We start from the raw sequence: 54306 nt of genomic DNA on the forward strand, positions 1-54306 counted from the left end.
CTCACGCACCAAAGACCGCGATCAGACCCTTCGCACCCCCTTCAGGCCGAAAACAGCGAGTTCTTCGAGGTGTCCAGATGTACGATGCGGTTTTGCGCACAGGGCAGTTCCCCAACCAACAGCGGTGAGCATGTGGCACGCAGGCTATTGAATTCGCATTAAGAAAAAATGGAAGGCCGTGCGGCCACGGAAAGCCAGGAGCGACGGGATGACGGTGGGGGCACTCGATCCCCGATCCCTCACCGCAGCAACTGTCCCACCAGACTCGGCCGTAATCCCGCTCGATACTCTCCAATGATCGTCACCCCGGACTTGATCCGGGGTCCCGCTTTGCTGCAATCGCTTGAAAGGTAAGCGGGATCCCGGGTCAAGCCCGGGATGACGGCGTTGAAGTGGGCGCGACGTAGCCTCCCCCTGCCTCATCTGCGAAGTCCGTCAGCACCGCATCCCGCAGCCCGCGCCGGACCGCGTTGCCGGGGGTGCCCTTCGCAAAGTCGATCGCCTCGACCAGGCCCTGTCGGATGCTCTCGAACGCGGTCATTGTCTTTCTCCGTCGTGCGCTTTGCTCCGATAAATTCGCACATCGACCCGACGCGGATACGACATTAATGAATCGTCATTGCGAAGGGCGCAGCCCCGCGGCAATCCAGAATTCGCGCATGGGCGTGGTGGATTGCTTCGCTGCGCTCGCAACGACGACGTGGTTCATTGCCATGCCGTCAGCGGCTGGCGAGGGGCCATGCCTCCACACACAAACCGCTGTCCTACACCGCCGCAGCCTGCCAGACTCGTCGCCGGCTCTTTGTCACCGTCGATAACCCCGGCTCGCCCGCAGACTCGCGGCGAAACGCATTCGTGCGCGACACGGGCAAAATTCGTGAAGTTCGCGCTGATGTTGGACAATTCCTCTCCGTCCCACGAAATCTCCGCCCGCCTGTTGCGGTGCAACGCCCTCTGCCCTAGGGGGCGGCACGGTTTCGAAACAGAAGGAAGCCGTACCGTTGGCCAACGTAACCGTGATCGGCGCCCAGTGGGGCGATGAAGGCAAGGGCAAGATCGTCGACTGGCTCGCCAGCCGCGCCGATGCCGTCGTCCGTTTCCAGGGCGGGCACAATGCCGGCCACACCCTCGTCGTCGGCGAGCAGGTCTACAAGCTCTCGCTGCTCCCCTCCGGCATCGTCACCGGCACGCTCTCGATCATCGGCAACGGCGTGGTGCTCGATCCGTGGCACCTCAAGGCGGAGATCGCCAAGCTCGAAGGCCAGGGCGTCGTGATCAATGCCGAGAACTTCGCCATTGCCGACAACTGCCCGCTGATCCTCCCCCTCCACCGCGACCTCGACGGCCTGCGCGAGACGGCCGCCGGCGCGGGCAAGATCGGCACCACCGGGCGCGGGATCGGCCCGGCCTACGAGGACAAGGTCGGCCGCCGCGCGATCCGGGTGTGCGACCTCGCCCACCTCGATGCGCTCGACGCCCAGCTCGACCGGCTGTGCGCCCACCACGACGCGCTGCGCGCCGGGTTCGGCCAGCCGCCGGTGGACCGCGAGGCGCTGCTCGCCGAACTGCGCGAGATCGCGCCCTATGTGCTGCAATATGCCCAGCCGGTGTGGAAGCGGCTCAAGAAGGTGCGGAAAGCCGGCGCGCGGATCCTGTTCGAGGGCGCGCAGGGCGTGCTGCTCGACGTCGATCACGGGACCTATCCGTTCGTCACTTCGTCGAACACGGTCAGCGGCACGGCGGCGAGCGGTTCGGGACTCGGCCCCAACTCGACCGGGTTCGTGCTCGGCATCGTCAAGGCCTACACCACCCGCGTCGGCTCCGGCCCGTTCCCGACCGAGCTCGAGGACGAGACCGGCCAGCGCCTGGGCGAACGCGGCCACGAGTTCGGCACCGTCACCGGGCGCAAGCGCCGCTGCGGCTGGTTCGACGCGGTGCTGGTCCGCCAGTCCTGCGCCATCTCGGGCGTCACCGGCATTGCGCTGACCAAGCTCGACGTGCTCGACGGGTTCGACAAGGTGCGGATCTGCACCGGATATCGCCTCCGCGGCAAGGTGCTCGACTACTTCCCCAGCCACGCCGCCGACCAGGCCGAGGTCGAGCCGATCTACGAGGAGATGGACGGCTGGAGCGGCACCACCGCCGGCGCCCGCTCGTGGGCCGACCTGCCGGCACAGGCGATCAAGTACATCCAGCGCGTGCAGGAACTGATCGAAACCCCGGTCGCGCTGGTCTCCACCAGCCCCGAGCGCGAGGACACGATCCTCGTCCGCGATCCGTTCGTGGACTGACGATGCGGTGGCGGCCCGTCCTGCTGTTCGGCCTGGTGCTGGCGGCGGGGCTGGGCGCTTTCCTCTTCTGGCCGGCGACGAACCCGGCTCGCGCCGCTGAAGCCGCGGACGTCGCGCTGGTCCGGGTCGAGAAGTCGGCGCGGACACTCACCCTGCTCGGCGAATCGGGCGAGGTGGTGCGCCGCTATTCCGCCATCCAGCTCGGCGACGAGCCGGTGGGCGCCAAGCAGTTCGAAGGCGACGAGCGGACCCCCGAAGGCCGCTTCGTCATCGACTACGGCAACGAGAACAGCGCCTACCACCTCTCGCTGCACATCTCCTACCCGGACGCCGCCGCGACCCGCACAGCGGCGGCACAGGGTCGTTCGCCGGGTGGGCTGATCTTCATCCACGGCCAGCCCAACTGGCTCGCCGCAGGCCGGCTTCCCGGCGACTGGACCGACGGCTGCATCGCCCTCGCGAATGCCGAGATCGAGGAGCTGTGGGCCCTCGTCCCCGACGGAACGCCGATCGAGATCGTTCCATAACGGAGCCATCTGCCCGTCCCCGCAATTGACCTGATCCGTTTTTGTTCTACCCATGTTCGCATTACGTATTCATACGGATTCGCGGGCAGGAGTGCGAACGATGAGCGAGGCGGCGGTCGATTTCGTCTATGGCGTGGCGGAGGAGCACGATCCCGGGCTCGCGCTGTCGCCGGTCTATTCCGCTTCGGTGTTTGCGGAACGGCCACATGTCCGCCGCCAGATCGCCGAGGATGCGGCCGCCGCGGGCCTGCGCATCGCGCGGATGGGGGACCTCTCCTCGCTGCTCGACAGCGCGGAGATGGCGCTTGGTGACGTCGTCCTGGTCGATGTCCCGTTCCTCGACGCCGGCGGCACCGCGGCGCTCGCCACGCTAGACCAGCGTGCGGCGCGGGCCGGGGTCGACCTGATCGTCGCGACCAGCATCGGCATGCTCGACGCGGTGTTCGGCTGCCTTGACCAGAGCGGGGCGGAGATCCTCGTCACCCCGAGCCGGGCGGAACTGGTGCTGGCGATCGGGCGAATCCTCACGCGCGGTGGGCGGCACGTGCGCGAGCTTTCGGAAGAAGACCGCATCACCCTCTTGCGCCTGTCCCAGCAGGTCGAGGAGATGGCGCGCAAGCTGGAGGCGCTCTCTGGCGGCGACGAACGCAGCGAGACGGAAGAGCGCTCCGCTTTCAGGTTCGAATCGCCCAGCCTCGCCTTCCGCGGCGCGCCGCTTGACGGGACCGACCGTCTGGTCCGCGCCGCCCGTCCGCCGCTGCCCGATCCGCGGCTGATCCGCCGCATCATCCGCCAGCGCCAGCTTCGTGCCCGGTTCTTCGAGGGCGACCTCTTCGCGGACCCGGCGTGGGACATGCTGCTAGACCTCACCGCCGCCCGCGCCGAGCATGTCCGCGTCTCGGTGACCTCGCTGTGCATTGCCTCCGCCGTGCCGCCGACCACCGCGCTGCGCTGGATCAGCCAGATGACCGACATGGGCCTGCTCGAACGCGTCAACGACGAAACCGACCGCCGCCGCGCCTTCATCACCCTGACCGAAAAGGCGGCCGATGCGATGGCGCGCTATTTCGCCGAACTCGGCACGACCGCCTCGGGCATCGTCTGACTTCCGCAGGCGCGGGCGGGCGGCTAGGGTCTGTCCATGCAAGCGTCACCCGCCGTCCTGTTCGTCTGCCTCGGCAACATCTGCCGCTCGCCGCTCGCGGAAGCCGCTTTCCGCCACGCTGCGACCGAGGCAGGGCTCGATGCGTTTGCGGATTCTGCCGGAACCGGGGACTGGCATGCCGGCGAGCCGCCCGACCCCCGCGCCATCGCGGTCGCCGCGCGCCATGGCATCGACATCACCGGCCTGCGGGCGCGGCAGGTGTCGCGGGACGACTTCACCCGCTTCACGCACGTCCTCGCGCTCGACCGCGACAACCTCGCCAACTTGCGCCGGCTGCGCCCGGCAACTGCAAGCGCCACGCTGGCGCTGCTCAACGATTACGTTCCGGGCCGGGAGGGCCTGCCGGTCGCCGATCCCTACTATGGCGACGACTCCGGCTTCGCGGAGACCTGGCGCGAGGTCTCCGATGCCGCGCGGCACCTCGTCGCGCATCTCGCCGGCCGAGCAATCTAGCGTACGGCGTTGGCGCACGGCAGCGCAACGCAACCGCTTGCGAAGCTCCCGCGCCGCCTGTAAGGGGCAACCCCGCCCGACACGGCGCGCCGCTTTAGCTCAGTTGGTAGAGCACATCATTCGTAATGATGGGGCCACAGGTTCGAGTCCTGTAAGCGGCACCACCCTTGCCAGGGCTATGGTGTCAGGCCACGCGGGCGGTTAGCTCAGTTGGTAGAGCATCTCGTTTACACCGAGAGGGTCGGGGGTTCGAGCCCCTCACCGCCCACCACGTTTCCGCCACCTCCTCCCTTCGCTCCTGCCAGGCCCGCCATGCTCAACATTTCCGGCATCACCGTTCGCCTCGGCGGGCGCACGATCATCGACGGGGCGACCGCCAAGCTGCCGCCGCGCGGGCGGATCGGGCTGATCGGGCGCAACGGCGCGGGCAAGTCGACGCTGGTCCGGGTCATCGCCGGGATGCTCGAGGCCGATGCCGGCGAGGTGACCATGCCGCGCGGCAGCCGGCTCGGCTACATCGCGCAGGAAGCGCCGGGCGGTGACGCCACCCCTTTCGAGACGGTGCTCGCCGCCGACACGGAACGCGCCGCGCTGATGGCGGAAAGCGAGACCTGCAGCGATCCGCACCACCTCGGCGAAATCCACGAGCGGCTGCTGGCGATCGACGCCCACGCCGCGCCCAGCCGCGCGGCGCGGATCCTTGCCGGGCTCGGCTTCGACGAGGCGGCGCAGCACCGTCCGCTGGAGAGCTTCTCCGGCGGCTGGCGGATGCGCGTGGCGCTCGCCGCGCTGCTGTTCTCACAGCCTGACCTGCTGCTGCTCGACGAGCCTTCGAACCACCTCGACCTTGAAGCGGTGATGTGGCTCGAGGACTTCCTGCGGTCCTATCCGGCGACGATCCTGCTGGTCAGCCACGAGCGCGACTTCCTCAACAACGTGGTCGACCACATCCTCCACCTCTCGGGCGGCAAGCTGACGCTGTACCCCGGCGGCTACGATGCGTTCGAGCGCCAGCGCGCCGAGCGGCAGGCGCAGCTGGCATCGGCGAAAGCGAAGCAGGACGCGATGCGCGAGCGGCTGCGCGATTACGTTGCCCGCAACTCGGCCCGCGCCTCGACCGCCAAGCAGGCCCAGTCGCGCGCCAAGGCGCTGGCCAAGCTCCAGCCGATCGCGGAGCTGATCGACGATCCCTCGCTGAGCTTTGACTTCCCCGCACCCGACGAGCTGCGCCCGCCGCTGATCACATTGGACCTCGCGTCGGTCGGCTATGGCGACACACCGGTGCTCAGCCGGCTCAACCTGCGTCTCGACCCCGACGACCGGATCGCGCTGCTGGGGCGCAACGGCAACGGCAAGACCACGCTCGCCCGCCTGCTCGCCGCGCAACTTGCCCCGATGGACGGGGCGATAACCGCGTCGAGCCGGATGCGGGTCGGCTATTTCACCCAGTACCAGGTCGAGGAACTCGACCGCAGCGAGACGCCGCTCCAGCACATGACCGTGGCGATGCCCGGGGCGAGCCCGGCGGCGGTGCGCGCGCAGCTCGGGCGGTTCGGGTTCGCCGGGCCCAAGGCGACGACCGAGGTCGGCAAGCTGTCGGGCGGGGAGCGGGCGCGGCTGGCGCTGGCGCTGATCACCCGCGATGCGCCGCACATGCTGATCCTCGACGAGCCGACCAACCACCTCGACGTCGATGCCCGCGAGGCGCTGGTCCAGGCGCTCAACGCCTATACCGGCGCGGTCCTGATCGTCAGCCACGACCGCCACATGCTGGAAATGACCGCCGACCGGCTGGTCCTCGTCGACAAGGGAACGGCGCGCGAGTTCGACGGTTCGATCGACGACTATATCGCGTTCGTGCTCGCCAAGGACCCGGCACCGGGCAAGGGCGAGGGCGCGAAGTCGGTCAACAAGAAGGACCAGCGCAAGGCAGCGGCCGAGGCGCGCGAGAAAGGGCAGGAATTGCGCAAGCGGGCCAAAGCGGCGGAGGCCGAACTCGACAAGCTGACCGCGCAGCGCAGCGCGGTGGACCTTGCCATGTTCGATCCGAAATCCGCCGAGCCCGCGCTCGCCAGGCTGACCATGACCGACCTTATGAAACAGCGTGCCGAGCTCGAAACCCGCATCGCAGCGGCGGAAGCGGCGTGGATGGAGGCGAGCGAGGCGCTGGAGGCCATCGCGGCGTGAGCGTCGCCTTTCGCCGCGAGGATGACGACGCGCATCTCGAGCCCAAGTTCGAGATCCCGATCCCGCCTGGCCCCAACCTCGTCACCGCGCGCGGCAAGGCGCTTATCGACGCGAAGGTCGCGGAGCTCGAAGCGGCGATCGGCGCCCTCGTCGCCGAGGCCGCCGACAAGGAGCGGATCGATCCGCTGCGCCGCGACCTGCGCTACTGGCAGACCCGGCAGGTGACCGCCGAAGTCGTGCCGGCGCCGACCGGCGAGACCGTCGAGATCGGCACTTCCGTAACCTTCAAACTGAACGGCAAGCGGCGCACCCTTGCTATCGTGGGCGATGACGAGGCCGATCCCGCCGCGGGCTCGATCGCCTTCTCCGCCCCGCTCGCCCGCGCGCTGATGGGAGCGGAGGAGGGCGAGTTGCTGCCATTCAGCGGTCGGGACGACGCCATCGAAGTATCCGGAATCAGCGTCCGCTAGGCTGAATCGCCTTTCGCGTTGTGCTGCAACTGCGAAAAGAGTAAGCGCCGCGGATGACGCCGGGCCGATTGCCCGCCTGCGGCCACCCGGACCGCCTCTCTTGCAAGTTCGAAAGACCATGACCTTCCAGACCCCGTTTGCCCTGCTCGGCGATGCGCTCGCCGCGCGTGGCTATTCCGCTCCCACCGAGGTCCAGGCCGCCGTGCTCGAAGATCACGCGGTCGGGCGCGACCTCATCGTTTCGGCCCAGACCGGTTCGGGCAAGACCGTCGCGTTCGGTCTCGCAATGGCCCAGCAGCTCCTTGCCGAGGACGGGACCGCCGGTCCCGCCGGTGCTCCGCTCGCGCTGGTAATCGCCCCGACCCGCGAACTGGCGCTGCAGGTCAGCCGCGAACTGGCGTGGCTGTATGAAGCCACCGGCGCGCGGGTCGCGACGTGCGTGGGGGGCATGAACCCGTCGCAGGAACGCCGCGCCCTCCAGCGCGGTGCGCACATCGTCGTCGGCACCCCGGGACGTCTGCGCGACCACCTCGAACGCGGCGCGCTGGAGCTTGGCGCGCTCGCCGTGGCGGTGCTCGACGAGGCCGACGAGATGCTCGACATGGGGTTCCGCGAGGATCTCGAGGAACTGCTCGACGCGACCCCGGACACCCGCCGCACCCTGCTGTTCTCGGCAACGATGCCCAAGCCGATCGTCGCGCTGGCCCGGCGCTACCAGCACGAGGCGGTACGGATCGAAACCACGGCCGGCGATCGCGGCCACGGCGACATCGCCTATCAGGCCATGGCGATCGCCCCGTCGGACATCGAGAACGCGGTCGTCAACGTCCTGCGCCTGCACGAGGCGGAGACCGCGATCCTGTTCTGCGCGACGCGTGACAACGTCCGCCATCTCCATGCCAGCCTGACCGAGCGGGGCTTTGCCGTCGTCGCGCTGTCGGGCGAGCACAGCCAGAACGAGCGCAACCATGCGCTCCAGGCGCTGCGCGACCGGCGGGCGCGGGTCTGCGTCGCGACCGACGTCGCCGCGCGCGGGATCGACCTGCCCGGGCTCAGCCTGGTGATCCACGTCGAGGTGCCGCGCGATGCCGAAGCGCTGCAGCATCGGTCGGGACGGACCGGGCGCGCCGGACAGAAGGGCACCGCGATCCTGCTCGTCCCCTACCCGCGCCGCCGCCGGGTCGAGATGATGCTGAAGGGCGCGCGCATTGCCGCCGAATGGACTGCGCCGCCCTCGGCCGCGGAAATTCGCGCCGCCGATTCGGAGCGGCTGCTGTCCACCCTGCTCGCACCGGTCGAAGCCGGCGAGGGCGACCGCGAGCTGGCCGAACGCCTGCTTGCCGAACGCAGCGCCGAGGATATCGCGCTGGCGCTCGTCGCCGCGCACCGCGGCCGGCTGCCCGAGCCCGAAGACCTGCTCGCCGGCGATGCCGGTCCGCCGAAGGGACCGCGCCCGGGGTTCGAGGGCAGCGCGTGGTTCCGGCTCAACGTCGGCCGCCGCCACAACGCCGACCCGCGCTGGATCCTGCCGCTGCTGTGCCGCCGCGGCCATGTTTCGCGCAGCGAAATCGGCGCCATCCGCATCACCGGCAACGAAACACTGTTCGAGGTGCCGGGCGCGATTGCCGGCCGGTTCCTCGAAGCCGTGCGCCGCACCGCCTCGCCCGAGGACGAGGTCGAGATCGTGCCGATCGAGGGCAAGCCGCGCGATGCCGCCCGCCCCGAGCGCAGCGGACGCGGCGACGGTGAGAGGCAGGGACAGGGCGGTCCGCGCCCCTATCGCGCCAAGCCTGCCGCGCACCGCAAGGGCCCGCGCCCGCCGCGCCGCGAAGGGTAACTGACGGACTTTCAGCTTTGTGCGGGTTGTGGCAGGACTGGCCGCTATGACCCATCCCCGCATCCACGCCCGGAACTCGCCTGACAAGCTTGCCGTCATCATGTCGGACGGCAGCGCGTCGCTGACCTATGCCGAGCTCGAGGACGCCGCCAATCGCGGCGCGCACCTCCTTCGCAAGCTCGGCCTGCAACGCGGCGAAACCATGGCCTATTGGCTCACCAACCGGATCGAGGTGTTCCCGATCTACTGGGCGGCGCAGCGCGCCGGGCTTTATGTCGTGCCGATCTCGGCCAAGCTGGGGCGGGCGGAGGCGGAGTATATCTTCGTCAACTCCGGCTCGAAGCTGCTGGTTGCAGATCCGGAGGCGGCGGGCGAGGGACCTGTCGTCGGGCCTGTCGGCGCGGTCCAGATGAGCCTTTCGGAATGGCTCGATGCGACCGCGAAGATGCCCGCCGAGCCGATCGAAGACGAGGCGCCCGGCTTCCACATGGTCTATTCGAGCGGGACGACCGGCCAGCCCAAGGGTGTGCGCCTGCCGCTGCCGGCGGGCGAGGTGACCGACATGCACCTGCTTGGCCAGTTCCTCGCCGACAATTACGGGGCGGGGCCGGACACCGTGTACCTTTCGCCCGCGCCGCTCTACCACACCGCGCCGCTGGCCTACACGACCTCGGTCATGCGGTTGGGCGGGACCGTCGTGGTCATGCCGAAGTTCGAGCCTGCGGCGCTGCTCGCGGCCATTGAGCGGTTCCGGGTAACGCTGGTGCAGATGGTCCCGACGATGTTCATCCGGCTCCTGCGCCTGTCGGCGGAGGAACGTGCGAAATACGACCTGTCGTCGCTGAAGATCGTGGTCCACGCCGCCGCGCCGTGCCCGGTGCCGGTCAAGCGACAGATGATCGAATGGCTCGGCCCGATCGTTCACGAGTACTACGGCGGCTCGGAAGGCAACGGCTCGACCCGGATCGGGCCGGAGGAGTGGCTGCGCAAACCCGGCTCGGTCGGCAAGGCGAGCTGGGGCACGCTGCACATTTGCGACGAAGCGGGCAACGAGCTACCGCCCGGCGCGGACGGCGTGGTCTATTTCGAGGGCGGTTGGGACTTCGCCTATCTCGGCGACGAGCAGAAGACGCGGGATTCGCGCCACCCGCTGCACCGCGGCTGGTCGACGCTCGGTGACATCGGCCACGTCGACGAGGACGGATATCTGTTCCTCACCGACCGCAAGAGCTTCATGATCATCTCGGGCGGCGTGAACATCTATCCGCAGGAAGTCGAGAACCTGCTGGTGACGCACCCCAAGGTCGCCGATGCGGCCGTGATCGGGGTGCCGAACCCGGACTTCGGCGAGGAGGTCAAGGCGGTGGTCCAGCCCCTCGACCCGGCGGACGCCACACCGCAATTTGCAGACGAGCTGATCTCGTTCTGCCGGGACAACCTCAGCCACGTGAAGTGCCCGCGCTCGGTCGACTTCGACCCCGCCCTGCCTCGCGAGGAAAACGGCAAGCTCTACAAACGATTGATCCGCGACCGTTACTGGAAACAGTCAGCGGCTACCGGCGCGTAGAGCATGGACGGCGGCGCGGGGGCCGCATAAGGGCACGCCCGAGTTTCCCAGAATCGAGGCCCCCGCATGACTGCCCAGACTCGCACCGACTGGACCCGCGCCGAGATCGCCGCGCTGTTCGAGCTGCCGTTCGACGAGCTGATGTTCCAGGCGCAGACCGTCCACCGCGCCAACCACCGCCGCGGCGAGGTCCAGATGTGCACGCTGCTCTCGATCAAGACCGGCGGCTGCCCGGAGGACTGCGGCTACTGCTCGCAGTCGGCCTCGGCGGAGAGCGGGGTCAAGGCGGAAAAGCTGATGGACGTCGACGCCGTCCTCGCCAGCGCCGCCGAGGCGCGTGCCGCCGGCTCGCAGCGGTTCTGCATGGGCGCGGCCTGGCGCAATCCCAAGGAGCGCGACATGCCCGCGCTGGTCCAGATGATCGCCGGCGTGCGCTCGATGGGCATGGAAACCTGCATGACGCTGGGGATGCTCAGCGATAGCCAGGCCCGCCAGCTCAAGGATGCCGGGCTCGACTACTACAACCACAACATCGACACTTCGCCCGAGAACTACGGCAACGTCATCACCACCCGGACCTTCGAGGACCGGCTCGAGACGCTGGACCACGTCCGCGAGGCGGGGATCAACGTGTGCTGCGGCGGGATCGTCGGGATGGGCGAGACCCGCGAGGACCGGGTCGGCTTCATCCACGCGCTCGCCACCTTGCCGCGCCACCCGGAGAGCGTGCCGGTCAACGCGCTGGTCCCGGTCAAGGGCACGGTCCTTGGCGACATGCTCGAAGGCACCCCGCTGGCGAAGATCGACGAGATCGAGTTCGTGCGCACCGTCGCGGTCGCGCGGATCGCCATGCCGCTGAGCATGGTTCGCCTCTCCGCAGGCCGCGAAAGCATGTCCGACGCCGGTCAGGCGCTGGCGTTCATGGCCGGGGCCAACTCGATCTTCACCGGCGACAAGCTGCTGACCACCCCCAACGCCGGCGACAACCGCGATGCCGCGCTGTTCGACCGCCTCGGCATCGTGCCGCTCGAAGGCGAGGAGCCGATGCGCGCGCTGGAAGCGGCGGAGTAAAAGACGTGGCTTTCGCCGCGCAGGCGGCGGACCTCGCCCGCTTGTCCGGGCAGGCGCGCCGCCGCACCCTGTCGCCGCAGTCCGGTGTCGACTTCAGCTCGAACGACTACCTCGGCCTGTCGCGCTCGCCGCTGCTGGCGGAGGCGGCGCGGGCGGCGCTCGATCGCGGCGTGCCGACCGGCTCCGGCGGCTCGCGGCTGCTCCGCGGCAACGATCCCGAGCACGAAGCGCTGGAAGCGGATGCCGCGGCATTTTTCGGCTGCGAGCGGGCGCTGTTCTTCTCCAGCGGGTTCGCGGCGAATGAGGCGCTGTTCTCGACGCTCCCCCAGCGCGGCGATCTCGTCGTCCACGACGAACTGGTCCACGCCAGCGCGCACGAAGGGCTGCGGATCGGCCGGGCCGAGCGCGTCGCGGTCGCCCACAACCGCGCCGATGCGTTCGAGGGCGCGATCCGACAGTGGCGCGCGCAGGGCGGCACCGGGCGGGCGTGGCTGGCGGTCGAAAGCCTCTACTCGATGGATGGGGACGTCGCTCCGCTCGATGCACTGATCGAGATCGCCGACCGGCATGACGCGGTGCTGCTGATCGACGAAGCTCACGCCACCGGCGTGTTCGGACCCGAAGGGCGCGGCCTCGCCGCGCATCTCGAGGGCCGCGACAATGTCGTCAGCCTGCGCACCTGCGGCAAGGCGCTTGGGGCGGAAGGGGCGTTGGTCTGCGGGCCGGCGGTCGTCGCCGATTTCCTCGTCAACCGCGGGCGCGGGTTTATTTTCTCGACCGCGCCGTCGCCGCTGATGGCGGCGGTGGTGCGCGCCGCGCTCGGCCTGATGTGGACGATGCCGGAACTGCGCGACCAGCTGTGGGCGCGGATCGCGCTGGCCGAACGGCTGTTCGCCCCGCTCGGTGCGACGGTGACCGGCACTCAGATCCTGCCGCTGGTGGTGGGAGAGGATGCGCGAGCGATGGCGCTGGCCGGCAAGGTCCAGGCGGCCGGGTTCGACGTGCGCGCCATTCGCCCGCCGACCGTGCCACAGGGCACCTCGCGGCTGCGGATCACGATTACCAACAACGCGGACGAGAGCCAGATCGCTGCCCTCGCCGCGCTGCTCGGCGAACTGACCGGACGCGAGACATGCCCCGCTACTGCGTGACCGGCACCGACACCGACGTCGGCAAGACCGTCGTCGCCGCCGCGCTCGTGGGCCATCTTGGCGCGCGGTACTGGAAGCCGGTTCAGGCCGGGACCGACGACGAGACGGATTCGCTGCGGGTCGCGGCGCTGTCGGGCGGCCGGGCGCAGGTGCTGCCCGAAGCCTATGTGCTGCAGACCCCGTGCTCACCCCATGAAGCGGCACGGATCGACGGGGTGACCATCGATCCGGCGCGGCTGGCCCTGCCTGAAGGCGATGGACCGCTGGTGGTCGAAGGCGCGGGCGGAGTGCTGGTGCCGGTGTCGGACACGCTGCTGTCGGCGGACCTGTTCGCGATGTGGGACCTGCCGGTGATCCTTGTCGCGCGGACGAGCCTTGGCACGATCAGCCATTCCTTGCTGTCGCTCGAGGCGCTGCGGGCGCGCGGGCTCGCCGTCCACGGCGTGATCTTCAGCGGCGACGGGAATGCGGCGAGCGAGGCCGCGATCGTGCGGTTCGGGAGCGTCACCCACCTGGGCCGCCTCCCACGCCTCGACCCGCTGACGCCGGAAGCGCTGGCCGACGCGTTTGCGGCGCACATTCGCACGGACCTGCTGTGACCTCCCCGGTCTGGCACCCGTTCCACCAGCACGGGCTGGAAGAGCCGATCCCGCTGGTCACCCATGCCGAGGGCGCGGCGCTTTACACCGCTGGCGGCCGCCGGGTGCTCGATGCGATCTCGTCGTGGTGGGTAACGACGCACGGGCACTGCCACCCGCAGATCATGGCGGCGATCCGGGCGCAGACCGAGCGGCTCGACCAGCTGATCTTCGCCGGATGGACGCACCAGCCCGCGGAAGACCTCGCCGCAGAACTGGTGCGGATCATGCCGGGCCCGCTGGACTACGTGTTCTTCTCCGACAGCGGCTCGACCAGCGTCGAGGTTGCGCTGAAGATGGCGCTGGGCACGTTTGCACACCGGGGTGAGGCGCGGCACCGGATCCTCGTGCTCGAGCACAGCTACCACGGCGACACCATCGGGGCGATGTCGGTCGGCGCGCGCGGGGTGTTCAACAAGCCCTACGAGCCGCTGCTGTTCGATGTAGGCACGATCCCGTTCCCCGCGAGCGGCGCGGAGCAGGCCAGTCTCGATGCGCTGGACGCGGCCTGCGCCGCCGGGGACGCCGCCGCGTTCATCGTCGAACCGCTGTTGCTCGGCGCCGGCGGGATGCTCACGTACCCCGAGTGGGTGCTGGCTGAGATGCGCGCGATCTGCGCGCGCCACGGCGTGCTGTTCGTCGCCGACGAGGTGATGACCGGCTGGGGCCGCACCGGCACGCTGCTGGCCTGCGAGCAGGCGGGCGTCGTGCCCGACATCCTCTGCTTGTCAAAGGGCCTGACCGGCGGGGCGCTCCCGCTGGCGGTGACGATGGCGACGCCGGAGATCTACGCCGCACATTATTCCAGCGACCGCGCGAAGCAGTTCTTCCATTCCTCGAGCTACACCGCCAACCCGATCGCCTGCGCCGCGGCAGGTGCCAACCTCGCGATCTGGCGCGAGGAGCCGGTGCTGGAGCGGGTGGCGCTGCTGGCGGAGCGGCAGGCGGCGGGGCTGGGGCGGCTGGCAGCGCATCCCCGCATCACCCGTCCGCGCCAGCTCGGCACGGTGATCGCGATGGAGGTCGAAGGCGCAGGCGACGGTTATCTCTCCGACCTCGGCCCCCGGCTGAAGGCGGCGTTCACTGCGCGGGACGTGCTGCTCCGCCCGCTCGGCAACACGGTCTATGTGATGCCGCCCTACTGCATCTCGGCGGATGACCTGACGGCGATCCATGATACGATCCTTGCCGTGACCGGGGAGCTGTAATGGCCGAAATCGTCAACCTGAGGACGGCGCGCAAGGCGAAGGCGCGCAGCGACGCCGGGCAGGCGGCGGCCGAGAGCCGCGCGAGGCATGGCCGCACCAGGGCCGAAAAGGCCCGCGACAGCTCCGAGGCGGAGCGGCTGTCCCGCACCGTCGACGGCGCGAAGCGCGACGCCGACTGATGCGCACCACCTTTCTCGACGCCACCGTGCGCCTCTACCATCTCGACGGCGAGGCGGGCACCGCGACGACGCTCATGTACGGCCCGCTCGCAGCGGCGATGCAGGCCGCCGCGGCCGAGCCGGAGGAAATCCAGGCCGACCTGTTCCTTGCCACCGACAACGACGTCGTCGCCTGGCTGGACCTGCGCGACGGCTAGCTTGCGCCGTTCTCCGAGGTGTCTTAACCGTGCGGTTAAGACATAAGCGGAGAGATGCGATGGCCTATGAAACGATCACCGTCGAAAAGCGCGGGCAGGCCGACTGGCTGACGCTCAACCGGCCCGGGGCGATGAACGCCATCAACCTCAAGATGGTCGAGGAACTGAACGACTACTTCGGCCGGCTCTACAACGACGGCTCGGTCCGGGTGGTGGTGATGCGCGGTGCCGGCAAGGCGTTCTGCGCCGGGCTCGACATCAAGGAGCGCGCCAGCGACCGCGGCAAGATCCCGTTCGGCGGCGGATTCTCGTTCCAGGGCTACCTCGCCGATGTCTATGTAAAGATGCGCCGCTGTCCGCAGCCGATCCTCAGCCTCGTCCACGGGCCGGCCTGTGGCGGCGGGTTCGCCTTCGTGCTGGCCAGCGACATCCGCATCGCCGGGGAGAGCGCGCGGATGAACGCCGCCTTCATCAAGCTTGGCCTGTCGTCGTGCGACATGGGCGTCAGCTATTTCCTCCCGCGCCAGGTCGGCGCGTCGGTCGCGGCGGAGCTGATGCTGACCGGTCGCTTCATCCACGCCCCGCGTGCGCTGGCGACCGGGCTGGTCAGCGAGGTCGTTCCCGATGACCAGCTGGAGGCCGCCGCGCTGAGCTATGTCGAAGAGATGCTCGCCGCCAGCCCCAAGGGCTTGCGCATGACCAAGGAAGGCCTCAATCTCGCCATCGACTCCCCCTCGCTGGAGGCCGCCATGGCGATCGAGAATCGCAACCAGCTGATGACCAGCGCCAGCCCCAATTTCGCCGAGGGCATGGCTGCATTTCTCCAAAAGCGCAGACCGAGCTACGTGCCCGACTGATGATCGACGGCACGCGCCTCCGCCGGTTCATCCTCGCGAGGCGCAGCCATCCCGAGCGCATTGCCATCGCATTGGCACTGGTCGCGGCCGGATTCGCGGTCCGCTGGCTCGTCGACCGGGGCGCAGGCGGCTTCCCGTTCACGACCTTCTACCCCGCGGTGCTGGTGGCGGCGGTCCTGCTCGACTGGCGCTATGCGCTGTTCACGGGCCTGCTGTCGTTCGGGGCGATCCGATTGCTGACGCCGGCGCAGCCGTTGATGGCCGATTACGAGGCACCTCGGGTGGTGCTCCTGGTTCTCCTGCTCTTTGCCGGATCCGTGCTCGTCCTCGTCGGCACGATGCTGCGGCGGATGCTGGCCGAGGTCGAGGACCTGATGGAGCGGCAGGACGGCTTCAACCGCGAGCTTCAGCACCGCATCAAGAACAGCCTCGCCATCGTCCAGGCGCTGGCCGCGCAAGGCGCTCGCGCGCCGGACCCACCGGCGTTCTTCCGGGACTTCGGTGGCCGACTCGCTGCGCTGGCCAAGGCCAACGAACTCCTGTCGCTGGGCAATGACAGCGAATGCCGACTGCCCGAGCTGGCCGAACAGGCGGTCGGGCCGTTCAACGGCGAGGACCGCATCCGGCTGGCCGGTGAGCCCTGCGAGGTCCCGGCGGAAGCCTGCGTTCCGCTGGTCATGGCGCTGCACGAGCTGTGCACCAATGCCCTCAAGCACGGCGCGCTGTCGAATGCGAACGGGAGCGTGGCGCTCGACTGGCGGGTCGAGAGCAGCGAGGACGGCAGGCGGATCTGCTTCGCATGGCGCGAAACCGGCGGCCCAGCCGTGACCGCCCCCACCCGGCGCGGGCTCGGCTCGCGGCTGCTGGTTCCGCAGAAGGGGATCGAGGCGGTCGAAACGCGGTTCGAGGCGGAGGGCCTGTGCTGCGATATCCGGACGGTTCCGGTCGGGCGGTGACGCAGCCGGCTCAGGATGCCGACCTGGCGTCCCATTTCACGGTGCGCCGCTCGCCGGGTTTCAGTTTGATATCGACGACCTGCACCCCGTCGCGGAAATAGACCTTGCCGGGCAGTCCGCGCACTTTCCACCGGTCCGCTGCGCCCAGCGCCAGTTCCACCGCCGCCGCGCCGGCATTGGCGTTGGCGAGTTCGACCTGCAGTTCGTGCCACTTGCCGTCGGTGTCGTACTGCTTGGCCTTGCTGGCGCGCGAGCCGTCCCAGGTGCAGCGCTGAAGCACCGCCGGGCTCTGGCCGAGCTCGACCTCGACGTCCTCGCCCGAGGCGTAGTCGCGCAGGTCGTCCTCACCGAGCAGCAGCGATTCGCCGCGGCTTTCCTCGAACACGCTGACCTTGCCCATCGGCAGCGCCACGCCGAGATTGTGGGCCTTGTCGTTCTTCGCCCGCCACAGGAAATTGACCGCCGACCAGTCGGTGTTCTCGAGATCCCACTCGTCATCGGGGTCCATCCACTCGGCATCGCCGAGCGTGCACGAGGCCTTGTGGATCACCGTGCCCTTGACGTTCTCGCGCTGGAGAAAAGCGACCTGCTTCATGCCCTTGGCGGCGACATCGGCGGTGCCGGGGACACGGAACAGCTTGAGGTCGCCGAGATTTTCCTCCGACGCGATCGCGGCGACCTTTGCCGGCGCGGCGACGCGGCTCGCGGTGACGACGATGTCCATCGCCATTTCAGGCATGGCCATGACCGGCGCGGGCGGGGGGGGCGGGGGCGGCGGCGGGAGGATCAGGTCGGGCGGTTCCGGCAGCCCCCGGATCGCCAGCGGATAGCAGGTCAGGGAGAGCGGCGCCGCGACCGGCGCTTCCGACAGGTCGCGCGGGTCGCTCTCCATCTCGAGCTTGCCGGCCACCGCGAGCAGCTGCGCGTCCGGCAGGCTCTCGCCGTTCTCGTTGGCCACGGTCAGCCATGCGGTGAGGTCGAGCTTGCGTTCCGCCCCGATGCCGGGGGCGAGGTGCGCGACATAGTTCGCCCGCCAGTCGAACCCGCTGGCCAGGTAAGTCAGCCGCACGGTGTAGGTCCCGCCGTTCGGCGACCGGGTGTCGATTGTATAGACCGGTACCGGCAGCAGGCCGTCCGGCACGCGGTCGAAGCCGAGCGTTTCGGGCACCCCGGCGCAGCCGACCGCCTCGAACCCGGCCTTTGTCTGGAGCACCAGCCCGCCGTCTGCACGGGTGCGCACGATCGCGCTCTCGCTGGTCCTGACACCGGTCGCCGGGTTGGTCCGGGTGATCGTCACGCGGTTGCCCAAGGTGCCATCGACCAGCGAGGCGGGGGAAAGCAGCGCGGCGTTGCGGTTCTTCTCGATGGTTCCGCCGGGCAGGCCCGTCACGATCGCGCTGACCGCGACCATCCCGCCGACGACCCCGGGAAAACGCACCGTCGCCTCGCCCGGAGGCAGCGTCACCGTGCGCGTCTCGCTGATCAGCGCGTAGCCTTGGAGCCAGTTGAGGTCGAGCGTCGTGCCCGGCTCCGCATAGGGCGCGCGGTACACGGTCACCGACAGCGCCTTGGGCGCGGAGGCGTCCACGGTTTCGCGGGCCGTAGCTGCCTGCCATGGCAGGAGCAGCGCGCTGAACAGGAGGGCGAAGGGGCGCATCGCGCTCAGAAGCGGGTCTGGAACTCGACCGTCACTTCGGCCTCGCCGTTGGCCGGAACCGGCACCGCCCACTTGCGTGCGTCGTTGCTGATCTGGGTGCCGGCCAGGCTTTCGTTGACCACGCGGAAGTCGGTGTCCCACCATCCGGAGTCCAGTCCGCGCTGGACCAGCTCGACGGTCACCGGCTTGTCCTTGGCGTTGGTCAGCTTGTAGGTCATCACCGTCCGGTAATAGGTCTTCGGCACCTCGACCTCGCCGGTCTCGACGACCTTGCCTTCGCGAACCACGCGGTAGCGGGCGGTCTTTTCCCACTCGTCTGAGGTGATCTTCTCGCGCTTGGTGACGGTCGCCTGGGTCAGGATATCGAAGGCCTCGCCGGTCTTGAGGCTCATCTCGCTGCCCATCGGGCTGTGCCCGATAGCGCTTTCGCCGATGAACTGCGGATTACCCTGCCGGTCCTTCTGGTAGAACCGCACCGTCCCGGCCGGCAACGCGTCACCCAGCCCGCCGGCCCTGGCGGTGGAGAAAGAGATCTCGCTCGAGACGTTGACGAAGTCGCTGTCGCTCTGCTGCCAGCCGATCTCGCGCCGATAGACCTTCCGCGCGGTCACGCCCTGCACGTCGAGGAAGCTGACCTGCTTGGTCTGGGCATTGGCGATCGTGGTGCGCCCGGCGATCGGATAAAGGTAATAGTCGCCCAGCGCCTCCCGGCCCGGGGTCTGGGTGCCGGGGCGGATCATCCCGGGACGGCGGCCGCCACCGGCGCTAGGATTGCCCGCGACGAGCAGCGTGCTGGCGCTGCGGAAGGTCGTGCCGGTGTTGTTGGTGAGCGTCACCCACCCCTGCATGTCCATCTTCTCTGCGCCCTCGTCATAGAGCGCGACATAATCGGCCGACCAGCCGAGCCCCTGCGTGAGGTAGCGGATCGCTGCGGGGCGCGTGCCGGCGCGGTCGCTTTCCACGGTGACCGAGAGGGTCGGGCGCGCGCGCAGCCCGGCGGGGATGCGGTCGAACACCGCGCGGACCGGCAAACCGTCCTCGCGCAGCACCTCGATCCGGTTGCCGATGCGGACCACGGTGCCGCCTTGCGTGGACAGCACCGTCGCCAGCTCGCGGGTCTCGACCCCGGTCGCCGGGTTGGTGCGGATCAGGGTGACGGTCTGGCCGATCGCCTTTTCCATCAGCTTGTCGGGAGTGAGCAGGTCGAAGTCGAAGTTCTGTTCGACGATGCCCGCGCCCGCCGCGGCGAAGCTCAGCGTTTCGGGGCGGATCATCGCCGAGACGTCGGGAAACTCGATCCGGCTGCGGCCTTGCGCGATCGCGATCTGGCGCACGTCCTGCACCAGCGCCTGCCCGGAGTTGTAGATGGTGACCGAAACGTCGCCCTGCGCGCTGGCATCGGGATCGAGCGCCGTCTGCGCCACCGCCGGAGCGGCCAGCAGCATGGCTCCTGCGAGCCAGAGTGCGCTTCTCTTCATCATCGGTCCCCTCGCCAGTCTGCGGCCCATCCTAGCGGCCACGCCCGCACTGCCAACCGCTTAACGGTCCGAAACAGCGCGGCGGCAGGTTCGGCGAAGAGTGCTTTCCTGTGGCTGAACGGAAAGGCCGACGCCGCATTCTTCACCAGCGTCATTGCGAGGAGCGAAGCGACGAAGCACTCCAGCAAAGGCGCTCGCTCTGGTTGCCGCGCCCTGCGGCCTCGCAATGACGAGTGTCGCGGCGGGGAGTGGCTGACCTAACCCACCGTATCCGCCAGCATTGCCTCGGTCCGCGGGCCGGCCCAGTCGTGCGCGCCGATCATCCGCCACACCTCGCGCCCGTCCTTGTCGTAAAGCACGGTCGTGGGGAGCATGCCGGTGTTGTAGTGGAAGCCGAGCGCGTTTTCGGTATCGAGCCACGGTTCGAGCTTCCGGTAGTCCTTGCCCTGCCAGAACGGCGTCACCTTCGCCGCGCCCTCGATGTCCTGGCTCACCGTCAGCACCCGCATCCGCCCGTCATGGTCCTGCGCCAGCCTGTCGAGTGTCGGCATTTCCAGCACGCACGGCCCGCACCACGTCGCCCACAGGTTGACCAGCAGCGGCTTACCCTTGAGTTCCGGCAGGCGCAGCGTCTCGCCGCTGGCGTCGGTCACGGTGATGTCGGGCATCTGCGCGCCGCGGTTCGAGATATCGAGCGTGCCGTTGAAGCCTTCGCCCGAAGGTTTCGCCTCGCCCGAAGCCGCGCTCTGCGGTTGCGCCGTATCGGCGCTTTGCCTATCGCACCCCGCGGACAGGGCCGCGAGGCCGGCGAGGACGAGCACTTTGAGCGAGCGGGACGACAGCAAGGCAGGCTCCAACGCGATGTGGGGCGGACGGTTCGCGGAAGGGCCGTCGGCAATCATGCGCGAGATAAACGCCTCGATTCCCTTCGACAAGGCACTGTGGCGGCAAGACATCGCCGCGTCCAAGGCTCATGTCGCGATGCTCGGTGCGCAAGGCATCGTTTCGGCCGAGGATGCGGCCACCATCGCTGCCGGTCTCGACACGGTCGCGGGCGAATACGAAGCCAATGGCGTGCCCGAGGACTGGGACCTCGAAGACATCCACATGACCACCGAAAGCCGCCTTGCCGAGCTGATCGGGCCGGCAGCGGGGCGGCTCCATACCGCGCGCAGCCGCAACGACCAGGTCGCGACCGACTTCCGCCTGTGGGTCCGCGACGCGATCGACCAGGCCGAGGCCGGGCTCGTCCAGCTGCAGGTCGCGCTGGTCAGCCGGGCGGAGGAACACGCCGGGTCGATCATGCCCGGCTTCACCCACCTGCAGACCGCGCAGCCGGTCACGCTGGGCCACCACCTGATGGCCTATTACGAGATGATCCGCCGCGACCGCTCGCGCTTTGCCGACGCGCGGGCGCGGATGAACGAATCGCCGCTCGGCTCGGCGGCGCTCGCCGGCACCGGCTTTCCCATCGACCGCTTCCGCACCGCCGAGGCGCTCGGCTTCGACCGCCCGACCGCGAACAGCCTCGATTCGGTCTCGGACCGCGACTTTGCGCTCGACTACCTGATGGCGGCCAGCAGCTGTGCGCTCCACCTCTCGCGCCTCGCCGAAGAGTTCATCATCTGGGCGAGCCAGCCGTTCGGCTTCGTCCGCCTGCCGGATTCGCTGAGCACCGGCAGCTCGATCATGCCGCAGAAGAAGAACCCCGACGCGGCCGAGCTGGTGCGCGGCCATGCCGGGCGGATCTCGGGCTGCCTCGTGTCGCTGATGATGACGATGAAGGGCCTCCCGCTCGCCTATTCGAAAGACATGCAAGACGACAAGCCGCCGGTTTTCGAGGCCGCCGGCCTGCTCGCGCTTTCGATCGCGGCGATGACCGGGATGGTCGCCGACACCCAGTTCCGCACCGACCGGATGCGCGCCGCCGCCGAACTCGGCTTCGCCACCGCGACCGACCTTGCCGACTGGCTGGTCCGCCAGGCCGACATCCCGTTCCGCGAGGCGCACCACATCACCGGCAGCGCGGTGAAGCTCGCCGAAGGCCGCGGCGTCGCGCTCGACCAGCTGCCGCTCGAAGACCTCAAGGCCATCGATGCGCGGATCGACGAGCGGGTCTATGCCGCGCTTTCGGTCGAGGCGAGCGTAGCCGCGCGCGCCAGCCATGGCGGAACCGCGCCGGCCGAGGTAAGGAAGCGCGTGGCCGAGGCGCGCGAGGCGCTGGGACTCGACTGAGGAATATTCGTGAACCGCACCCGCACTTTGGCCCTTGTCACCTTCGCCGCGCTCGCGCTCGCCGCCTGCGGCAACCGCCGCGAGCTGATGCCCGCCGCGGGCGAGGCGCTGCCCTCCGCCCCTTATGGCCGCGAGGACCGGCCCAACGCCGACGACCTGCTCGAGCCGCCGTCGCAGGCGAAGCCCGAGCGCAGCGTGGAACTGCGAAAACGCTCCGAGGAGCGCGAGGACGACCCGTTCGACCTCCCCCCCGAAGACACCAGCAAGTAGTTTCGCGAGACCCTTTCCGATGGATCATTTCACTTACAAGGACGGCGTCCTCCACGCCGAGGACGTCCCGCTGCCAGCGATCGCCGAAGCGGTCGGCACCCCCGTCTATGTCTATTCGCGCGCCACGCTCGAGCGTCATGCCCGCGTGTTCAAGGAAGCGCTCGCGCCGCTCAGGCACGCGCACATCGCCTTCGCGATCAAGGCCAACCCCAACCTCGCCGTGCTCAAGGTGATGCAGCGCGAGGGGCTGGGGGCGGACGTCGTCTCCGGCGGCGAAATGGCCCGCGCGCTGGCGGCGGGGATGGCGGCGGACGACATCGTCTTCTCCGGCGTCGGCAAGACCGCCAGCGAGATGGTCAGGGGGCTGGAGGCCGGGATCGGCCAGTTCAACATCGAGAGCGAGGAAGAGGGTGTCGAACTCGCCGCGCTCGCCGCCGCGCTGGGCAAGCGCGCGGCCTGCGCGCTGCGCGTGAACCCCGATGTCGATGCGCGGACGCACGAGAAGATCTCGACCGGCAAGGCGGAAAACAAGTTCGGCGTGCCGATCGACCGCGCCGCCGGGATCTATGCCCGACTTGCCGCGCTGCCCGGCCTCGACATGTGCGGGGTCGCCTGCCACATCGGCAGCCAGCTGTCCGAACTGGAACCGCTGGAGAGCGCGTTCATCAAGCTGGGCGCGCTGATCGCCGAAATCCGCGCTGCCGGGTGCAGCCTCACGCACGCAGACCTCGGCGGCGGGCTGGGCGTGCCTTACAAGGCGGGCGAAGTGTTCCCCTCGCCGGCCGAATACGGGGCGATGGTCGCGCGGGTCACCGCCGGCTGGGACGTGCGGCTGATGTTCGAGCCCGGCCGGGTGATCGTCGGCAACGCCGGGGTGCTGCTGACGCGGGTGATCCGGGTCAAGCGCAGCTCGAACGCCGCGCCGTTCGTGATCGTCGACGCGGCGATGAACGACCTGGCACGCCCGGCGATGTACGGCGCCTGGCACGACATCGACGCGGTCACCCCGCGCGGCGTGCGGATGGTCGGCAACGTCGTTGGCCCGATCTGCGAAACCGGCGACACCTTCGCCATGGGCCGCGAGATGGACGCGCTGGAAACCGGCGACCTTGCGGTGTTCCGCACCGCCGGGGCTTACGGCGCGACCATGGCGTCGAGCTACAACAGCCGCGGCTTCGTCGCCGAGGTCATGGTCGACGGCGACAAGTTTGCAGTGGTTGCCGACCGGATCATGCCGGAAACGATCACCGCAGCCGAACGCGTGCCGGAATGGCTGGCCTGAGGGTACGGCAGGCCCACCCCCAACCCCTCCCGCATGCGGGAGGGGAGACAAACCCGTGCATTCCCCTCCCGCATGCGGGAGGGGCGCGAGACTTGCCGAGCGAATGCGAGGCTAATCGCAGCGGGGTGGGCTGATGCGCTCGCTTCCCCTGTTTCACACGGTTCGCGGCCAGCCAGTCATCGTGCTGGGCGAGGGCGATGCGGCGGAAGCCAAGCGCCGGCTGGTGGAGCGGGCCGGCGGGCAGGTCATCGCCGATCTGGCCGAAGGCATCGACAAGGGTGCACGGCTGGCGTTCGTCGCGCACGACGATTCAGGATCTTGCGAGGCCGATGCGATCCGCCTGCGCTGCGCCGGATTGCTGGTCAACGTCGTCGACCGGCCCGAACTGTGCGATTTCACCACCCCCTCGATCGTCGATCGCGATCCCGTGCTGATCGCGGTCGGCACCGGCGGGGCGTCGGCGGGGCTGGCCAAGGCGGTGCGGCTGCGGCTGGAGGCGCTGCTGCCGCAAGGGCTGGGCGCGCTGGCTTCGGGGCTGGAGGCGGCACGCGGGGCCATGCGCCGGCGCTGGCCCGCCGCCCGCGACCGCCGCGCCGCGCTGGATGTGGCGCTGGGCGCCGGCGCGGCGCTCGATCCCTTCGACGACGATGCCGCGGGGCGCGTGGCCGGCTGGCTGGACGGTGCGGGCACCCCGGCGCTGGGCCGTCACGACATCACCCTGCGCAGCGCCGATCCCGACGACCTGACCCTGCGCGACGCGCGCCTGCTCGGCCAGGCCGACGTGCTGGTGCTCCAGGGGAAGATCCCCGCCGCCATCCTCGCCCGCGCCAGGGCCGATGCGGTGCGCCTGCCCGAGGGGGCGGCGGTGCCGGAGCAGGGGCTGGTGGTCGTGCTGAGGTTCACCCTCGCATAACCGACCACGTCGTCCCGGGCTCGACTCGGGACCGGTGGCAGGTGCTTGCAAGCAAGTTCGCATGGAACCGCCAGCGGTCCCGGATCAAGTCCGGGACGACGCCAAGTCTCGTGGCCCTACTTCTCCGCCGACAGCAGGAAGTTCATCCAGGCTTCTGCCACCGGCTTCTCGCGGTCGTCCTGCCACGCGCGGATCGAGACGTTGGCGATGCGGCGGCCGGCGCGGGTAACCTCGCCGAGCGCGACGGTCGGCATCGCGTCCGTCGCGCCGCGCAGGAACTCGACGTTCACGTTGACCGGCTTGAACCGCATGCCCCCGCCCTTCGCGTCGAGCGCCATGCGCAGCGCGGTGAATCCGGCGATCTCAAGCAGGCCGGACAGCGCCCCGCCGTGGAAATAGCCGGGACGGCCGTGGACGTTCTCGGCGAACGGCAGCTCCATCAGCGGCGCGCCGTGCTCGATCCGCACCGCCTTGAGGCCGAGCGAGCGGGCATAGGGCGGGAGCTTGGCGTTGACGGCGGCGATCAGCGCGGTCTCGCTGTCCATCGTCACATCCCCACCATCATGAAAATGCCCGCGGCGTGGGCGACCGGATCGCCGGGATCGCCTTCGTGGGCGATGCCGCGCACGAACCCGATCGAGCGCTTGAGCTGGTAGCATTCGCCGCGGCCGATCAGCATCTTGCCGGGAGTCGCGGCGCGGACATAGTCGATCCTGAGGTCGAGCGTTGCCTGCGGGCTGAACTTGCCGCGCCGGACCCATGTCGCCATCGAGGTGGCGTTGTCGAGCAGGGCGATGATCGGGCCGGAGGCGAGCACGTCGGTGCTCTCGTCGCCGACGAGGTCCTCGCGCCACGGCATCCCGAGCTCGAGCCAGTTTTCCCCATGCCCCAGATAGCGGATGCCGAGGAAGCCGCCGTGGCCGCGCCGGTTCATCACCTTGGCCGCGATCGCGGGATCGAAATCCCAGTCGGCAGGCAGCGGGAAACTGGGGAGCTTGTCGGCGGGTTCCTCGGACATGGGGCGAATTCCTGCCGAGCGGCCGGGGCGATTACAACCTTTTAATTTCCATCCACGCCGCTCGGCGCGGACCTTCGAGCGGCCGGCGACGGGCCGGCGCCAACGGGGATGACCTGCGATGAAGATGCCGCGACTCGACCTGACCGACCTGCCCGACCTCGACATGGGCACGGGGCTTTACGGCTCCACCCGGAGCGCCCCGCAGGACCTGTCCGCAACCGGCGACCTGATCGTCGTGCTGATGGTGTTCATCTACGACTGGAACGGCGGCGAAGGCACCGACGGATCGGGCGGGGGCTGAGCCCCATGCGGATCGACCCCGCCATTGCCGCGCTCCGCGCCGATCCGGCGCTGCTGCCGGCGGCCTGCGCCCGCGTGGCGGCGGGCTGGGACGCGGCGAGCGGGAGGGCGGGGCCGGTCCTTGCCGACCTCGCCCGCCACGGCGACGGCGCCGGGCTGGATACGTGTCCGGCGCTGCGCCGTGCGCTGGCGGGAGGCCGGTTCGCGGGGCGGATGCTGGCGGGCGCGCTCTCCGGCCTGCGGGACGCCCCGCTCGGCCAGCTGCGCCGTCCGCACTTCGCCAGCGCCACGCTCCATTCCCTGACGCTGGCGATGGCCCGGCGCTCATCGCTGTCGCTGGCGCTGGTCGACGGCGATGCGTGGCGCGCGGCGGGGCAGGGTGCGGCGCGGCGGGCGGGCTTTCAGGGCGGCGAGCTTGCCCTCACCGTGCTTGCGGGCGAGACCGAGGGGCGGGTTGTCCGGCGCTGCGGCAAGGGCCTGACCTTCCGCACGGTCGCGCTTCATCCCGGGGTACGGCTCGACCTCGACGCCGGGTTCGAGGCGCTGGTGCTCGACCAGGTCGGGGCGATGCTCGCGACCTTGCGGCTCTATCGGCGTCCGGCCCGTCCCACGGCGATGGAGGAAGTGGACCTTGCAACCGGCGCGGTCGTCCACCGCGCTGCGGCGCGCCAGCGCGACAGCCGGATGGAGCTGGCGATGGCGCTGCTCGGGCGCATGAACCGCCGCGAGGCCGCCCCGGCCATCGCAAACGTCGCCGGCGACCGCGCGCTCGACCCGGCGCTGCGCTGGCAGGCGCTGCGCGAGGGGCTGGCGCTCGACACCGCGCAAGGCTTTGCCGCGCTGCTCGGCGCGGGGGAGGCGGGCGATCCCCTGTCCGGACCGGCCCGCCAGCTCGCCGAGCAACTGGCGGCGCGCCACCCGGCGCTCGCCGCGATGGAGGAGGATGCGCTGTGCCCCGCGTGATCGGTCTCACCCCCCAGCCTGCGATCTCGCTCGAAGAGGCGGTCGACGGCGTCAGCGCGCTTCGCTTCGATCCGGAGGACGAGGGCAGCCTTTTGGCGGGCGCGCGGTTGCTCGCCGCGCTCGGCGCGAATCCCGATTTCCTCGCCGAGCGGCTGGTCGCCGACCTCGCCCGGCGCTGCGAGGTGGACGAGAGGCAGAGCGACTATGGCCCGCAGGTCGTGGTGCTCTCGCCCGCGTTTGGCAACGTGTTCCTGCGCGCCAACCTCTGGCCCTCGCCCCAGGAAGCCGCGTTTCGCGCCAGCGGCGGCGATGCCTTCGCCATCGGCCTGCCGCACGACCACAACTTCAGCTTCCTCACTTACGGCTACTTCGGCCCGGGCTACTGGAGCGACTATTACGAGTACGACTACCAAGCCGTCGCGGGCTATCGCGGGGAGAAGGTGGACCTGCACTTCACCGGGCGCACCCAGCTCCAGGAAGGCAGGCTCCAGCTCTACCGCGCCCACCGCGACGTCCATGTCCAGCACCCGGCGGAAAGCCTCTCGGTCAGCCTCAACCTCATGCACATGCGCGCCGACCAGGGCTGGCATGACCAGTACCGCTTCGATGTCGACAAGGGCGAGATCGCCGGCATTCTCGGCGCGGGGCCGGCGGAGACGATGCTGCGGATTGCGGTGGCGATCGGCGCGCCCGGCGCGCTCGACCTTGCCGCCGGGTTCGGGCGCAGCCACCCCAGCGACCGGATGCGCCTCGCCGCGTGGGAGGCGCTGGCGCTCACTGACGACGACGTCGCCGGACGCGATGCGATCTGGCGCCACGCGGAGCTCGCGGGCAGCCGGATGGTCGCGGGCGAAGCGCGGCGAAGGCGGGCGATGCTGGCGGCTTAGGAAGTCCATGGACCTCCACCTCCGTTCGTCCTGAGCCTGTCGAAGGACCTTCCTTCTTTTGTTCCGACGCTGTGCCACGAAAAAGGGCGGTGCTTCGACAAGCTCAGCACGGACGGAATTGTTTGGACCCGTGGTGGATCAGAACGCCGCCCCGGCCAGCGCGTCGATCGCGCCTTGCAGGATCAGCGCCGCCGCGGCCGAGTCGATGCGTTCGGCGCGCTTGGCGCGGCTGAAGTCCTGTTCGATCAGGCTGCGCTCGGCAGCCTGGGTGGTCCAGCGCTCGTCCCACAGCAGGATCGGCAGGCCGAGATCGCTCAGGTTGCGCGCCATCGCCCGCGCCGCCTGGCTGCGCGGGCTCTCGCTGCCGTCCATGTTGAGCGGCAGGCCGATGACGAGGCCGACGACCCCGCGTTCCGCCACGAGATCGCGGATCACCGCCTTGTCGATGGTGAACTTCTTGCGGAAGATCGTCTTGCCCGCGGTAGCGAAGCGCCAACCGGCGTCGCACAGCGCGGTGCCGATGGTCTTGGTCCCGGTGTCGAGCCCGAGCAGCATGCCGCCATGCGGCAGCGCCTCGCGCAGCTCGGCCGCCGACGTAGTGATCACCGTACCGGGGCCTTGCTCCCCGCGGACTTGGTCCACGCCGCCTCGCGCCGCGCGAAATCGGCGGCGACGTTCGCCCAGAACAGCGGGATGTCGTACACGTGGTAGTTGTTGCCCGGCATCACGTAGGAGCCCATCTGCGGCGGGTCGCCGATCAGCAGCAGCCCGCGCTCGTCGCACCGCGCCGGCACCGCGCCGGGGGTGAGCGTGCCGCTCGACAGGTCGGAGGTAGGCACCAGCGTGCCAAGGTTGGCGCTCGCCGGGGCACTGCCGCCGGCCTGCCCGGTCAGCGGGTTCGAGCAGAGCAGCGGGCTGCCCGCGCGCGGCTGGCCGTCGAGGCCCAGCGTGGCGACGCTGCCGGCGGAGAGCTTTTCGGGTTCCGCCGGTTCGGCCCAGCTGCCCCAGCCCATCACGCAGCCCGCCTGGTCGGGGGTCGCGCAGGCCGGCAGGCCCATGCGCGGCAGGTCGTGGGTGGTCGAGATCGGCCAGCCGACCGGATAGGCGGCGACGATGCGGCTCGCCAGTGGCTTGCCCGCCACGCGATCCTGCATCAGTCGCATCAGCAGCGCCGCGCCCTGGCTGTGCCCGGCGAGGACGATCGGCGCATCCTGCGGGACCGAGGCGAGGAACAGGTCGAACGCCGCGCGCACGTCGCCATAGGCGAGGTCGAGCGCGCGCTGGCCGTCTTCGCCATCGACCAGGAAAGCACCGAAGGTCGCCTGGCGATAGCGCGGTGCCCAGACTTCGGCCGCGCCGCCGAACGGGCTGGCCATTCCCTTGACGAACAGCTCCGCCCGCGCATTCGCGTCGGCATCGGTCGGCGGGGCGTTCCAGTGGTCGCGGCCGAAATAGCTGGTCGGGTGGATGAAGAACACCGCCGCCCGCGATCCCGGCGAGGCGGGCCGGGTATAGCCGGGCGGGGTCCACAGCGCCGGGTCGGTCGGCCCCTTTCCGGGGCGCGAAATCCACATCGCCGGGTCCTGGTAGGCATTGCCCGCCAGCGGCGCGGCGCTCTGGAACGGGACCGACGGCGCGAACGCCATGCGGGTCAGGTCCTTGGCCCAGATGTTGAGCACGACCAGCACGACCATGACCAGCACCACGAGGCCGGCGATCACATAAAGGAACTTGCGCGCCATTTCGTCAGCCTTCCGCTGCTTCGGCCGTGTTGCGCTCGGCCTGGCGCTCGAGCGCGATCTTGATCATCGCCACGATCGGATCGGCGAGCGCGAGGCCGAGGATGCCGAACAGCAGCCCGAACATCAGCTGCGCCCCCAGCACCAGCGCAGGCGCGAGATCCGCGGTGCGCTTGGCGACCATGGGGACGATGATGTTGCCGTCGACCGTCTGCACCACGACATAGACCGCGATGCAGAACAGCCCCATCTCGGTCCCGCCGGAAAAGCCGACGAGGACCATCAGCAGGCCGGATATCGGCGCGCCGATGTTGGGCAGGAACGCCAGCAGGCCGGTGAGGAGGCCGAGCAGCGCGGCCATCGGCACGCCGTACCAGGCGAGCAGCGCCCAGGTCGCGACTCCTTCCACCGCCATGCCGATCAGCCGTCCGAACAGCAGCATCCGCAAGGACCGGCCCATGCGCAACGCGGTGCCCTCGAAGTGGCGGCGGTTGTTCTCGGGCAGCATCCACGCGAAGCCGCGGCGATAGAGGTCGGGCTCGATCACGAAATAGATGCCGAGGATCATGATCAGGAACGCGGTGGTGAACCCGCCGAGGATCCCGCCGAGCGCCCGGGTCACCGCACCGACGCTGCCGATGACCTGGCCCGCGATCTCCTGCAGGTTGACGTTCTCGAGCGCGATCCCGTAGCTGGCCGCCAGCTGCGACAGGCGGCCAAACTGGGTCTCGATCAGCGCCGGAAACTGCGCGGCCTGTTCGGCGATCTGGCTCCCGGCGAAGACCACCAGCCAGACGACGAACGCGACCGCCGTCAGCAGCACCATGGTGATCCGGATCCCGCGCGGGATCATCGGCGCCGCGCGCGCAATCAGGCGCTGGCCGCCGTCGATCATCGCCGCGAAGACGATCCCGCCGAAGATCACGAGAATGGGCTGGGCGAGCACGACGACGAGCGCGAACAGCGCCGCCACGCCGAGCCAGATCGCCGCCTTCTTTGCCTCGGTCCGCACGAAGCCCGACTGGAAGTCGGTCGGTCCCGCCGCGGTCATGGTGTTGTCGCTGTCGTTGCTCATGGGCCCCCTCTTGCGCCCTCAACCCGGTTTGCCGGATCGAGTTCCGGGCGCAGGCTGCTGCCGGCGCGGCCCGAGCGCAAGGACTTCCACCACGAGAGCGGATTCCAGGTCTCGCTGCCGTCGAGCGAGAAGGTGATGAACTCGGCCCGCCCGCCGACATCGGACAGCGGCACCGGCCCGCCGAGCCCGCGCTCCTCGATGCTGGCGCGGCTGTCGGCCGAATGGTCGCGGTTGTCGCCCATCAGGAACACGTGGCCCGGTGGGACGGTGATTTCGCCGAAGTGGTCGAGCGGCTGGTCGCGGTGGTCGATGACGTTGTAGCTGACCCCGTTCGGCATCGTTTCGCGCAGCAGCGGCAGCTCACAGAACATGTTGCCTTGCAGGTCGCGGAACTGCGCGGCGGGGAAGGTCTGCGGGTCGCAAGGGTTGTTGGCGTCGATCGGGATATCGACCGGCGGCTGCACTGCCTGCGGCACCGGCTTGCCATTGAGCACGATCTGCCCGTTGACCACGGCGATCCGGTCCCCCGGCAGGGCGACGACGCGCTTGATGTAATCCTCGTCGGTGTTGGGCGGGACGACGATCACCACGTCGCCGTACTCGGGCGTGCCCGGGAGGATGCGCGTCGCGCTGCGCGGCAGGACGTGGAACGAGGCCGAGACCCACGACCAGCCATAGGGATACTTCGACACCACCAGCCGGTCGCCGACCAGCAGGTTCGGCATCATCGAGATCGACGGGATGTAGAACGGCTTGGCGACCAGGCTGTGGAACAGCACCACCGCCAGCAGCATGGCGATCAGTCCGCGCAGCTCCGACCACCAGTTGATCGGCTCGGGCTCCGGCTCGCCCTCGGTCGGGGCGGGGTAGGGGGAGGGAGCAGCGCCGGGGACACCGTGTTCGGTGTCCCCGTTCTCGCCAATAGGGGACACCGAATACGGTGTCCCCGCGTTGTGCTGCTCAGGGGACACCGTACTCGGTGTCCCCGTCGCGCCCGCGTCGTTCTTGTCCCCGCTCACAGCGGCCGCGCCTCGATCACCACGAAGGCCTGCGCCCACGGGTGGTCGTCGGTGAGGGTGAGATGGACCACCGCCTCGTGCCCATCGGGCGTCAGCTTCGCCAGCCGCGCCGCCGCGCCGCCGGTGAGGGCGAGGGTGGGCGCGCCGGACTTGGCGTTGACCACGCCGATGTCCTTCATGAACACGCCCGTCTTGAAACCGGTGCCGACCGCCTTGGAGAACGCCTCCTTCGCCGCGAAGCGCTTCGCATAGGTCCCGGCGCGGGTGTAGGGGCGGCGCGCGGCTTTGGCGCGTTCGACCTCGGTGAACACGCGGTTTTCGAAGCGCTCACCGAACCGGTCGAGCGAGGCCTGGATCCGCTCGATGTTGCAGAGGTCGGAGCCGATGGCGATGATCATTCTATAGAACCTCCCCTGCAAGGGGAGGGGGACCATGCGAAGCATGGTGGAGGGGCACCCACCGTGAACACGAACGCACGGAATGGTTCACTGCCCGTGCCCCTCCACCAGCCTGCGGCTGGTCCCCCTCCCCGTTCCGGGTAGGATTCACCGCGCCGCGTCCATCAGGTCGCGCATCCGGCGCACGGCGCTTTCCAGCCCGGTGAAGATCGCCTCGCCGATCAGGTAGTGGCCGATGTTGAGCTCGGCCAACTGCGGTATCGCGGCGATGGCGGTGACGTTGTCATAGGTGAGGCCGTGGCCGGCGTGCGGCTCGATCCCGTTGCGGGCGGCGAGCGCGGCCATGTCGGCGATGCGCTTGAGTTCCACGGCGCGGGCCTCGCCCTCGGCATGGGCATATTCGCCAGTGTGAAGCTCGACCACCGGCGCGCCGAGCCTGATCGCCGCCTCGATCTGGCGCGGCTCGGGGGCGATGAACAGGCTGACGCGGATTCCGGCGTCTGCGAGGCGCGAGACGATCGGCGCAAGGCGGTTGTGCTGCCCGGCGGCGTCGAGCCCGCCCTCGGTCGTGCGCTCCTCGCGCCGCTCGGGGACGATGCAGGCGGCGTGAGGGCGATGGCGCAGCGCGATCTCCAGCATCTCGTCGGTCGCGGCCATCTCGAGGTTGAGCGGCAGGCTGGTCGCGGCTTGGATGCGGGCAAGGTCCTCGTCGCGGATGTGGCGACGGTCCTCGCGCAGGTGCGCGGTGATCCCGTCGCCGCCGACGGCCGCGACGATCTCCGCGGCGCGGACCGGATCGGGATGATCTCCCCCGCGTGCGTTGCGGATCGTCGCGACATGGTCGATGTTGACGCCGAGCCGCAGCTTGCCGGGGGTGTAGAGGCTCACGGTTTTGCCCTGCTCCCGGGCTTCACCGCCTCGCTTCCCGCCAGCTCCGCCGGCAGTTCGTCCGGCGCGTAGGTCGGAAAGCTCAGCGCCACCAGCGGGAAGAACGGGACGCCCAGATCGACGGTGCCGCCCGAACGGTCGACCAATGAAGCCGCTGCGACGACTTCGCCGCCGGCTTCCTCGATCGCCAGAATCGCCTCTTTGCTGGAGAGCCCGGTGGTGACCACGTCCTCGACCATCAGCACCTTGTCGCCGGGGGTAAGGGCGAAGCCGCGGCGCAGTTCGAACGTCCCGGTCGGGCGTTCGACGAACATCGCCTCCTTGCCCAGCGCGCGGCCCATCTCGTGGCCGATGATGACCCCGCCCATCGCCGGCGAGACGACCTTGTCGATGCTGTTCCTCAGCTCGCGCGGGAGCTTCGCGGCGAGCGCGGCAGCGAGGCGCGAGGCGCGCATCGGGTCCATCAGCACCCGCGCGCACTGCAGGTAATGCGCGCTGTGGCGGCCCGACGAGAGCAGGAAGTGCCCTTCGAGCAGCGCGCCGGCCGCGCGGAATTCGGCGAGAATCTCGTCTTCGGTCATCTTTTTCCGTCCTGTCGCCCGCGCTCGGGCCGGAATGGCCGCAAATGGCCCGCGAAACCCCGCGCCACAAGCGTTTTTCGCGCCACATTGATGGCTCGCAAAAATATGCCCGCCCCGGCTTGAGGCAAGTGGAAAGCGAGCGTATAGGCCGGTCCGATTGAGGGTTTCAGGGGTCGTGCGGGCGTCTTTTCGGGGCGTTCTCGCGAACAGGGAAAAAGCGGAACATTCGACGATGAGTCTTGCCGATACCGCCCGCGCGCTGGGCAAAGCGATTGGGGCCATGGGCCTCGCGGCCACGCTGGCGTTCGCCTCGCAGGCCACCGCGCAGGAAGCTGCCGCGACTCCGGCGCCCGCCGCTGCCGCCGCGGCGAGCCCCGCCGCAGGTGAACCCGCCGCGCCGGCCCCGGCCGCCTCGGCTGCCGCTCCGGCTGCTGCCGCCAGCGACGCCGCCGCGCCCGCGGCTGCTGCTGCCGAGCCGGCCTACACCGGTCCCAAGTACGTCCCCATGAAGCCCACCCCGGGCAAGGGCCAGCCGGTCAACGGCGGCTGGACCTTCCAGGACCAGTACTCGCCGACCGGCGAGCAGGCGCTGTGGATGCACGACGCGATCCTGATGCCGGTGATCGTGGTGATCTCGCTGTTCGTGCTGTTCCTGCTCGCCTGGGTGGCGGTCCGCTTCAACAAGCGTTCCAACCCGGTCGCCTCCAAGACCAGCCACAACACCATGATCGAAGTGGTGTGGACCGTGCTTCCGGTGCTGATCCTGGTGGTCATCGCGGTGCCGTCGATCCGCCTGCTCGCCCAGCAGTACGAGCCGGCCCCGGCCAAGTCGCTGACGGTCAAGGCCACCGGCTACCAGTGGTACTGGGGCTACACCTACCCCGACAACGGCGGGTTCGAGGTGATCTCGAACATGCTGCCCGATGACGAGGCGATCCGCCGCGGCGAGCCGCCGCAGCTTGCCGCCGACAACCGCATGGTCGTCCCCGCGGGCGAGCCGATCCGCCTCCAGACCATCGGTTCGGACGTGATCCATTCGTTCGCCGTGCCGTCGCTGTGGTTCAAGCTCGACGCCGTGCCGGGCCGGATCAACGAGAAGGTGCTCTTCATCAAGGAGCCGGGCGTGTACTACGGCCAGTGCTCCGAGCTGTGCGGCGCCCGCCATGGCTACATGCCGATCGTGGTCGAGGCGCTGCCCCGCGCCCAGTTCGAGAACTGGGTCCGCCAGCAGCCCGGCGGCACCGTCGGCGAGGCCGCTCCGGCTGCGGAAACCGCTGCCGCCCCGGCCGCCGCCAAGCCCGCCGCCCGCTAAACGATTTACCGGATAAGGTTCGACCGAGATGGCTACCACACCCGCGAACGCTGAAGCCTTCCAGGCTCACGACGATCACGCCCACGGGCACGATCACGACCATGACCACAAGCCGAGCTTCTTCGCGCGCTGGTTCATGTCGACGAACCACAAGGACATCGGCACGCTGTACCTGATCTTCGCGGTCTTCGCGGGGCTCATCGGCGGCGCGGTCTCGGGCATGATGCGCTTCGAGCTGGCCGAGCCGGGCATCCAGTACCTCGGCACCTTCGCCGGCTGGCTGGGCGAGGCGAACCCCAACTTCGACTCGCAGCTCCACCTGTGGAACGTGCTGATCACCGCCCACGGCCTGATCATGGTGTTCTTCATGGTCATGCCGGCGATGATCGGCGGCTTCGGCAACTGGTTCGTGCCGCTGATGATCGGCGCGCCGGACATGGCCTTCCCGCGGATGAACAACATCTCGTTCTGGCTGACCTTCGCCGGTTTCTGCAGCCTGATGTTCTCGGCCTTCGTGCCGGGTGACAGCACCGGCAACGGTGCCGGCATCGGCTGGACCGCCTATGCCCCGCTGTCGACCTACGGCTCGACCGGGCCGGCGGTCGACTTCGCGATCTTCTCGCTGCACCTTGCCGGTGCCGCGTCGATCATGGGCGCGATCAACTTCATCACCACGATCCTCAACATGCGCGCGCCGGGGATGACCCTGCACAAGATGCCGCTGTTCGTGTGGTCGATGCTGGTCACCGCGTTCCTGCTGCTCCTGTCGCTCCCGGTCCTCGCCGCGGCGATCACCATGCTGATCACCGACCGCAATTTCGGCACGACCTTCTTCGACCAGGCCGGCGGCGGCGACCCGATCCTGTACCAGCACCTGTTCTGGTTCTTCGGCCACCCCGAGGTCTACATCATGATCCTGCCGGGCTTCGGCATGATCAGCCAGATCATCTCGACCTTCTCGAAGAAGCCGGTGTTCGGCTACCTCGGCATGGCCTACGCGATGGTCGCGATCGGCGTCGTCGGGTTCATCGTGTGGGCGCACCACATGTACACCACCGGCCTCGACGTGAACACGAAGATGTACTTCACCGCCGCCACGATGGTCATCGCGGTGCCGACCGGCATCAAGATCTTCTCGTGGATCGCGACGATGTGGGGCGGCTCGATCGAGTTCAAGTCGCCGATGGTCTGGGCGATCGGCTTCATCTTCCTGTTCACCGTCGGCGGCGTCACCGGCGTCGTCCTCTCGAACGGCGGCATCGACGACAACCTCCAGGACACCTACTACGTCGTGGCGCACTTCCACTACGTGCTGTCGCTGGGTGCGGTCACCGCGCTGTTCGCCGGCTTCTGGTACTGGTTCCCGAAGATGAGCGGCCGGATGCATTCCGAGTTCCTCAGCCACGTCCAGTTCTGGATCTTCTTCGTCGGCGTGAACCTGATCTTCTTCCCGATGCACTTCCTCGGCGTCCAGGGCATGCCGCGCCGCTATCCGGACTACGCCCCGGCGTACCAGCACTGGAACGAGCTCGCGACGCTGGGCTACAAGGTGATGGCCGTCTCGGTGCTCGTCTTCCTGGTGAACGTGATCTACGCGTTCGTCGCCGGCAAGAAGGCGGAAGGCAACTACTGGGGCGAGGGCGCGACGACGCTCGAATGGACCCTGTCGAGCCCGCCGCCGTTCCACCAGTTCGAGACCCTCCCGGTCATCGACGACAAGGCCCATCACTGAGCCAGGTCTGAAGCGGACAACGAAGCGCCCCGGGGGAAACTCCGGGGCGTTTTGCTATCCTCCCCTGCAAGGGGAGGGGGACCACCCGCAGGGTGGTGGAGGGGCACGCGCAAGAGAACGGGTGCTCTCTGCGAGGATCGGGTTCACGGGCGGTGCCCCTCCACCATCCCTGAAACTAGTTCAGGGCTGGTCCCCCTCCCCGTTCCGGGGAGGATCGCTCTGTCCTACATCTTCAAAATCTGCCTTATCCTCCGGGATGAAGGATTATCCCCGCAGCACGCCCCGCCGCCGCAGCGCGCGCGTCCCCGCCTTCGTGCCCGTCCCCACCCGCGCCCGGACCGATGGCTGGACGCAGGAGCGCCAAGCCAAGTTTCTCGTCGCGCTCGCCCGGACCCGCTCGGTCGCCGCCGCTGCGCGCCATGCCGGAATGGCGCGGGAGACGGCGTACCGGCTGCGGCGCAAGGCGGGGGCGGAAAGTTTCGCCGCGGCGTGGGACCGGGTGCTGGCGGGCGCGAACGTTCCGAAACGGAAGGTCACACTGGAGGAGTTCGCCGCGCGCGCCTTCGGCGGGCTGGTGCGACCGGTGATCCACAAGGGCGAGTGCGTCGCGCTCGCCGAAAAGGCCGATAACACGGCGCTTTTGCGCCTCGTCGCGCAGTTGGGCCGGGCGGGGAGCGGAGGGGCGGGCGGGGCCGGAAGGTCACAGCGCAAACCGGGCGCCTTTGCGTCAACTTCGGTCAGCGCAGAGGCAAACATGCCCACCCCCGACCCCTCCCGCTCGCGGGAGGGGAGATTAGACGCGGCGCTCGCATTCCCCTCCCGCATGCGGGGAGCCGAAGGCGTTCGCGAATGCGAACAGCGGGCAGGGGTGGGCGAGAGCGCAAACCACCCCCCATTGAGCCCTTCCCTCGAATCGCACCCGCGCCTATAGGCGGCGCCAGGACATGACCCAGGTCGCCACCTCGCCCGCGCTGCCCGCCGAATGGCGCGATTTCTTCGCGCTGACCAAGCCGCGCGTGATGACCCTGGTGATCTTCACTGGACTGTGCGGGCTGCTCGCTGCGCCGACGCATATCCACCCGGTGCTCGGCTTCACCGCGATCCTCTGCATCGCCATCGGCGCGGGCGGCGCGGCGGCGCTCAACCAGTGGTGGGAAGCCGACATCGACGCAGGGATGAAGCGCACCGCGCAGCGCCCGCTGCCCTCGGGCCGGATGGAGCGCCACGCCGCGCGCGACTTCGGGATTGCCCTCTCGGTCGGCTCGGTCCTGGTGATGGGCATCGCGGTCGGCTGGCTCTGCGCCGCGATCCTGGCGCTGTCGATCGTCTATTACGCGTGGTTCTACACGATCTGGCTCAAGCCGCGCACCCCGCAGAACATCGTCATTGGCGGCGGCGCGGGCGCGTTCCCGCCGCTGATCGGATGGGTCGCCGCGACCGGCGAGATCACCGCGATGCCGGTGCTGCTGTTCCTGATCATCTTCATGTGGACCCCGCCGCACTTCTGGGCGCTCGCGCTGTTCGTGCAGACCGACTACGCCAAGGTCGGCATCCCGATGATGCCGGTGGTCGCGGGCGAAACCTCGACCCGCCGCCAGATCTTCATCTACGCGCTGCTTCTCCTGCCGCTGGCGGTCGCGCCGTGGTGGATCGGCGGGACCGGCGCGGTCTATGGCGTCTCGGCAATCGTGCTCGGCCTCGCGTTCCTCGCGCTGGCGACCCGCGTGGGTTTTCGCCACAGCGTGGATGGCGACGCGATGAAGCCCGAAAAGCAGCTGTTCGCGTTCTCGATTCTCTATCTTTTCGCCCTGTTCGCCGCGCTGGTCGCGGACCGCTGGGCGACCTTGCAGGGCTGGCAGGCATGACCGATCCCGATCTCGACGAATACTATCGCCGCCAGCGCGGCAAGGCCAAGGTGCTGGGGCTGGTCCTCGGCGGCCTCGCCATCCTGTTCTTCTTCATCACCATCGCCAAGATGCAGCACTAAGAGGCGCAAGACATGGCCAGCCACGCGATCGCCCCCGACGCCCGCCGCAACCGCAAGGTCGCGCTGTTCGCGCTGACGGGCGCGGCGGCGATGCTGGCGCTGGGCTTCGCCTCGGTCCCGCTCTACCGCATCTTCTGCCAGGTCACCGGCTTCGGCGGGACGCCCGAGCGGGTTAGCGAGGCGCAGGCTGCGGGGATCGCGGCGGCGGGCCGCATGGTCACCGTCCGCTTCGACGCCAATGTCGAGCGCGGCCTGCCGTGGACCTTCGGGCCCGAAGTCGGCAAGCAGGACCTGCCGATCGGCCAGCGCAAGCTGGTGGTGTTCGACGCGAAGAACAATTCGGACAAGCCGGTCATCGGCCAGGCGGTTTTCAACGTCTCGCCCGAGCGGGCCGGGGCCTATTTCAAGAAGATCCAGTGCTTCTGCTTCAACGAACAGAAGCTGGAGCCGGGGCAGGCGGTTCGGATGCCGGTGATCTACTATGTCGATCCCGCGATCCTCACCGATCCCGATGCCAAGGACATTTCCGAGATCACGCTGAGCTACACGTTCCTGCCCGCGCCGGGGCAGGGCATCGGCCCGACGAAAACCGCTGCAAAGTGACTGGACCGCTGCCCAAGCGAGCGATAAAGGCCCTTGCGTGAAGCCCGGTTCGCAGCCGGGCACGACCTGACAATTTCCGGGGGATACGACGATCATGGCCGGGACGAAGAACCACGACTACCACATCCTGCCGACGGACCCCTGGCCCTTCATCGGCTCGATGTCCGCCCTGACGATGACCAGCGGCGGTGTGCTCGCGATGCACAGCATGGCGGGCGGCAAGTACGTCTTCATGCTCGGCCTCGCCGGCGTGCTGCTCACCATGTTCTCGTGGTGGTCGAACGTGATCAAGGAAGCCCACAAGGGCGACCACACTCCGGTCGTGCAGCTCCACCTGCGCTACGGCATGATCCTGTTCATCGCCTCGGAGGTGATGTTCTTTGTCGGCTGGTTCTGGGCATTCTTCGACTTCTCGCTGTTCCCTTCGGCAATTTCCGAGGTGGTCGGCGGGGTCTGGCCGCCCAAGGAAATCGAAGCGGTCATGGATCCGTTCGACCTGCCGCTCCTCAACACCCTGATCCTGCTGTGCTCCGGCACCACGGTGACCTGGGCGCATCACGCCCTGATCCACGGCGACCGCGACGGGCTGAAGAAGGGCCTGTGGGCGACGATCCTGCTCGGCCTGCTGTTCAGCTCGATCCAGGCGTATGAATATTATCACGCCCCGTTCGCCTTCGGGAAGAACACCTATGGTTCGGCGTTCTACATGGCGACCGGTTTCCACGGCTTCCACGTGATCGTCGGCACGATCTTCCTGATCGTCTGCCTCAAGCGCGCCTACAACGGCGACTTCACTCCGCGCCAGCACTTCGGCTTCGAAGCGGCGGCGTGGTACTGGCACTTCGTCGACGTGGTGTGGCTGTTCCTGTTCGCGGCGATCTACGTCTGGGGCGGCTGGGGCGCGCCGATCCACTGATGACCGACTCGTGACCGGACAACCGGAACGGACGGAAGGGCAGCCCGGTGTCGCCGCGGCTGCCCTTTCCGCATCCTGCCCCCGCTGCGGGGCGAAGAAGGCGCTGTTCGACGGCGTGATCCGGTTCGCGCCGAAGTGCCGGGCCTGCGGGCTCGACTACACCCAGTTCAACGTCGGTGACGGGCCGGCGGGGTTCCTCACCCTGATCGTCGGCGCGCTGATCACGATCCTGGCGGTGGTGGTCGACCTCAAGCTGTCGCCGCCGCTGTGGGTCCACGTGATCCTGTGGGTGCCGCTGACCGTGCTGGCGGTGATCGCCACGCTGCGGGTGAGCAAGGCCGCGCTGCTGATCCTCGAATACCGCCGCGGCGCGGGTGAAGGGCGCGAGAAGAAGTGAAGCGACTTCCGGTTTTCGCGACACTGGTTGTGGTGATCGCCGTCGCCATCATGATCCGCCTGGGGTTCTGGCAGCTCGCCCGGATGCACGAGAAGGAGGCGCTGCTGGAACGGTACGCGGCGGCGCAGCAGTCGCGCGCCGAGGTCCCGTTCCCGGCTACACCAGCGGAGGTGGACGCTGCGCTCTACCATCGCAGCCGGGTCGAATGCGTGAGGGTGACGGCGCCGACCTCCATCGCCGGCCGCAACCTGCGGGGCGAGAGCGGGCTCGCGCAGCTGGTCCAGTGCCAAAATCCGCAAGGCAACTCTTACCCGGTCGTGCTCGGCTGGTCGCGCAATCCCGCGCCGTCGGGCTGGCAGGGCGGGGAGGTGACAGGCTGGGTCGGCCCCGGTCCGAAGCTCGTCGCCGACCCGCCGCTCGCCGGTCTCGAGGCCAACGCCCGGCCCGATCCGAACGATCTGGCTAACAACCACCTGTCCTATGCGGTGCAGTGGTTCCTGTTCGCGCTGACCGCGAGCGTGATCTACGCGGTGGCGGTGCGGAAGCGGATGCAGGGGTAGCGGGTGGCCGCCACTGTTCTACCAAACAACGTCACACTGAACTTGTTTCAGGGGCCACTCCCGTCTTCCTCCGGCCATTCCCAAACGCGGCAACCGTGCGGCTGCTCACTCGGCGCGCTCCGGCGTAAGGTTGAGGCGGGATGCTGAAACAAGTTCAGCATGACGAAATTGGGGGCAAAGGCAGCGCGCCTCATCCCGGACGATCGCTTGCCACGCAGCGCCCGCCCCGCTAACCGCGCCGCAAACCAGCAGGGACGGCCATGGACTATATCAGCACCCGCGGGCAGGCGCCGGCGCTCGATTTCGAAGGGGTGACGCTCGCCGGCCTCGCCAGCGACGGCGGGCTCTATGTCCCGCGCGAATGGCCGCGCTTCACCGAAGACGAGATCGCCGGACTCGCCGGGCTGCCCTATGCCGAACTGGCGGCGCGGGTCATGGCCCCGTTCGTCGGCGAAAGCCTGACGCCCGAGCGACTGCGCGAGCTGACCGCACAGGCCTATGGCCGCTTCGCCCATGCCGCGGTCACCCCGCTGGTCCAGCTCGACCAGCGGCAGTGGCTGCTCGAGCTGTTCCACGGACCGACGCTGGCGTTCAAGGACGTCGCCCTGCAGCTGCTCGGCCTGCTGTTCGAGGAGTTCCTGTCGCGGCGGGAGGATCACCTGACTATCGTCGGCGCGACCAGCGGCGACACCGGCTCGGCGGCGATCGATGCGGTCGCGGGCCGCGCCAAGGTCGACGTGTTCATGCTTCATCCGCACGGGCGGATCAGCGACGTCCAGCGCCGCCAGATGACCACGGTGCTCGCGCCCAACGTTCACAACATCGCCATCGACGGCAGCTTCGACGATGCCCAGGCGATGGTAAAGCGGATGTTCGGCGACACCGCGATGACCGGGCGGTTCGGGATCGCCGCGGTCAACTCGATCAACTGGGCGCGGCTGATGGCGCAGGTGGTCTACTACTTCGCCGCCGCGCTGCAGTTCGGCGCGCCCGCGCGGAAGGTCGCGTTCTCGGTCCCGACCGGCAATTTCGGCGACGTGTTTGCCGGGTATGTGGCGGCGCAGATGGGGCTGCCGGTCGAGCGGCTGATCGTCGCCACCAACGTCAACGACATCCTCCATCGCGCGCTGTCGAGCGGCGACTATTCGGCGAGCTCGGTGACGCCGACCGCGGCGCCGTCGATGGACATCCAGATCTCCTCGAACTTCGAGCGGCTGCTGTTCGATGCCGCCGGACGCGACGGCGCGGCGCTCGCTGCGCAGATGGCCGGGTTCGAGGCGAGCAAGGCGATGCAGCTCACCAATGCGCAGCGCGAGGCGGCGGCGGCGCTGTTCACTTCGGCCCGCGCTGATGCCGGCGACATGGCGCAGGCGATGCGCTGGGCTTACGAGGCGGCCGGCCAGGTGATCGATCCGCACACCGCGATCGGGCTGCATGCGGCGCGCACCGCCCAAGGGCTCGACCCGACGGTCCCCGTCGTCACGCTCGCCACCGCGCACCCGGCCAAATTCCGCGACGCGGTCGAGCGCGCCACCGGCCAGCGCCCGGGCCTGCCCGCTCGCGTCGGCGACCTGTTCGAGCGCGAGGAACGCTGCGCCCACCTGCCGGGGACTTACGAGGCGGTGAGCGCCTACATCGCCGAGCGGGCGACTCCGAAGCACGGCTGATGGCGCGGCTCGACCTCCAGCCGCAGCTGATGATCGGCGGGGGCTGGGAAGACTTCGCGCTGATCGACAGCGGGCACGGCCGCAAGCTCGAGCAGTACGGACCCTACCGGTTCATCCGGCCGGAGGGCCAGGCGCTGTGGTCCCCGCGGCTCGCGGAGTGGCAGGCGGACGGCGAGTTCGTGCCCGGCTCCGACGAGGACGGCGGCGGGCGGTGGCAGTTCGCCAAGCCGGTGCCGCGCGAGGGCTGGCCCCTGTCGCGTGGTGACGTCCGCTTCACCGCGAGCTGCACGCCGTTCCGTCACCTGGGGTTCTTCCCCGACATGGCCCCGGTGTGGGACTGGATGGGGGAGATGCTGAGTCCCCGCGAAGGCGGGGACCTCGTGCCGCATACGGACCGCTTGGCGGAGGGAGGTCCCCGCCTGCGCGGGGACGCGGCAACTTTGAACCTCTTCGGCTACACCGGCGTCGGCACCCTCTCGCTCAGCCAGTACGGCCCGGTTACCCACGTCGACGCCTCGAAGAAGTCCGTCGCCCAGGCCCGCGAGAATGCCGCGCTGTCTGGCATGGCCGACCGCCCGGTGCGCTGGATCGTCGACGATGCGGCCAAGTTCGCTGCGCGCGAAGTGCGGCGGGGACGGCGCTATGACGGGATCATCCTCGATCCGCCCAAGTTCGGGCGTGGTCCGGATGGCGAGGTCTGGCGGCTGGAGGAGCACCTGCCGGGCCTGATCGCCGACTGCCGCCGCCTGCTCGACACGAACAGCCGCTTCCTGTTCCTCACTGTCTATGCGGTGCGGATGAGCAGCCTTGCGCTTGCCGGCCTGCTCGACGAGGCGTTCCGCGACATGCCCGGCACGCTCGAGCACGGCGACCTCGCGATCCGGGAGCAGGGCGACGACGGGCGCGTTCTGCCGACCGCGATCTTCGCGCGCTGGCGCAATTCGTGATCCGGCGCTAAAGGCCCGCGCGTGTCCGACAGCCTCATCCTCGAAGTCGTCAACGTCGAGACCGACGTGCTCACCGGAATCTACTCGGAGGAGACCGGGCGGCCGCAGCCACTGCGGATCTCGATCCGGGCCCAGTTGGAGCATCAGCCGCGCTACACGCCGGACTGTCCGCTGAGCGCCAGCAAGAACTACATGGACCTCAAGTTCGCCGCGAGCGACGGGCTGCCGAAGGATGTTCACTTCAAGCTGATCGAGGCGGTCGCCGACCACATCTGCGAAACGCTGTTCCTCCAGGACCGGCGGGTGCGCGAAGTCAGCGTCAAGATCGTCAAGCTGGCGATCAGCGAGGCGGGCGAGGAGATCGGCATCACGCTCACCCGCCAGCGCCCCGCGGACCTCTCCGCCTGATGGCCCGGCCGCTCGCGCTCGTCACCGGGGGCTGGCGGCGGATCGGCGCGGCGATTGCGCGGCGGCTGGCGACGGCAGGCTGGGACCTGGCGCTTCACGCCCACCACCCGAATGCGCGCGATCCAGCGCTCGAAGCCGAACTGCGACAGGCCGGCGCCGCTGTCCATCTCGTCCACGGAGATCTGGCCGACGACAAGTTTGTCTCCGCCCTGGTGAGCGAGGTCGCAGCCTTGGGCGGGCGCACGCCGACGCTGCTCGTCAATTGCGCCTCGTTGTTCCACGACGACGACATCGCCAGCGTGACCCGCGAAAGCCTGGAACAGCACTTCGCCGTCAACCTTCATGCGCCGGTGCTGCTCACCCGCGGACTGGCCGATGCGCTGGGCGAGGCGCATGGGGCGGTGGTCCATGTGCTCGACCAGCGCGTGGCGAACCCGGTGCCCGACCAGCTCGGCTACACGCTGTCGAAGCAGGCGCTCCACGCGTCGGTCCGCACGCTGGCGCGGGCGCTGGCACCGCGGATCCGGGTCAACGGGGTGGCCCCGGGGCTGACCCTGCCGACCCGCGATTATGGCGAGGCGCAGTGGGCGCGGCTCGCCGGGCTGATGCCGCTCGGCCACCTGCCCGATCCCGCGGAAATCGCCGACGCCGTGGCCTGGCTTGCCGCAGCCCGTTCGGTGACCGGGCAGACGATTTTCGTCGATGCCGGCGCGCACCTTGAAGCCTATCCCCGAGATTTCGTACACTTGGGCCAGTGAACAGCGAACGCGCCCCCCTGATCGACCGATTCGCCCGGCGGATCACCTACCTCCGCCTGTCGGTGACCGATCGCTGCGACCTGCGCTGCAGCTATTGCATGCCGGAACGCCAGGTGTTCCTGCCCAAGAACGAGGTGCTCAGCCTCGAGGAGCTGCACCGCGCCGCGCTGGCGTTCATCGACCGCGGCGTGACCAAGATCCGCCTGACCGGGGGCGAGCCGCTGGTCCGGCGCGACATGATCGAGCTGGTCCGCGCGCTCGGCCGCAAGCTCGGCGACGGGCTGGAGGAGCTGACCCTCACCACCAACGGCACCCGCCTTGCCGAGTTCGCGGGCGATCTGCGCGAGGCCGGGGTGCGCCGGGTCAACGTTTCGCTCGATACCCGCGATCCGGCGCTGTTCGAACGGCTGGCGCGGCGCGACAAGCTCGCCGATGTGCTTGCCGGGATCGCCGCGGCGCGCGAGGCAGGGCTCAAGGTCAAGCTCAACACCGTCGCGCTGAAGGGGCTCAACCACGAGGATATCCCGGCGCTGGTCGAGGCCGCGCACCGCGATGGCTGCGAGCTCACGCTGATCGAGGTCATGCCGCTGGGCGAGGTCGAGGAAGACCGCTTCGACCACTACCTGCCGCTGACCGTAGTCAAGGAAGAGCTCGAACGGCGCTGGACCCTGACCCCCAGCGATGCCCGCAGCGGCGGACCGGCGCGGTACTTCGACGTGGCCGAAACCGGCGGGCGGCTCGGCCTGATCACCCCGCTCACCGGCAATTTCTGCGAGGGCTGCAACCGCGTGCGGCTGACCGCCACCGGTCAGCTGTTCATGTGCCTTGGCGGGGAAGGGCAGGTCGACCTGCGCGCCGCGCTGCGCTCCGCCGATCCCGACGCCGCCATCGCCGAGGCTTTCGCGCGGGCCATGGGCGAGAAGCCCGAGCGCCATGCGTTTGCCATTGACCGCCGCGGTGCCGCACCGGCGCTCGCCCGCCACATGTCGATGACCGGGGGCTGAGCGTGGCGAAACTGGTGTTCCTCGGCCGCCTCGCCGACGTAGCGGGGGGCGGCGAGCGGATCGTCGCGGCGGGACCGCTGGCGGATATCCTCGCCAGCCTGCCGCCCGGCCTCGCCATCGCGCTGACCGACGAACGCGTGCGCCGCGCGCTCAACGGCGAGCTCATCTCGAACGACAGCGTGCCTGTGCTGGGCGAGCACGACGAGCTCGCGTTCCTGCCGCCGGTCAGCGGGGGCTGAGGTGATCGACGTCCGCCTGCTGGCCGAGCCGTTCATCCCCGGCGCATTCGTCGGACCGTTCTCCAACGCCCACCCGGGGCTCGGCGGGATCTGCACCTTCGTCGGCGAGGTGCGCAGCGGCGGCGGGGTCGAGGCGCTCGAGCTCAGCCACTACGAGCCGTTGACCCTGCCCGGCATGCGCGCGCTGGCGGAGCAGGCGGCGAAGCGCTTCGCCCTGCTGGGCATCCTGATCGTCCACCGCACCGGGCAGCTTTTCCCCGGCGAGCCGATCGTACTCGTCTCTGCCGCCGCGCTGCACCGGCGCGAGGCGATCTCGGCGGTCGACTTCACCATGGACCACCTCAAGAGCGACGCGTGGTTCTGGAAGCGCGAGAAGACCGCCGACGGCTGGCGCTGGATCGATCCGCGGCCCGAGGACCACACCGACCTTGCGCGCTGGAAATAACCGCGACGGTTTTTGACCCGCGTCAACGAATCGCGCCCCGGCCCGGCGCATGACGGCTCCACGCTGAAGGAGCCCAGGTCATGAGCAAGCACATCGCCGCCCCCGACATCGACAGCATCGCCGCGGTGGTCGACAACCCCAATGCGACCGTCGTCGATCGCACGTTCGAACTGCCCACCGGGCTCTATGCCGCGACCGGCGGGGCCTACCTCGTGTTCATGGGCCTGATGGCGCTGATGTTCCACAACGGCGAGCTGCTGCTGCCGATGGCGGTCATTGTGTTCTTCATCGCCGTCGCCGGCGTGGTGCTGAGCAAGTGGGCGACGATGAAGCCTGACACACGCTCGCATTCGCTCGGCTGGTACGACTGGAAGCGCAAGGGCATCCAGACGCTGTCCGGCCCGCTCGATGCCGGCGCGGCGGCGGTGCAGGTGCTGATCCTGCCGGTGCTGATCGTGCTTTGGGGCGTCGTGATCGCGGTCATCGCCGCGACAGTCTGACCCGTCCTATCCCCCCCGGACGGGCCGTGAACGGGGCGTCGCTCATGCGGCGCCCCGTCTTCGTTTCAGCCGGCGACCCGGCCGCGCAGGGCGGCAAGCGTATCGTCCTCGGCGGCGATCAGCGTGATCACCCGGTTGCGGGTATCCTCGATCGGGGCAAGGTCGGCGCTTGCCGCGTCGACTGCCGCGATCTTTGCCGCGACGAGCATCGCGTCGAGGTCGGCCAGCACGATCATCGCATTGCTCCGCGCCGATTCGAGCTGGGCCAGCTGGACCTGCGCGACCGACCAGCTCTCGCTGCCGACGCTGGCCCCCGCCGCGGCCGCGACGGCGCGGACGGCACGGGGTTCGACACTGCGGAACTCGCGGTCGGCCGCCTGGGCGCGGGTCAGGAGCGAATCGAGCTGGCCGGCGAGGCCCGCGGTCTGCACCGGCGGCGCTTCGGGCGCCGGTGTCGCGCCCGCCACCGGGCTCATGCTCCCGCTCTCGCGCTCCGCCGGGCGGCGGTCGAGCGAGGGATAGGGACGGTCCGTGCTCGCGCATCCGGCGAGGAAAAGCGCGAATGCGGGCAGGGTTGCGGGCAGGAAGTTGCGGCGCGTCATCGCCTCGGCCATAGCAGAAGGCGCAGGCGTTGCCAGCCGCGCAGCGCCTCATGCGAAGGGCCCTGATTTGCGCCGCTTCCGGCGTTGACAGCAAGGCCCCCTTCGACTATCCGCGCCTCTCTTTCCGGCCCCCGCCTGTGCGGGATGTCGGCCTGTTGCCCGCATGCCGATTCGTTTCGGGTCGGGCAGTGACTTGAAGAACGGATAGCAGAACGATGTTCGCAATTGTGCGCACGGGCGGCAAGCAGTACCGGGTTGCCGCCGGAGACAAGATCGCGGTGGAGAAGCTGGCGGGTGAAGCCGGCGACAAGATCACGCTGGGTGACGTCCTCCTCGCCGGCGACGGCGGTGACCTCGCCGACGCGGCCAAGGTTGTCGTTTCGGCCGAGATCATCGCGCAGGCGAAGTCGGAAAAGGTCATCGTCTTCAAGAAGCGCCGTCGGCACAACTATCGCCGCCGCAATGGCCATCGCCAGCAGATGACCCTGCTGCGCATCCTCGCCGTCGGTGGCGAGGAAAAGAAGGCCAAGAAGGCTGCCCCCAAGGCCGACGAAGCCGCGGCCTGAGCGAACAGAGATTCGGAGTAAGACGAGATGGCACACAAGAAAGCAGGCGGCTCCTCGCGTAACGGTCGCGATTCGGCTGGTCGCCGCCTTGGCGTGAAGAAGTTCGGCGGTCAGGAAGTCGTCGGCGGCAACATCATCATTCGCCAGCGCGGGACCAAGGTGTACCCGGGCGCGAACGTCGGCATCGGCAAGGATCACACCCTGTTCGCCCTCGCCGAAGGCCGCGTGCGATTCCACGCCGGGAAGCTTGGCCGCAAGTACGTGTCGGTAGACATGATGGCAGAAGCTGCCGAATAAGCGGATGGTCATTCCAAGGGCCATCCTGACGGGATGGCCCCGCCGGACTCACCGTCCGGCCTGACGAGGGAGAGGGGCCCGCCCGTCTCCCTCTTTTTGCATTCTCCCTCAGCGTCCCTGTCCGATTTCGCGCAGCGAAGTCCGGCCGGCAGGGCACGCGCCTGTCGCCGCACATACGTGGCGATCCGGCGCAAGGCGAAACATCCTTGTCATTTCCGTCGCATAGTGGCGGCGGGACCGACAGGGCGAGAAGGAGAATGCCCATGTTCATCCGGACCGAAAGGCTGTTCCTGCGTCCCGGCTGGCCCGAGGACTGGCAGGAGCTGCTCGGCAGGATCTGCGACGAGCGGATCGTGAAGAATCTTGCCCGCGCGCCGTGGCCCTATGGCCCGGAAGACGCGCGGCGATTCGCCTCGATGGCGCAGGATGCGCGCACCCCGAACTTCTTCGTGACCCTGCCAACGGCAGACGGCGCGCGGCTGGTCGGCTCGGCTGGCCTGGGCCTCCACGAGGGCGAGGTCGAGCTGGGCTACTGGATCGCCCGCGACGAGTGGGGCAAGGGCTATGCGACCGAGGCGGCGCGGGCAGTGCTCACCCTGGCGCGGACGCTCGGGCACCGGCGGATCGTCGCCGGGCACTTCGAGGACAACCCCGCCTCGGGCCGGGTCCTGCGCAAGCTGGGTTTCCGCCCCACCGGCGAGATCCGCCCGCGGTACAGTCTGGCGCGTGACGCGGTGGCGCTGTCGGTCGTCCACGAGATCGACCTCGGCGCCGCCGGGGACTGCGACAATTGCGGGGACGACGAACCGCGAATGCGCGCGGCTTAGGCCGTTCCTCCCCGTCCGCGTTGCGGACAGGGAGGATTTCCGATCAGGCCGCCACCGCCACGGCATCGGCGAACGCGCTGTCGGCCTTGCCGATGAGCGCGCGGTCGTCGTGGTTCCATGGGTGGAAGCCGGGCAGGAAGTAGCTGACCCACGCCGGGAAAACCCGGCGCAGAACGCCCGGCTGCCACAGCAGGTAGGCGGCGAGCCGCCACTTCCACTTCGCCCCGGTCAAGCCGTCCTGGGCGAGCAGGTCGATCGTGTCCTCGACCCGGTGGGTGATGAAGTTCTTGGTCACGATGAGCATCATCAGCGACTTGACCTTCCAGCGCTTCCACCGGCTCCAGTTGCGGGTGGCGTGGAGCCAGGTGTCATAGGCGACGCCCTTGTGCTCGATCTCCTCGATTGCGTGCCAGCGCCACATGTCGGCGGTTTCCTGCTCGGCCCCGGCGAAGTGCTTCGGGTTGGCAAGGAATTCGTGCGCCATCATCGCGGTGTAGTGTTCGAGCGCCATGGTCGCGGCGAGGTTGAGGATGACCGGCCGGTCCTTGGTCAGGGCGAGCAATTCCTCCACCCGGCAGTCGATCTTGGCGATGTCATAGCCGGCATCGGTGGCCGCGCGGTTGAACGCCACGTGTTCGCGGGTGTGGTTGATCTCCTGCTTCACGAACGCGCGGATCTCCTCGGCGAGCTTGGGCGGAGCGCCATCGCGGTGGGCCTTTACCGCCTCGATGAAGAATGCCTCGCCGCGCGGAAAGGTGGCCGACAGGGCGTTGTGCCAGGCGGTCGCGACCGGATCACCGGCCAGCCACCAGCGGCCGGGCTTCTGGCCCCGGCCGAAGCGGCGATCGCGGATGGTGATCGAAAGGTCTTCCGGCGTCGCTGCGGAGAGCGGCTTGCGGTCGGCGACGGCGGGTTCTACTCGGGTGTCGGTCATAATTGCGGACCCTGGGGGCTGGGAGTGTTATGGCTCCCAATATGGAATTACTTACACAAATGTCAATAAGGAAACGCCTGTCGCCCGAGGAGAGCCGCACCGCCGCGCTCGAAGCGGCGCGTTCGCTGCTGATCGAGCTGGGCCCGCAGGCCGTCACCCTGAAAGCCGTCGCGGCGCGAATCGGGCGCACCCATGCGAACCTGCTGCACCACTTCGGCTCGGCCTCCGGGCTGCAGAAGGAACTGGCCAAGCACCTCACCGAGACGATCTGCGCGACGATTCGCGATGCGGTGATCGCCAGCCGCGAGGGCATCGGGCGGCCGCGCGACGTCGTCGACCTGACGTTCGATGCCTTCGACCGCGAGGGTGCGGGCGCGCTGGCTTCGTGGATGCTGCTCTCGGGTAACGAGGACGCGCTCGACCCGATCGTCGACACGATTCACGACCTCGTGGTCGACCTCAACGAGTATTCCTCGGACATCCAGCGCGGCAACACGCTCGCGCTGACCCTGATGGCGCTCGGCGATTCGCTGATGGGCGGCCCGCTCAGCCAGGCGCTCGATCTGCCGCGTCACGCCGCGCGCGACAAGGCCGAGGCGATGCTGATGGAAGGGCTCGAAAAGTCCGGCTTCATTCCCCAGAAGGGGTGAGGTCAAGCCAGGCGGGGGCAAGCCCGGGATCGATATCGTCGACCCGCAGATGGTCGACGGCAAGACCGAACTCGGGATAGGCGATCCGCCGCCGGGTTTCCTGCGAGCGGTCCAGCGGAACCACCACCAGCCTCCGGTTGACCTTCTGCCGCCAGTTCATCCGCGCGGTATTTTCCTGGCCGATGTAGCAGCCCTTCGAAAAGCTCACCCCGTTCAGCTCCGCCGCATTGCATTCGAGCCACAGCGTCTGGTCACTGCCCAGTTCGGCGCGGCCTTCGGTCACGCCGAGCGACAGGCGGTGCGCCCGCCATTCCTCGTCGACCGGGGCGTCGTCGGCCGAAACCGGCGCGAGCCAGCGTTCGCCCAATGCATGGAGCCGCGGATCGCTCGCCGCGCCGTCGCCTTCGTGCGGCCGCCAGTGGACCGCGACCGATTCGTCGCGCGCAATCGCAAGACGCCGGCGCAGGCGGTAGAGCGAGAGGCGGCGAACCAGCTCGTCGGCAAATTCTGCCTCGCAGTCGAGCAGCAGGTCGTCGCCCGAGGGCCAGACGAGGAAGTCGAACAGCGCCTTGCCCTGCGGGGTCAGCAGCCCGGTCCACACCGGCAGCGTACCGGCCACGTCATTGGTGACGAGGCCTTGGAGAAACCCCGCGGCGCTCTCGCTCCCGTCGAGGGCGGAAATACGGATCACGGCGCGGCTGAAAAGGCGGGTCATGGGTGACAGATAGCGTCCCAAGCCATTAATTCCATGCCCGTCCGTGCTGAGCTTGTCGAAGCACAGCTTTTCCTTTTTTCGCCGCACAAAGAAGAACAGTCCTTCGACAAGCTCAGGACGGACGGATATGGGGCTGCGTATGATCCAGAGCATCACCATCCGCCGCCCCGACGACTGGCACGTCCACCTGCGCGACGGTGAGGTCTTGAAGGGCGTGGTCCCGCACACCGCGCGCCAGTTCGCGCGGGCGATCGTCATGCCCAACCTGAGCCCGCCGATGACCGACGTCGCCGGTGTGTCCGCCTACCGCGACCGCATCCTCGCGGCGCTGCCCGACGGTGCCGGGTTCACCCCGTTGATGACGCTCTACCTCACCGACCACACCGATCCGGACGAGGTCGAGCGCGGGTTCGCCGCCGGGGTGTTCGTCGCCGCCAAGCTCTACCCGGCCCACGCCACGACGGGCTCGGCCCACGGCGTCACCGATATCCGCAACATCTATCCGGTGCTCGAGCGGATGCAGGCGATCGGGATGCCGCTGCTGATCCACGGCGAGGTGACCGACGCCCACGTCGACATCTTCGACCGCGAGGCGGTGTTCATCGAGCGCACGCTGCGCCCGCTGGTCCGCGACCTGCCGGGCTTGCGCGTGGTGTTCGAGCACATCACCACCGAGGAAGCCGCGCAGTTCGTCGAAAGCGCCGGCGACAACGTGGCGGCGACGGTGACCCCGCAACACCTCCACATCAACCGCAACGCCATGCTGGTCGGCGGCATTCGCCCGCATGCCTACTGTCTGCCGGTGGCCAAGCGCGAGAAGCACCGGCTGGCACTTCGCAAGCTTGCGACGTCCGGTTTCGCGCGCATCTTCCTGGGCACCGATTCGGCCCCGCACGCGGTGTCCGCCAAGGAGGCGGCGTGCGGCTGCGCCGGGATCTTCAATGCGCCCTTCGCGCTCGAAAGCTATCTGGCCGTGTTCGAGGAAGAGGAGGCGCTGGACCGGTTCGAGGGGTTCGCCTCGCTCAACGGGCCGGCGTTCTATCGGCTCCCGGTGAACGAAGGCACGGTCACGCTGGTGCGCGAACCGGTCGAGGTCCCCGCGACGATCGACGCCAACGGCACCCCGATCGTCCCGTTCCATGCCGGCGAAACGCTCGGCTGGCGGCTGGCCTAGGCTGCCAGTCTCCGCCGCCGCGCCGCCCACAGGTCCCAGCTGAAGACCGCGATTGCCAGCCAGATCAGGACGAAGCTGGCGAGTTTCAGCGGGTCGAGCGTCTCGCCCAGCATCAGCGAGACGACGAAGGTGATGGTCGGCGAGAGGAACTGGATGAACCCCAGCATTGACAGGTCGAGCCGCCGGGCCGCGCCGGCAAAGAGCATCAGGGGAATCGCGGTTACCACGCCGGAGCCGAACATCTCGAGCGTGGTGAGCGGCTGGCCCGACACGGCCGAGCCCGCCGGCTGGAGTGCATACCAGACGACAAGTGCCACCGCGGCCGGGAACAGCACGGCCGTCTCCACCGTCAGCCCCACGACCGCGCCGACTTCGATCTTCTTGCGGAACAACCCATAGAGCGCGAAGCTGAAGGCCAGGCTCAGGCTGATCGCCAGCGTCCCGAGCGCACCTGTCGCCAGCACCGCGATGCCCGCTCCGGCTATGGCGACCGCCGCCCACTGCCGCGGCGACAGCCGCTCGCCCAGCAGCACCACGCCGAACAGCACCGAGACCAGCGGGTTGATGTAATATCCCAGACTCGTCGCCATCACGTGGTCCTCGGCCACCGCGACCAGGAAGATCAGCCAGTTCAGGCCGATGAACAGCGCGCTCCCGAGCAGCGGCAGGACGGTCCGCTTCGTTACCAGCGCGGTGCCCAGCGCACGGAGCTCGCCCCGCCTGGCCAGCACGGCGAGGCACACCGGCAGGGTAAAGACGATACGCCAGCCGAGCAGTTCGAGAGCCGGAACGTGCTTGAGCAGCTGCAGGTACAGCGGCAGCAGCCCCCACATCAGATAGGCCGCAACGGCCATGGCGAGGCCGTTGTCTTTGAGGGCAGCGCGTTCCATGCGGGCGCATTGGCGGCCCAGGGCCGCGCGTGCAACCCCCGCCGGGAATCCTGTGATTTGCAACGGTTCAACAGCGGCTTGGCTCGCCTCGTCGCTTTCCCCAAATCTGACCAAAGCGTTGCCGATCATTCATGTTCCGAGGTCTAGACATGAACCAACGACGATTCACCCGTAGGTCGAATTGCCGCACGGAACGAAGGAGACCCACGATGAAAACACTCAGGACCCTCGCCCTTGGCCTCGCCGCAACCGGCTCGCTCGCGACCGCGCTGCCGGTCGCCGCGGCCCCCGCTACGCATGCCCCTGCCGCTGCAACCGCTCAGATTCTTGGTGACACCAGCTGGGATCACGGTCGCGGACATCACAAGTACAAGCGCGGATATGATCGCGGCTACGACCGCGGCTATGACAGTGGTTATGGCCGCTCCGGCTACAATGACTCCTATTATGGTGAGCCGCTGCGCCGCGACACCCGCGTGTGGCGCGGGGACGACGGTCGCTATTACTGCCGCAAGTCGAACGGCACGACCGGCCTGATCATCGGCGCTGCCGGCGGCGCGCTGCTTGGCCGCGAGGTGGCCGGACGCCGCGGCGACCGCACCCTCGGCGCGATTCTCGGCGGTGCGGCCGGTGCGCTGATCGGCCGCGAGATCGATCGCGGCGGGTCGAGCTGCCGCTAAGCCAGAGTTCCCGAACCGACGCATGGGGCGCCCCGGCCA

General features: G+C 69.0%; 63 protein-coding genes and 2 tRNA genes. 48 read left to right on the forward strand and 17 right to left on the reverse strand.

The window, feature by feature from the left end; all coding sequences use genetic code 11:
- Positions 1 to 367: 367 nt before the first annotated feature.
- Complete coding sequence (locus tag AC3WLD_RS16875; RefSeq protein ID WP_492558140.1) at positions 368 to 541, reverse strand: hypothetical protein; 174 nt, start codon at positions 539 to 541, stop codon at positions 368 to 370.
- 460 nt (positions 542 to 1001) lie between these two features.
- On the opposite strand from AC3WLD_RS16875, the gene AC3WLD_RS16880 reads away from it, so the two are divergent.
- The 18 genes from AC3WLD_RS16880 to AC3WLD_RS16965 all read left to right on the forward strand — a co-directional run bounded on the left by AC3WLD_RS16880 (position 1002) and on the right by AC3WLD_RS16965 (position 16754).
- Entirely contained in the window at positions 1002 to 2291 is a 1290-nt protein-coding gene (locus AC3WLD_RS16880) for an adenylosuccinate synthase (RefSeq protein ID WP_492558141.1), read from the forward strand.
- 2 nt (positions 2292 to 2293) lie between these two features.
- The gene (locus tag AC3WLD_RS16885; protein WP_492558142.1) at positions 2294 to 2818 is read left to right on the forward strand and encodes a L,D-transpeptidase family protein; all 525 of its coding nucleotides are present in this window, start codon (positions 2294 to 2296) and stop codon (positions 2816 to 2818) included.
- Positions 2819 to 2918: 100 nt separating this feature from the next.
- On the forward strand, positions 2919 to 3923 hold the full coding sequence (locus AC3WLD_RS16890) for a winged helix DNA-binding protein (RefSeq protein WP_492558143.1): 1005 nt from the start codon (positions 2919 to 2921) through the stop codon (positions 3921 to 3923).
- Positions 3924 to 3959: 36 nt separating this feature from the next.
- Complete coding sequence (locus AC3WLD_RS16895) at positions 3960 to 4436, forward strand: low molecular weight protein-tyrosine-phosphatase (protein ID WP_492558144.1); 477 nt, start codon at positions 3960 to 3962, stop codon at positions 4434 to 4436.
- An 88-nt stretch (positions 4437 to 4524) separates the two neighbouring features.
- A tRNA-Thr gene (locus AC3WLD_RS16900) sits at positions 4525 to 4600 on the forward strand.
- Positions 4601 to 4631: 31 nt separating this feature from the next.
- Positions 4632 to 4707 (forward strand) — tRNA-Val (locus AC3WLD_RS16905).
- A gap of 41 nt (positions 4708 to 4748) precedes the next feature.
- Complete coding sequence (locus tag AC3WLD_RS16910; RefSeq protein WP_492558145.1) at positions 4749 to 6623, forward strand: ABC-F family ATP-binding cassette domain-containing protein; 1875 nt, start codon at positions 4749 to 4751, stop codon at positions 6621 to 6623.
- Entirely contained in the window at positions 6620 to 7093 is a 474-nt protein-coding gene (locus AC3WLD_RS16915; RefSeq protein WP_492558146.1) for a GreA/GreB family elongation factor, read from the forward strand. Before AC3WLD_RS16910 ends, AC3WLD_RS16915 begins: the two co-directional genes overlap by 4 nt.
- A gap of 118 nt (positions 7094 to 7211) precedes the next feature.
- A complete protein-coding gene (locus AC3WLD_RS16920) occupies positions 7212 to 8930 on the forward strand; it encodes a DEAD/DEAH box helicase (RefSeq protein WP_492558147.1) in 1719 nt (572 codons plus the stop codon).
- A 46-nt stretch (positions 8931 to 8976) separates the two neighbouring features.
- A complete protein-coding gene (locus tag AC3WLD_RS16925) occupies positions 8977 to 10497 on the forward strand; it encodes an acyl-CoA synthetase (protein ID WP_492558148.1) in 1521 nt (506 codons plus the stop codon).
- A 66-nt stretch (positions 10498 to 10563) separates the two neighbouring features.
- The gene (bioB, locus tag AC3WLD_RS16930; RefSeq protein WP_492558149.1) at positions 10564 to 11568 is read left to right on the forward strand and encodes a biotin synthase BioB; all 1005 of its coding nucleotides are present in this window, start codon (positions 10564 to 10566) and stop codon (positions 11566 to 11568) included.
- A gap of 5 nt (positions 11569 to 11573) precedes the next feature.
- Positions 11574 to 12719, forward strand: a complete 1146-nt coding sequence (locus AC3WLD_RS16935; RefSeq protein WP_492558150.1) for an 8-amino-7-oxononanoate synthase — start codon at positions 11574 to 11576, stop codon at positions 12717 to 12719.
- The gene (gene bioD, locus AC3WLD_RS16940) at positions 12701 to 13318 is read left to right on the forward strand and encodes a dethiobiotin synthase (RefSeq protein ID WP_492558151.1); all 618 of its coding nucleotides are present in this window, start codon (positions 12701 to 12703) and stop codon (positions 13316 to 13318) included. The genes AC3WLD_RS16935 and bioD overlap by 19 nt, the downstream gene beginning before the upstream one ends.
- Positions 13315 to 14565, forward strand: a complete 1251-nt coding sequence (locus tag AC3WLD_RS16945) for an adenosylmethionine--8-amino-7-oxononanoate transaminase (protein WP_492558152.1) — start codon at positions 13315 to 13317, stop codon at positions 14563 to 14565. The genes bioD and AC3WLD_RS16945 overlap by 4 nt, the downstream gene beginning before the upstream one ends.
- Positions 14565 to 14744, forward strand: coding sequence for a DUF4169 family protein (locus AC3WLD_RS16950; RefSeq protein WP_492558153.1), 180 nt, complete (start codon positions 14565 to 14567; stop codon positions 14742 to 14744). The genes AC3WLD_RS16945 and AC3WLD_RS16950 overlap by 1 nt, the downstream gene beginning before the upstream one ends.
- Positions 14744 to 14941 (forward strand): hypothetical protein, encoded by a 198-nt coding sequence (locus AC3WLD_RS16955; protein ID WP_492558154.1) that lies wholly within the window; start codon positions 14744 to 14746, stop codon positions 14939 to 14941. The genes AC3WLD_RS16950 and AC3WLD_RS16955 overlap by 1 nt, the downstream gene beginning before the upstream one ends.
- Before the next feature lie 59 nt (positions 14942 to 15000).
- Complete coding sequence (locus tag AC3WLD_RS16960) at positions 15001 to 15798, forward strand: enoyl-CoA hydratase/isomerase family protein (RefSeq protein WP_492558155.1); 798 nt, start codon at positions 15001 to 15003, stop codon at positions 15796 to 15798.
- Positions 15798 to 16754, forward strand: a complete 957-nt coding sequence (locus AC3WLD_RS16965) for a sensor histidine kinase (protein ID WP_492558156.1) — start codon at positions 15798 to 15800, stop codon at positions 16752 to 16754. Before AC3WLD_RS16960 ends, AC3WLD_RS16965 begins: the two co-directional genes overlap by 1 nt.
- A 10-nt stretch (positions 16755 to 16764) precedes the next feature.
- Here AC3WLD_RS16965 and AC3WLD_RS16970 read toward each other — a convergent pair whose 3' ends face one another.
- The 3 genes from AC3WLD_RS16970 to AC3WLD_RS16980 all read right to left on the reverse strand — a co-directional run bounded on the left by AC3WLD_RS16970 (position 16765) and on the right by AC3WLD_RS16980 (position 20734).
- Entirely contained in the window at positions 16765 to 18411 is a 1647-nt protein-coding gene (locus AC3WLD_RS16970) for a DUF4139 domain-containing protein (protein WP_492558157.1), read from the reverse strand.
- A 5-nt stretch (positions 18412 to 18416) separates the two neighbouring features.
- A complete protein-coding gene (locus AC3WLD_RS16975; protein WP_492558213.1) occupies positions 18417 to 19889 on the reverse strand; it encodes a DUF4139 domain-containing protein in 1473 nt (490 codons plus the stop codon).
- Positions 19890 to 20146: 257 nt separating this feature from the next.
- The gene (locus tag AC3WLD_RS16980; protein WP_492558158.1) at positions 20147 to 20734 is read right to left on the reverse strand and encodes a TlpA family protein disulfide reductase; all 588 of its coding nucleotides are present in this window, start codon (positions 20732 to 20734) and stop codon (positions 20147 to 20149) included.
- Positions 20735 to 20750: 16 nt separating this feature from the next.
- On the opposite strand from AC3WLD_RS16980, the gene argH reads away from it, so the two are divergent.
- The 4 genes from argH to AC3WLD_RS17000 all read left to right on the forward strand — a co-directional run bounded on the left by argH (position 20751) and on the right by AC3WLD_RS17000 (position 24589).
- Positions 20751 to 22124 carry an argininosuccinate lyase gene (gene argH / locus AC3WLD_RS16985; RefSeq protein WP_492558214.1) on the forward strand — a complete coding sequence of 458 codons (1374 nt, stop codon included), beginning with the start codon at positions 20751 to 20753 and terminating at the stop codon, positions 22122 to 22124.
- Positions 22125 to 22133: 9 nt separating this feature from the next.
- Positions 22134 to 22394 (forward strand): hypothetical protein, encoded by a 261-nt coding sequence (locus AC3WLD_RS16990; protein ID WP_492558159.1) that lies wholly within the window; start codon positions 22134 to 22136, stop codon positions 22392 to 22394.
- Positions 22395 to 22413: 19 nt separating this feature from the next.
- On the forward strand, positions 22414 to 23676 hold the full coding sequence (gene lysA, locus AC3WLD_RS16995) for a diaminopimelate decarboxylase (RefSeq protein WP_492558160.1): 1263 nt from the start codon (positions 22414 to 22416) through the stop codon (positions 23674 to 23676).
- Positions 23677 to 23809: 133 nt separating this feature from the next.
- Entirely contained in the window at positions 23810 to 24589 is a 780-nt protein-coding gene (locus AC3WLD_RS17000; protein WP_492558161.1) for a precorrin-2 dehydrogenase/sirohydrochlorin ferrochelatase family protein, read from the forward strand.
- Between the two features lie 116 nt (positions 24590 to 24705).
- Here AC3WLD_RS17000 and AC3WLD_RS17005 read toward each other — a convergent pair whose 3' ends face one another.
- Together AC3WLD_RS17005 and AC3WLD_RS17010 are read right to left on the reverse strand one after the other, a co-directional pair.
- Positions 24706 to 25134, reverse strand: a complete 429-nt coding sequence (locus tag AC3WLD_RS17005; RefSeq protein WP_492558162.1) for a PaaI family thioesterase — start codon at positions 25132 to 25134, stop codon at positions 24706 to 24708.
- 2 nt (positions 25135 to 25136) lie between these two features.
- Entirely contained in the window at positions 25137 to 25607 is a 471-nt protein-coding gene (locus AC3WLD_RS17010) for a PaaI family thioesterase (RefSeq protein WP_492558163.1), read from the reverse strand.
- Between the two features lie 118 nt (positions 25608 to 25725).
- On the opposite strand from AC3WLD_RS17010, the gene AC3WLD_RS17015 reads away from it, so the two are divergent.
- From AC3WLD_RS17015 to AC3WLD_RS17025, 3 genes are read left to right on the forward strand one after another with little or no spacing between them, the layout of a single operon-like run.
- Positions 25726 to 25908, forward strand: coding sequence for a hypothetical protein (locus AC3WLD_RS17015; protein WP_492558164.1), 183 nt, complete (start codon positions 25726 to 25728; stop codon positions 25906 to 25908).
- A 5-nt stretch (positions 25909 to 25913) separates the two neighbouring features.
- Positions 25914 to 26870, forward strand: a complete 957-nt coding sequence (locus tag AC3WLD_RS17020; RefSeq protein ID WP_492558165.1) for a hypothetical protein — start codon at positions 25914 to 25916, stop codon at positions 26868 to 26870.
- Positions 26858 to 27757, forward strand: a complete 900-nt coding sequence (locus AC3WLD_RS17025) for a transposase (RefSeq protein WP_492558166.1) — start codon at positions 26858 to 26860, stop codon at positions 27755 to 27757. Before AC3WLD_RS17020 ends, AC3WLD_RS17025 begins: the two co-directional genes overlap by 13 nt.
- A gap of 138 nt (positions 27758 to 27895) precedes the next feature.
- On the opposite strand, the gene ruvX is transcribed toward AC3WLD_RS17025, so the two are convergent.
- The 7 genes from ruvX to pyrE form a co-directional block, all read right to left on the reverse strand.
- Positions 27896 to 28363 (reverse strand): Holliday junction resolvase RuvX, encoded by a 468-nt coding sequence (ruvX, locus tag AC3WLD_RS17030; RefSeq protein ID WP_492558167.1) that lies wholly within the window; start codon positions 28361 to 28363, stop codon positions 27896 to 27898.
- Positions 28360 to 29499: a DUF3089 domain-containing protein gene (locus tag AC3WLD_RS17035; RefSeq protein ID WP_492558168.1), complete on the reverse strand. Its 1140-nt coding sequence runs from the start codon at positions 29497 to 29499 to the stop codon at positions 28360 to 28362. The genes ruvX and AC3WLD_RS17035 overlap by 4 nt, the downstream gene beginning before the upstream one ends.
- 4 nt (positions 29500 to 29503) lie before the next feature.
- The gene (locus tag AC3WLD_RS17040; RefSeq protein WP_492558169.1) at positions 29504 to 30571 is read right to left on the reverse strand and encodes an AI-2E family transporter; all 1068 of its coding nucleotides are present in this window, start codon (positions 30569 to 30571) and stop codon (positions 29504 to 29506) included.
- Entirely contained in the window at positions 30568 to 31494 is a 927-nt protein-coding gene (gene lepB, locus AC3WLD_RS17045; protein WP_492558215.1) for a signal peptidase I, read from the reverse strand. The genes AC3WLD_RS17040 and lepB overlap by 4 nt, the downstream gene beginning before the upstream one ends.
- Positions 31495 to 31586: 92 nt before the next feature.
- Positions 31587 to 31988 (reverse strand): holo-ACP synthase, encoded by a 402-nt coding sequence (acpS, locus tag AC3WLD_RS17050; protein ID WP_492558170.1) that lies wholly within the window; start codon positions 31986 to 31988, stop codon positions 31587 to 31589.
- A gap of 147 nt (positions 31989 to 32135) precedes the next feature.
- The gene (locus AC3WLD_RS17055) at positions 32136 to 32876 is read right to left on the reverse strand and encodes a pyridoxine 5'-phosphate synthase (RefSeq protein ID WP_492558171.1); all 741 of its coding nucleotides are present in this window, start codon (positions 32874 to 32876) and stop codon (positions 32136 to 32138) included.
- Positions 32873 to 33457, reverse strand: a complete 585-nt coding sequence (gene pyrE, locus AC3WLD_RS17060) for an orotate phosphoribosyltransferase (RefSeq protein ID WP_492558172.1) — start codon at positions 33455 to 33457, stop codon at positions 32873 to 32875. Before pyrE ends, AC3WLD_RS17055 begins: the two co-directional genes overlap by 4 nt.
- 232 nt (positions 33458 to 33689) lie before the next feature.
- Here pyrE and coxB point away from each other — a divergent pair, with 232 nt between their 5' ends.
- The 17 genes from coxB (at position 33690) to AC3WLD_RS17145 (ending at position 46932) form a co-directional block, all read left to right on the forward strand.
- Positions 33690 to 34769, forward strand: coding sequence for a cytochrome c oxidase subunit II (gene coxB, locus AC3WLD_RS17065; RefSeq protein ID WP_492558173.1), 1080 nt, complete (start codon positions 33690 to 33692; stop codon positions 34767 to 34769).
- A 28-nt stretch (positions 34770 to 34797) separates the two neighbouring features.
- Complete coding sequence (gene ctaD / locus AC3WLD_RS17070; protein WP_492558174.1) at positions 34798 to 36501, forward strand: cytochrome c oxidase subunit I; 1704 nt, start codon at positions 34798 to 34800, stop codon at positions 36499 to 36501.
- A 256-nt stretch (positions 36502 to 36757) separates the two neighbouring features.
- Positions 36758 to 37432 (forward strand): hypothetical protein, encoded by a 675-nt coding sequence (locus AC3WLD_RS17075; RefSeq protein ID WP_492558175.1) that lies wholly within the window; start codon positions 36758 to 36760, stop codon positions 37430 to 37432.
- Positions 37433 to 37445: 13 nt separating this feature from the next.
- Positions 37446 to 38366, forward strand: coding sequence for a heme o synthase (locus AC3WLD_RS17080; protein ID WP_492558176.1), 921 nt, complete (start codon positions 37446 to 37448; stop codon positions 38364 to 38366).
- Complete coding sequence (locus tag AC3WLD_RS17085; protein ID WP_492558177.1) at positions 38363 to 38488, forward strand: cytochrome c oxidase system small membrane protein; 126 nt, start codon at positions 38363 to 38365, stop codon at positions 38486 to 38488. Before AC3WLD_RS17080 ends, AC3WLD_RS17085 begins: the two co-directional genes overlap by 4 nt.
- Positions 38489 to 38500: 12 nt before the next feature.
- Positions 38501 to 39091: a cytochrome c oxidase assembly protein gene (locus tag AC3WLD_RS17090; RefSeq protein WP_492558178.1), complete on the forward strand. Its 591-nt coding sequence runs from the start codon at positions 38501 to 38503 to the stop codon at positions 39089 to 39091.
- Between the two features lie 94 nt (positions 39092 to 39185).
- The gene (locus AC3WLD_RS17095; protein WP_492558179.1) at positions 39186 to 40007 is read left to right on the forward strand and encodes a cytochrome c oxidase subunit 3; all 822 of its coding nucleotides are present in this window, start codon (positions 39186 to 39188) and stop codon (positions 40005 to 40007) included.
- A 10-nt stretch (positions 40008 to 40017) separates the two neighbouring features.
- Complete coding sequence (locus AC3WLD_RS17100; RefSeq protein ID WP_492558180.1) at positions 40018 to 40404, forward strand: DUF983 domain-containing protein; 387 nt, start codon at positions 40018 to 40020, stop codon at positions 40402 to 40404.
- Positions 40401 to 40964, forward strand: coding sequence for an SURF1 family protein (locus tag AC3WLD_RS17105; protein ID WP_492558181.1), 564 nt, complete (start codon positions 40401 to 40403; stop codon positions 40962 to 40964). Before AC3WLD_RS17100 ends, AC3WLD_RS17105 begins: the two co-directional genes overlap by 4 nt.
- Before the next feature lie 260 nt (positions 40965 to 41224).
- Complete coding sequence (gene thrC, locus AC3WLD_RS17110; protein ID WP_492558182.1) at positions 41225 to 42631, forward strand: threonine synthase; 1407 nt, start codon at positions 41225 to 41227, stop codon at positions 42629 to 42631.
- Positions 42631 to 43578: a class I SAM-dependent rRNA methyltransferase gene (locus AC3WLD_RS17115; RefSeq protein ID WP_492558183.1), complete on the forward strand. Its 948-nt coding sequence runs from the start codon at positions 42631 to 42633 to the stop codon at positions 43576 to 43578. The genes thrC and AC3WLD_RS17115 overlap by 1 nt, the downstream gene beginning before the upstream one ends.
- A gap of 21 nt (positions 43579 to 43599) precedes the next feature.
- On the forward strand, positions 43600 to 43986 hold the full coding sequence (locus tag AC3WLD_RS17120) for a dihydroneopterin aldolase (protein WP_492558184.1): 387 nt from the start codon (positions 43600 to 43602) through the stop codon (positions 43984 to 43986).
- Positions 43986 to 44744, forward strand: coding sequence for an SDR family oxidoreductase (locus AC3WLD_RS17125; RefSeq protein WP_492558185.1), 759 nt, complete (start codon positions 43986 to 43988; stop codon positions 44742 to 44744). Before AC3WLD_RS17120 ends, AC3WLD_RS17125 begins: the two co-directional genes overlap by 1 nt.
- The gene (gene moaA / locus AC3WLD_RS17130) at positions 44741 to 45748 is read left to right on the forward strand and encodes a GTP 3',8-cyclase MoaA (protein ID WP_492558186.1); all 1008 of its coding nucleotides are present in this window, start codon (positions 44741 to 44743) and stop codon (positions 45746 to 45748) included. The genes AC3WLD_RS17125 and moaA overlap by 4 nt, the downstream gene beginning before the upstream one ends.
- Positions 45749 to 45750: 2 nt before the next feature.
- Positions 45751 to 45987, forward strand: coding sequence for a MoaD/ThiS family protein (locus AC3WLD_RS17135; protein WP_492558187.1), 237 nt, complete (start codon positions 45751 to 45753; stop codon positions 45985 to 45987).
- A 1-nt stretch (position 45988) separates the two neighbouring features.
- A complete protein-coding gene (locus AC3WLD_RS17140) occupies positions 45989 to 46432 on the forward strand; it encodes a molybdenum cofactor biosynthesis protein MoaE (protein WP_492558188.1) in 444 nt (147 codons plus the stop codon).
- Positions 46433 to 46512: 80 nt separating this feature from the next.
- Positions 46513 to 46932, forward strand: a complete 420-nt coding sequence (locus AC3WLD_RS17145; protein WP_492558189.1) for a hypothetical protein — start codon at positions 46513 to 46515, stop codon at positions 46930 to 46932.
- A gap of 65 nt (positions 46933 to 46997) precedes the next feature.
- Here the strand turns inward: AC3WLD_RS17145 and AC3WLD_RS17150 are convergent, their stop codons facing one another.
- Positions 46998 to 47534 carry a hypothetical protein gene (locus tag AC3WLD_RS17150; protein ID WP_492558190.1) on the reverse strand — a complete coding sequence of 179 codons (537 nt, stop codon included), beginning with the start codon at positions 47532 to 47534 and terminating at the stop codon, positions 46998 to 47000.
- Positions 47535 to 47749: 215 nt separating this feature from the next.
- On the opposite strand from AC3WLD_RS17150, the gene rplU reads away from it, so the two are divergent.
- The 3 genes from rplU to AC3WLD_RS17165 all read left to right on the forward strand — a co-directional run bounded on the left by rplU (position 47750) and on the right by AC3WLD_RS17165 (position 49224).
- Positions 47750 to 48100, forward strand: coding sequence for a 50S ribosomal protein L21 (gene rplU, locus AC3WLD_RS17155; protein ID WP_492558191.1), 351 nt, complete (start codon positions 47750 to 47752; stop codon positions 48098 to 48100).
- 27 nt (positions 48101 to 48127) lie between these two features.
- A complete protein-coding gene (gene rpmA, locus AC3WLD_RS17160; RefSeq protein ID WP_492558192.1) occupies positions 48128 to 48397 on the forward strand; it encodes a 50S ribosomal protein L27 in 270 nt (89 codons plus the stop codon).
- A 263-nt stretch (positions 48398 to 48660) separates the two neighbouring features.
- Complete coding sequence (locus AC3WLD_RS17165) at positions 48661 to 49224, forward strand: GNAT family N-acetyltransferase (protein WP_492558193.1); 564 nt, start codon at positions 48661 to 48663, stop codon at positions 49222 to 49224.
- A 43-nt stretch (positions 49225 to 49267) separates the two neighbouring features.
- Here AC3WLD_RS17165 and AC3WLD_RS17170 read toward each other — a convergent pair whose 3' ends face one another.
- Entirely contained in the window at positions 49268 to 50158 is an 891-nt protein-coding gene (locus AC3WLD_RS17170) for a metal-dependent hydrolase (protein ID WP_492558194.1), read from the reverse strand.
- 59 nt (positions 50159 to 50217) lie between these two features.
- Here AC3WLD_RS17170 and AC3WLD_RS17175 point away from each other — a divergent pair, with 59 nt between their 5' ends.
- The gene (locus AC3WLD_RS17175) at positions 50218 to 50808 is read left to right on the forward strand and encodes a TetR/AcrR family transcriptional regulator (protein ID WP_492558195.1); all 591 of its coding nucleotides are present in this window, start codon (positions 50218 to 50220) and stop codon (positions 50806 to 50808) included.
- On the opposite strand, the gene ygfZ is transcribed toward AC3WLD_RS17175, so the two are convergent.
- Positions 50789 to 51523, reverse strand: coding sequence for a CAF17-like 4Fe-4S cluster assembly/insertion protein YgfZ (gene ygfZ, locus AC3WLD_RS17180; RefSeq protein WP_492558196.1), 735 nt, complete (start codon positions 51521 to 51523; stop codon positions 50789 to 50791). The genes AC3WLD_RS17175 and ygfZ overlap by 20 nt on opposite strands.
- 139 nt (positions 51524 to 51662) lie before the next feature.
- Here ygfZ and pyrC point away from each other — a divergent pair, with 139 nt between their 5' ends.
- A complete protein-coding gene (gene pyrC, locus AC3WLD_RS17185; RefSeq protein WP_492558197.1) occupies positions 51663 to 52697 on the forward strand; it encodes a dihydroorotase in 1035 nt (344 codons plus the stop codon).
- Here the strand turns inward: pyrC and rarD are convergent.
- The gene (gene rarD / locus AC3WLD_RS17190; RefSeq protein WP_492558198.1) at positions 52694 to 53587 is read right to left on the reverse strand and encodes an EamA family transporter RarD; all 894 of its coding nucleotides are present in this window, start codon (positions 53585 to 53587) and stop codon (positions 52694 to 52696) included. The genes pyrC and rarD overlap by 4 nt on opposite strands.
- A gap of 209 nt (positions 53588 to 53796) precedes the next feature.
- Between rarD and AC3WLD_RS17195 the strand changes: the two genes are divergently transcribed.
- Positions 53797 to 54267: a glycine zipper 2TM domain-containing protein gene (locus AC3WLD_RS17195; RefSeq protein ID WP_492558199.1), complete on the forward strand. Its 471-nt coding sequence runs from the start codon at positions 53797 to 53799 to the stop codon at positions 54265 to 54267.
- The last annotated feature ends 39 nt before the right edge of the window (positions 54268 to 54306 follow it).

This window comes from Novosphingobium sp. FW305-C-111 (genome assembly GCF_058783565.1).

Excerpts from the sequence above, each read along its gene's own strand:
- AC3WLD_RS17015 (WP_492558164.1), top strand. The coding sequence starts at position 25,726 with ATGAAGATGCCGCGACTCGACCTGACCGACCTGCCCGACCTCGACATG.
- AC3WLD_RS17195 (WP_492558199.1), top strand. The coding sequence starts at position 53,797 with ATGAAAACACTCAGGACCCTCGCCCTTGGCCTCGCCGCAACCGGCTCG.
- AC3WLD_RS16965 (WP_492558156.1), top strand. The coding sequence starts at position 15,798 with ATGATCGACGGCACGCGCCTCCGCCGGTTCATCCTCGCGAGGCGCAGC.
- argH (WP_492558214.1), top strand. The coding sequence starts at position 20,751 with ATGTGGGGCGGACGGTTCGCGGAAGGGCCGTCGGCAATCATGCGCGAG.
- AC3WLD_RS16925 (WP_492558148.1), top strand. The coding sequence starts at position 8,977 with ATGACCCATCCCCGCATCCACGCCCGGAACTCGCCTGACAAGCTTGCC.
- AC3WLD_RS17165 (WP_492558193.1), top strand. The coding sequence starts at position 48,661 with ATGTTCATCCGGACCGAAAGGCTGTTCCTGCGTCCCGGCTGGCCCGAG.
- thrC (WP_492558182.1), top strand. The coding sequence starts at position 41,225 with ATGGACTATATCAGCACCCGCGGGCAGGCGCCGGCGCTCGATTTCGAA.
- AC3WLD_RS17090 (WP_492558178.1), top strand. The coding sequence starts at position 38,501 with ATGGCCAGCCACGCGATCGCCCCCGACGCCCGCCGCAACCGCAAGGTC.
- AC3WLD_RS17020 (WP_492558165.1), top strand. The coding sequence starts at position 25,914 with ATGCGGATCGACCCCGCCATTGCCGCGCTCCGCGCCGATCCGGCGCTG.
- AC3WLD_RS16955 (WP_492558154.1), top strand. The coding sequence starts at position 14,744 with ATGCGCACCACCTTTCTCGACGCCACCGTGCGCCTCTACCATCTCGAC.
- AC3WLD_RS17095 (WP_492558179.1), top strand. The coding sequence starts at position 39,186 with ATGGCCGGGACGAAGAACCACGACTACCACATCCTGCCGACGGACCCC.
- AC3WLD_RS17000 (WP_492558161.1), top strand. The coding sequence starts at position 23,810 with ATGCGCTCGCTTCCCCTGTTTCACACGGTTCGCGGCCAGCCAGTCATC.
- lysA (WP_492558160.1), top strand. The coding sequence starts at position 22,414 with ATGGATCATTTCACTTACAAGGACGGCGTCCTCCACGCCGAGGACGTC.
- AC3WLD_RS17175 (WP_492558195.1), top strand. The coding sequence starts at position 50,218 with ATGTCAATAAGGAAACGCCTGTCGCCCGAGGAGAGCCGCACCGCCGCG.
- AC3WLD_RS16885 (WP_492558142.1), top strand. The coding sequence starts at position 2,294 with ATGCGGTGGCGGCCCGTCCTGCTGTTCGGCCTGGTGCTGGCGGCGGGG.
- rarD (WP_492558198.1), bottom strand. The coding sequence starts at position 53,587 with ATGGAACGCGCTGCCCTCAAAGACAACGGCCTCGCCATGGCCGTTGCG.
- acpS (WP_492558170.1), bottom strand. The coding sequence starts at position 31,988 with ATGATCATCGCCATCGGCTCCGACCTCTGCAACATCGAGCGGATCCAG.
- AC3WLD_RS17035 (WP_492558168.1), bottom strand. The coding sequence starts at position 29,499 with ATGGCGCGCAAGTTCCTTTATGTGATCGCCGGCCTCGTGGTGCTGGTC.
- AC3WLD_RS17150 (WP_492558190.1), bottom strand. The coding sequence starts at position 47,534 with ATGACGCGCCGCAACTTCCTGCCCGCAACCCTGCCCGCATTCGCGCTT.
- AC3WLD_RS16895 (WP_492558144.1), top strand. The coding sequence starts at position 3,960 with ATGCAAGCGTCACCCGCCGTCCTGTTCGTCTGCCTCGGCAACATCTGC.
- AC3WLD_RS16975 (WP_492558213.1), bottom strand. The coding sequence starts at position 19,889 with ATGAAGAGAAGCGCACTCTGGCTCGCAGGAGCCATGCTGCTGGCCGCT.
- AC3WLD_RS16920 (WP_492558147.1), top strand. The coding sequence starts at position 7,212 with ATGACCTTCCAGACCCCGTTTGCCCTGCTCGGCGATGCGCTCGCCGCG.
- AC3WLD_RS17040 (WP_492558169.1), bottom strand. The coding sequence starts at position 30,571 with ATGAGCAACGACAGCGACAACACCATGACCGCGGCGGGACCGACCGAC.
- AC3WLD_RS17010 (WP_492558163.1), bottom strand. The coding sequence starts at position 25,607 with ATGTCCGAGGAACCCGCCGACAAGCTCCCCAGTTTCCCGCTGCCTGCC.
- AC3WLD_RS16970 (WP_492558157.1), bottom strand. The coding sequence starts at position 18,411 with ATGCGCCCCTTCGCCCTCCTGTTCAGCGCGCTGCTCCTGCCATGGCAG.
- AC3WLD_RS17075 (WP_492558175.1), top strand. The coding sequence starts at position 36,758 with ATGAAGGATTATCCCCGCAGCACGCCCCGCCGCCGCAGCGCGCGCGTC.
- rplU (WP_492558191.1), top strand. The coding sequence starts at position 47,750 with ATGTTCGCAATTGTGCGCACGGGCGGCAAGCAGTACCGGGTTGCCGCC.
- AC3WLD_RS17145 (WP_492558189.1), top strand. The coding sequence starts at position 46,513 with ATGAGCAAGCACATCGCCGCCCCCGACATCGACAGCATCGCCGCGGTG.
- coxB (WP_492558173.1), top strand. The coding sequence starts at position 33,690 with ATGAGTCTTGCCGATACCGCCCGCGCGCTGGGCAAAGCGATTGGGGCC.
- pyrE (WP_492558172.1), bottom strand. The coding sequence starts at position 33,457 with ATGACCGAAGACGAGATTCTCGCCGAATTCCGCGCGGCCGGCGCGCTG.
- bioB (WP_492558149.1), top strand. The coding sequence starts at position 10,564 with ATGACTGCCCAGACTCGCACCGACTGGACCCGCGCCGAGATCGCCGCG.
- AC3WLD_RS16875 (WP_492558140.1), bottom strand. The coding sequence starts at position 541 with ATGACCGCGTTCGAGAGCATCCGACAGGGCCTGGTCGAGGCGATCGAC.
- AC3WLD_RS16910 (WP_492558145.1), top strand. The coding sequence starts at position 4,749 with ATGCTCAACATTTCCGGCATCACCGTTCGCCTCGGCGGGCGCACGATC.
- ygfZ (WP_492558196.1), bottom strand. The coding sequence starts at position 51,523 with ATGACCCGCCTTTTCAGCCGCGCCGTGATCCGTATTTCCGCCCTCGAC.
- AC3WLD_RS16890 (WP_492558143.1), top strand. The coding sequence starts at position 2,919 with ATGAGCGAGGCGGCGGTCGATTTCGTCTATGGCGTGGCGGAGGAGCAC.
- pyrC (WP_492558197.1), top strand. The coding sequence starts at position 51,663 with ATGATCCAGAGCATCACCATCCGCCGCCCCGACGACTGGCACGTCCAC.
- rpmA (WP_492558192.1), top strand. The coding sequence starts at position 48,128 with ATGGCACACAAGAAAGCAGGCGGCTCCTCGCGTAACGGTCGCGATTCG.
- AC3WLD_RS17005 (WP_492558162.1), bottom strand. The coding sequence starts at position 25,134 with ATGGACAGCGAGACCGCGCTGATCGCCGCCGTCAACGCCAAGCTCCCG.
- AC3WLD_RS17085 (WP_492558177.1), top strand. The coding sequence starts at position 38,363 with ATGACCGATCCCGATCTCGACGAATACTATCGCCGCCAGCGCGGCAAG.
- AC3WLD_RS17125 (WP_492558185.1), top strand. The coding sequence starts at position 43,986 with ATGGCCCGGCCGCTCGCGCTCGTCACCGGGGGCTGGCGGCGGATCGGC.
- bioD (WP_492558151.1), top strand. The coding sequence starts at position 12,701 with ATGCCCCGCTACTGCGTGACCGGCACCGACACCGACGTCGGCAAGACC.
- AC3WLD_RS17115 (WP_492558183.1), top strand. The coding sequence starts at position 42,631 with ATGGCGCGGCTCGACCTCCAGCCGCAGCTGATGATCGGCGGGGGCTGG.
- ctaD (WP_492558174.1), top strand. The coding sequence starts at position 34,798 with ATGGCTACCACACCCGCGAACGCTGAAGCCTTCCAGGCTCACGACGAT.
- AC3WLD_RS17080 (WP_492558176.1), top strand. The coding sequence starts at position 37,446 with ATGACCCAGGTCGCCACCTCGCCCGCGCTGCCCGCCGAATGGCGCGAT.
- AC3WLD_RS16950 (WP_492558153.1), top strand. The coding sequence starts at position 14,565 with ATGGCCGAAATCGTCAACCTGAGGACGGCGCGCAAGGCGAAGGCGCGC.
- AC3WLD_RS16960 (WP_492558155.1), top strand. The coding sequence starts at position 15,001 with ATGGCCTATGAAACGATCACCGTCGAAAAGCGCGGGCAGGCCGACTGG.
- AC3WLD_RS17170 (WP_492558194.1), bottom strand. The coding sequence starts at position 50,158 with ATGACCGACACCCGAGTAGAACCCGCCGTCGCCGACCGCAAGCCGCTC.